44 protein-coding genes (2 of these 44 running past the window's edge) are annotated in these 57,671 nt (G+C 38.7%); 32 read left to right on the top strand and 12 right to left on the bottom strand.

What is annotated here, in order from left to right; genetic code table 11:
- The 4 genes from DSM106972_RS53750 to DSM106972_RS23945 form a co-directional block, all read left to right on the top strand.
- On the top strand, nt 1–604 hold the 3' portion of the coding sequence (locus DSM106972_RS53750; RefSeq protein WP_233787317.1) for an FHA domain-containing protein. 554 nt of this gene lie to the left of the window's left edge; only the last 604 of its 1,158 coding nucleotides appear in the window; its start codon lies off the left edge, out of view; its stop codon occupies nt 602–604.
- A 162-nt stretch (nt 605–766) separates the two neighbouring features.
- Entirely contained in the window at nt 767–1,714 is a 948-nt protein-coding gene (locus DSM106972_RS23955) for a Uma2 family endonuclease (RefSeq protein ID WP_127083046.1), read from the top strand.
- Nucleotides 1,715–1,861: 147 nt separating this feature from the next.
- Entirely contained in the window at nt 1,862–2,713 is an 852-nt protein-coding gene (locus DSM106972_RS23950) for a Uma2 family endonuclease (RefSeq protein WP_127083045.1), read from the top strand.
- A 64-nt stretch (nt 2,714–2,777) separates the two neighbouring features.
- Complete coding sequence (locus DSM106972_RS23945) at nt 2,778–3,176, top strand: hypothetical protein (RefSeq protein WP_127083044.1); 399 nt, start codon at nt 2,778–2,780, stop codon at nt 3,174–3,176.
- Nucleotides 3,177–3,268: 92 nt separating this feature from the next.
- On the opposite strand, the gene DSM106972_RS52235 is transcribed toward DSM106972_RS23945, so the two are convergent.
- Nucleotides 3,269–3,442: a hypothetical protein gene (locus tag DSM106972_RS52235; RefSeq protein ID WP_170213596.1), complete on the bottom strand. Its 174-nt coding sequence runs from the start codon at nt 3,440–3,442 to the stop codon at nt 3,269–3,271.
- A 281-nt stretch (nt 3,443–3,723) separates the two neighbouring features.
- Here DSM106972_RS52235 and pcrA point away from each other — a divergent pair, with 281 nt between their 5' ends.
- Nucleotides 3,724–6,072, top strand: a complete 2,349-nt coding sequence (gene pcrA / locus DSM106972_RS23940; RefSeq protein WP_127083066.1) for a DNA helicase PcrA — start codon at nt 3,724–3,726, stop codon at nt 6,070–6,072.
- A 132-nt stretch (nt 6,073–6,204) separates the two neighbouring features.
- Here the strand turns inward: pcrA and DSM106972_RS53745 are convergent, their stop codons facing one another.
- Nucleotides 6,205–6,564: a zinc ribbon domain-containing protein gene (locus DSM106972_RS53745; protein WP_233787316.1), complete on the bottom strand. Its 360-nt coding sequence runs from the start codon at nt 6,562–6,564 to the stop codon at nt 6,205–6,207.
- Nucleotides 6,565–6,847: 283 nt separating this feature from the next.
- On the opposite strand from DSM106972_RS53745, the gene DSM106972_RS23930 reads away from it, so the two are divergent.
- From DSM106972_RS23930 to DSM106972_RS23920, 3 genes are all read left to right on the top strand, one after another.
- Nucleotides 6,848–7,408, top strand: a complete 561-nt coding sequence (locus DSM106972_RS23930; RefSeq protein ID WP_127083043.1) for a Uma2 family endonuclease — start codon at nt 6,848–6,850, stop codon at nt 7,406–7,408.
- 45 nt (nt 7,409–7,453) lie between these two features.
- Nucleotides 7,454–9,097 (top strand): purple acid phosphatase family protein, encoded by a 1,644-nt coding sequence (locus DSM106972_RS23925; protein ID WP_127083042.1) that lies wholly within the window; start codon nt 7,454–7,456, stop codon nt 9,095–9,097.
- 227 nt (nt 9,098–9,324) lie between these two features.
- Entirely contained in the window at nt 9,325–11,085 is a 1,761-nt protein-coding gene (locus DSM106972_RS23920; protein WP_127083041.1) for an ArnT family glycosyltransferase, read from the top strand.
- A 55-nt stretch (nt 11,086–11,140) separates the two neighbouring features.
- On the opposite strand, the gene DSM106972_RS23915 is transcribed toward DSM106972_RS23920, so the two are convergent.
- Complete coding sequence (locus DSM106972_RS23915) at nt 11,141–14,500, bottom strand: hybrid sensor histidine kinase/response regulator (protein ID WP_127083040.1); 3,360 nt, start codon at nt 14,498–14,500, stop codon at nt 11,141–11,143.
- 637 nt (nt 14,501–15,137) lie between these two features.
- On the opposite strand from DSM106972_RS23915, the gene DSM106972_RS23910 reads away from it, so the two are divergent.
- From DSM106972_RS23910 to DSM106972_RS23865, 10 genes are all read left to right on the top strand, one after another.
- Nucleotides 15,138–15,485: a circadian clock protein KaiA gene (locus DSM106972_RS23910; protein WP_127083039.1), complete on the top strand. Its 348-nt coding sequence runs from the start codon at nt 15,138–15,140 to the stop codon at nt 15,483–15,485.
- Nucleotides 15,486–15,496: 11 nt separating this feature from the next.
- Entirely contained in the window at nt 15,497–15,814 is a 318-nt protein-coding gene (gene kaiB / locus DSM106972_RS23905) for a circadian clock protein KaiB (RefSeq protein ID WP_019495861.1), read from the top strand.
- Nucleotides 15,815–15,873: 59 nt separating this feature from the next.
- Nucleotides 15,874–17,436, top strand: coding sequence for a circadian clock protein KaiC (gene kaiC, locus DSM106972_RS23900; protein ID WP_127083038.1), 1,563 nt, complete (start codon nt 15,874–15,876; stop codon nt 17,434–17,436).
- A 72-nt stretch (nt 17,437–17,508) separates the two neighbouring features.
- A complete protein-coding gene (locus DSM106972_RS23895; RefSeq protein WP_233787315.1) occupies nt 17,509–19,512 on the top strand; it encodes a TolC family protein in 2,004 nt (667 codons plus the stop codon).
- A gap of 168 nt (nt 19,513–19,680) precedes the next feature.
- A complete protein-coding gene (locus tag DSM106972_RS23890; protein ID WP_073619242.1) occupies nt 19,681–20,058 on the top strand; it encodes a hypothetical protein in 378 nt (125 codons plus the stop codon).
- 102 nt (nt 20,059–20,160) lie between these two features.
- Nucleotides 20,161–20,667 carry a hypothetical protein gene (locus DSM106972_RS23885; RefSeq protein ID WP_127083037.1) on the top strand — a complete coding sequence of 169 codons (507 nt, stop codon included), beginning with the start codon at nt 20,161–20,163 and terminating at the stop codon, nt 20,665–20,667.
- Between the two features lie 8 nt (nt 20,668–20,675).
- Nucleotides 20,676–21,224 carry a GNAT family N-acetyltransferase gene (locus tag DSM106972_RS23880; protein WP_127083036.1) on the top strand — a complete coding sequence of 183 codons (549 nt, stop codon included), beginning with the start codon at nt 20,676–20,678 and terminating at the stop codon, nt 21,222–21,224.
- 23 nt (nt 21,225–21,247) lie between these two features.
- Nucleotides 21,248–22,027 (top strand): photosystem II electron transport protein, Sll1252 family, encoded by a 780-nt coding sequence (locus DSM106972_RS23875; protein ID WP_127083035.1) that lies wholly within the window; start codon nt 21,248–21,250, stop codon nt 22,025–22,027.
- 78 nt (nt 22,028–22,105) lie between these two features.
- Nucleotides 22,106–22,846: a peptidylprolyl isomerase gene (locus tag DSM106972_RS23870; RefSeq protein WP_127083034.1), complete on the top strand. Its 741-nt coding sequence runs from the start codon at nt 22,106–22,108 to the stop codon at nt 22,844–22,846.
- 48 nt (nt 22,847–22,894) lie between these two features.
- Nucleotides 22,895–23,590 carry a phosphatase PAP2 family protein gene (locus DSM106972_RS23865; protein WP_127083033.1) on the top strand — a complete coding sequence of 232 codons (696 nt, stop codon included), beginning with the start codon at nt 22,895–22,897 and terminating at the stop codon, nt 23,588–23,590.
- Between the two features lie 37 nt (nt 23,591–23,627).
- On the opposite strand, the gene DSM106972_RS23860 is transcribed toward DSM106972_RS23865, so the two are convergent.
- Nucleotides 23,628–24,404, bottom strand: coding sequence for an SDR family NAD(P)-dependent oxidoreductase (locus tag DSM106972_RS23860; protein ID WP_127083032.1), 777 nt, complete (start codon nt 24,402–24,404; stop codon nt 23,628–23,630).
- A 349-nt stretch (nt 24,405–24,753) separates the two neighbouring features.
- Here DSM106972_RS23860 and DSM106972_RS23855 point away from each other — a divergent pair, with 349 nt between their 5' ends.
- Nucleotides 24,754–25,020 carry a DUF433 domain-containing protein gene (locus DSM106972_RS23855; protein WP_127083031.1) on the top strand — a complete coding sequence of 89 codons (267 nt, stop codon included), beginning with the start codon at nt 24,754–24,756 and terminating at the stop codon, nt 25,018–25,020.
- Nucleotides 24,986–25,372 carry a DUF5615 family PIN-like protein gene (locus tag DSM106972_RS23850; protein WP_127083030.1) on the top strand — a complete coding sequence of 129 codons (387 nt, stop codon included), beginning with the start codon at nt 24,986–24,988 and terminating at the stop codon, nt 25,370–25,372. The genes DSM106972_RS23855 and DSM106972_RS23850 overlap by 35 nt, the downstream gene beginning before the upstream one ends.
- A 73-nt stretch (nt 25,373–25,445) precedes the next feature.
- Here the strand turns inward: DSM106972_RS23850 and DSM106972_RS23845 are convergent, their stop codons facing one another.
- Nucleotides 25,446–27,935, bottom strand: coding sequence for a two-partner secretion domain-containing protein (locus DSM106972_RS23845; protein WP_127083029.1), 2,490 nt, complete (start codon nt 27,933–27,935; stop codon nt 25,446–25,448).
- Nucleotides 27,936–28,064: 129 nt separating this feature from the next.
- On the opposite strand from DSM106972_RS23845, the gene DSM106972_RS23840 reads away from it, so the two are divergent.
- Entirely contained in the window at nt 28,065–29,552 is a 1,488-nt protein-coding gene (locus DSM106972_RS23840) for a hypothetical protein (RefSeq protein ID WP_127083028.1), read from the top strand.
- Nucleotides 29,553–29,689: 137 nt separating this feature from the next.
- Here DSM106972_RS23840 and DSM106972_RS23835 read toward each other — a convergent pair whose 3' ends face one another.
- The gene (locus DSM106972_RS23835; RefSeq protein WP_127083027.1) at nt 29,690–35,221 is read right to left on the bottom strand and encodes a diguanylate cyclase domain-containing protein; all 5,532 of its coding nucleotides are present in this window, start codon (nt 35,219–35,221) and stop codon (nt 29,690–29,692) included.
- Nucleotides 35,222–35,449: 228 nt separating this feature from the next.
- Nucleotides 35,450–37,546, bottom strand: coding sequence for a carotenoid oxygenase family protein (locus tag DSM106972_RS23830; protein ID WP_233787313.1), 2,097 nt, complete (start codon nt 37,544–37,546; stop codon nt 35,450–35,452).
- A 275-nt stretch (nt 37,547–37,821) separates the two neighbouring features.
- Here DSM106972_RS23830 and DSM106972_RS52640 point away from each other — a divergent pair, with 275 nt between their 5' ends.
- Nucleotides 37,822–38,724, top strand: a complete 903-nt coding sequence (locus DSM106972_RS52640) for a hypothetical protein (protein WP_201800771.1) — start codon at nt 37,822–37,824, stop codon at nt 38,722–38,724.
- On the opposite strand, the gene DSM106972_RS23820 is transcribed toward DSM106972_RS52640, so the two are convergent.
- Together DSM106972_RS23820 and DSM106972_RS23815 are read right to left on the bottom strand one after the other, a co-directional pair.
- Complete coding sequence (locus DSM106972_RS23820; protein WP_127083026.1) at nt 38,721–40,268, bottom strand: NAD(P)H-hydrate dehydratase; 1,548 nt, start codon at nt 40,266–40,268, stop codon at nt 38,721–38,723. The two genes, DSM106972_RS52640 and DSM106972_RS23820, sit on opposite strands and share 4 nt — an antisense overlap.
- A gap of 65 nt (nt 40,269–40,333) precedes the next feature.
- The gene (locus tag DSM106972_RS23815) at nt 40,334–41,266 is read right to left on the bottom strand and encodes an SPOR domain-containing protein (RefSeq protein ID WP_127083025.1); all 933 of its coding nucleotides are present in this window, start codon (nt 41,264–41,266) and stop codon (nt 40,334–40,336) included.
- Nucleotides 41,267–41,282: 16 nt separating this feature from the next.
- Here DSM106972_RS23815 and mnmA point away from each other — a divergent pair, with 16 nt between their 5' ends.
- A complete protein-coding gene (mnmA, locus tag DSM106972_RS23810; protein ID WP_127083062.1) occupies nt 41,283–42,341 on the top strand; it encodes a tRNA 2-thiouridine(34) synthase MnmA in 1,059 nt (352 codons plus the stop codon).
- Between the two features lie 165 nt (nt 42,342–42,506).
- A complete protein-coding gene (locus DSM106972_RS23805) occupies nt 42,507–42,833 on the top strand; it encodes a hypothetical protein (RefSeq protein WP_127083024.1) in 327 nt (108 codons plus the stop codon).
- A 28-nt stretch (nt 42,834–42,861) separates the two neighbouring features.
- On the opposite strand, the gene DSM106972_RS23800 is transcribed toward DSM106972_RS23805, so the two are convergent.
- The gene (locus tag DSM106972_RS23800; RefSeq protein WP_127083023.1) at nt 42,862–43,092 is read right to left on the bottom strand and encodes a type II toxin-antitoxin system HicB family antitoxin; all 231 of its coding nucleotides are present in this window, start codon (nt 43,090–43,092) and stop codon (nt 42,862–42,864) included.
- Nucleotides 43,089–43,325 carry a type II toxin-antitoxin system HicA family toxin gene (locus DSM106972_RS23795; RefSeq protein WP_127083022.1) on the bottom strand — a complete coding sequence of 79 codons (237 nt, stop codon included), beginning with the start codon at nt 43,323–43,325 and terminating at the stop codon, nt 43,089–43,091. The genes DSM106972_RS23800 and DSM106972_RS23795 overlap by 4 nt, the downstream gene beginning before the upstream one ends.
- Before the next feature lie 318 nt (nt 43,326–43,643).
- Here DSM106972_RS23795 and DSM106972_RS23790 point away from each other — a divergent pair, with 318 nt between their 5' ends.
- Nucleotides 43,644–44,678, top strand: a complete 1,035-nt coding sequence (locus DSM106972_RS23790; protein WP_127083021.1) for a glutathione S-transferase family protein — start codon at nt 43,644–43,646, stop codon at nt 44,676–44,678.
- A gap of 285 nt (nt 44,679–44,963) precedes the next feature.
- Entirely contained in the window at nt 44,964–45,992 is a 1,029-nt protein-coding gene (locus DSM106972_RS23785; protein ID WP_127083020.1) for a HEAT repeat domain-containing protein, read from the top strand.
- A 191-nt stretch (nt 45,993–46,183) separates the two neighbouring features.
- Here the strand turns inward: DSM106972_RS23785 and DSM106972_RS23780 are convergent, their stop codons facing one another.
- A complete protein-coding gene (locus tag DSM106972_RS23780) occupies nt 46,184–47,494 on the bottom strand; it encodes an ABC transporter ATP-binding protein (RefSeq protein WP_127083019.1) in 1,311 nt (436 codons plus the stop codon).
- Nucleotides 47,495–47,828: 334 nt separating this feature from the next.
- Here DSM106972_RS23780 and DSM106972_RS23775 point away from each other — a divergent pair, with 334 nt between their 5' ends.
- The 6 genes from DSM106972_RS23775 to DSM106972_RS23750 all read left to right on the top strand — a co-directional run.
- Complete coding sequence (locus tag DSM106972_RS23775) at nt 47,829–48,401, top strand: single-stranded DNA-binding protein (RefSeq protein WP_127083018.1); 573 nt, start codon at nt 47,829–47,831, stop codon at nt 48,399–48,401.
- 731 nt (nt 48,402–49,132) lie between these two features.
- Entirely contained in the window at nt 49,133–51,619 is a 2,487-nt protein-coding gene (locus DSM106972_RS23770; protein ID WP_127083017.1) for a beta strand repeat-containing protein, read from the top strand.
- Between the two features lie 134 nt (nt 51,620–51,753).
- Nucleotides 51,754–52,326: a DUF11 domain-containing protein gene (locus DSM106972_RS23765; protein WP_127083016.1), complete on the top strand. Its 573-nt coding sequence runs from the start codon at nt 51,754–51,756 to the stop codon at nt 52,324–52,326.
- A 79-nt stretch (nt 52,327–52,405) separates the two neighbouring features.
- Nucleotides 52,406–53,866, top strand: a complete 1,461-nt coding sequence (locus DSM106972_RS23760; protein WP_127083015.1) for a DUF11 domain-containing protein — start codon at nt 52,406–52,408, stop codon at nt 53,864–53,866.
- Nucleotides 53,863–57,411 carry a TonB-dependent receptor gene (locus DSM106972_RS23755; RefSeq protein WP_186538608.1) on the top strand — a complete coding sequence of 1,183 codons (3,549 nt, stop codon included), beginning with the start codon at nt 53,863–53,865 and terminating at the stop codon, nt 57,409–57,411. The genes DSM106972_RS23760 and DSM106972_RS23755 overlap by 4 nt, the downstream gene beginning before the upstream one ends.
- Nucleotides 57,395–57,671: the start of a beta strand repeat-containing protein gene (locus tag DSM106972_RS23750; protein WP_127083014.1), read on the top strand. It continues 2,864 nt past the right edge of the window; 277 of the gene's 3,141 nt are visible here — the first part of the coding sequence; it begins with the start codon at nt 57,395–57,397; its stop codon lies beyond the right edge, outside the window. The genes DSM106972_RS23755 and DSM106972_RS23750 overlap by 17 nt, the downstream gene beginning before the upstream one ends.

The following is a 57,671-nucleotide window of genomic DNA, read 5'->3' as shown; positions in this document are numbered from 1 at the left end:
TGAAGATAGTCTATATTTAAGACTTACAGCAGTCCAGAATATAGCTAAACATTGGAAAGATGACTCTGATTTACCTAGGCTTGAAAATCATATCAGTAACCTTCAAAAACTTATAGATATCATTTATTCCAATCAAACGTTTGTAACATCTCAAATCAAATCAGTTTTAGCTTTGCAAATTCAAGAAGAAACAGTTGCAGTAGATATAACTACTGCCGACGGTTTGGACGAAGCTGAAATTACTGATGTTGAAGATATAATAAAAATCGTTTTCAAGCTAGAAGAAGTTAAACTTGATGGTGAAAATAAATTTATAATTCCATTTTCTCTAAAGGTAAAATGTACACTTTCTTATTTTATGATGAGAGAAGAGTATTCAAATTTGGACGAGGAAGAATTGGAAAATCTTTCAATAGATGATTGTAGTTACCTTTACTATCACGCAGAAAAAGACGATACTCTAGAAGTAGAAGGCTTAGTTTCAATTTGTTTTAATTCAGATAAGCTTGAAACTTTGAAAATATCTGATGATGAAGCATTTGAAATTCTCAGAAATGCGAATGTGGCAATTGATTCAATTGCAAAACTTGAAATTGGCAAGTGATAGCCTAGAGTAATATTTTTTACCTGCTGATAGAATATTTACATTTTTTAATAAATATATTGGCTTTTAGAACTAAATAACTTCATAGTATTTAAATATTATTTTACAGCTAAACATGCTATCTTAAGTTCAGTCTTAATTTAAGTTGAGGTCTTTATAGCCATGACCACATTCAGTAACCAACTTAACGCCGAGATTATCTACCCTTACTCTGATGGTAAGCCAATGGCAGAGAGCGACCCAGCGCGCAATTATTTATTTTACTGTGTTAATGCTTTAGATATATATTTTCAAAATCGTACAGATGTTTACGTTTCAGGGAATCTATTTATCTATTATATACAAGGTGATCCAGGTGCTGTAATTGCTCCTGATGTATTTGTGGTATTTGGAATTAGAAAAAAGGAGCGTCTTAGTTATAAACTTTGGGAGGAAAACAACAAAGCACCTGATTTTGTAATTGAGATAACTTCTGAATCAACCCAAGAAGAAGATGAAACAACAAAACCAAGCAAGTATGCTTCATTAGGAGTTACAGAATATTTCCAATACGACCCAGAAGAACAGTACCTTAATCCTAACTTAAAAGGTTTCAGGTTAAATTCATCCAACACGTATGAGCCAATACAACGAGACATATTACCTGATGGCAGTTTTTCTATACATAGCAGCGTTTTAAATTTAGATTTACGTTTAATATATGACGAACTACGTTTCTTTGACCCTCAAACCGGGGATATGCTTCTAAGCCCTAAAGAGAGTGAGAAAGGTCGGCTTGAAGCTAAACAAAAAGAACTTCAGGCTGAACAAGCAAGAATTAAAGCTGAACAGGAAAAAGATCAGGCTGAACAAGCAAGAATTAAAGCTGAACAGGAAAAAGATCAGGCTGAACAAGCAAGAATTAAAGCCGAACAGGAAAAAAGTCAGGCTGAACAAGCAAGAATTAAAGCCGAACAGAAAAAATTTCAGGCTGAACAAGCTAGGCTTGAAGCTGAGGAATCTCGAAACGGTGCTATACCTGAATTATTAGCTATGGGCTTAAGTGTTGAACAAGTAGCTTCGGCGCTTAAACTTCCTGTGGAGCAGGTCAGGCGCCTTATTAAAGAATAATATTCAATCAAATAACATTTATAACTATAAGCTTAAGTGCAAGTAACCGTCTTTTTGCGACCTATTGTCAAGAGTATATAGTTATTGCTTTGAAGCGAAATATATAATTTTAAGTTAATTCTGAATTAAGTGGGGATACTTATTATTATGACCACATTCAACGACAACGAGATTATCTATCCTTACTCGGATGGAAAACCAATAGCAGAAAGTGACGTGACTCGCGATTGTTTATTTTACTGTGTTGATGCTTTAGATATCTACTTTCAAAATCGTGCAGATGTTTATGTTTCAGCTAATTTATTTATCTACTACACAAAGGGTGAACCGAGTGCTGTTGTTGCTCCTGATGTATTTGTAGTGTTTGGAGTGACAAAAAAGAGTCGTTACAATTATAAACTCTGGGAGGAAAACAATAAAGCGCCAAGCTTCGTGATGGAGATAACTTCTGAGTCAACACAAGAAGAAGACCAAATAGACAAAGCAATCAAGTATGCTTCATTAGGAGTTACAGAGTATTTTCTGTACGACCCACACAAAGATTATCTTGATCCTAATTTGAAAGGATTTAGGCTAAATTTGTCCAATACGTATGAACCAATGCAACAAGATATATTATCTGATGCTACCTTCTCAATTCACAGCGACGTTTTAAACTTAGATTTACGCTTAATTTCTGACGAACTACGTTTCTTCGACCCTCAAACAGGAAATAAACTTTTAAGTTGCGAGGAGAGCTATGAAGCTAGAATTCAGGCTGAACAACTGCTCAAGCATACAGAAGCTAGGCTTGAAGCTGAACAGCAAAAACTTGAAGCCGAAAAAGCTAGGCTTAAAGCTGAACAGCAAAAACTTGAGGCTGAAAAGCAAACACTTGAAATTGAAAAAGCTCTAAATGCTGCTGTACCTCAATTATTAGCTATGGGTTTAAGTGTTGAACAAGTAGCTTCGGCACTATCCTGGTCTGTAGAAAAGGTTAGGCGCTTTATCAAGGAATAACTGACTGCAAGTAGTAAATTAGAATTAGCATAGTGGTTTTAAAGGGTATAGTTACAATGTAGCCATGACAGATAAATTAGACGCTAATAACAGCTTTACTAAAGAGCATATTCGCTTACTATCAAGGCAATTAGACGAAATGTATAAAGATATGAAAGCAGAACGTAGAGAAATTGCTCTTTGGGAGGAGGAGCAGGAATTTTCAATTTTAGGGGTAATGGAGTTATTCTCAACAGATATTCAAGGATATGCTGAACAAGCGATATTAAATACCTCAGATGTCTCATTAAACAGTAAAAATGTGAATCATCTTCGACAACTAAATGTTTTCAATATCGACTATTTTACAAAGTGGTATTTCCAAAACTTAGAAATGTACCCACAAACTCAAAAATATGTTGAGCAACTTGACCACTTGCGTTTGTTGCTGATTGATTATTTGGGAAGTAGCTCGCATTCATAAACATTAACCGCCTAAGTTAGCTATACTTTGAAATATACTCTAGTAAGAACGGGAAGCATTTATGTCAGCGCCCTTCTACCCAAACTACAAAATTAACTATCTGTTGTAAGATTTAATTTGCTTTCTAATTCTTTTACATAATCTTGTAACCTCTCCAACTCATCAACTAATTCCAATACCGAAATTCCAATATCTGGTCTTAGTTCTTGTTTTGCGGTATTGTTAATTTGTGCTTGTGCCCAGTTTTGTAATTGTTCTAAAGTCATTTTCTTATCCTTTTACAATATCAATTCGGTTATTTCACATCTTTCAGGCAAATGGTACTTACAAGGAGCGTTTATTAAGTTGATTATTGTTTTACGTTGGGTTCCGCAAAGCCTCCACCCAACCTACGCGGTATTTAATTCGGCTATCTCACACCAAAAAGGCGCCTATACAACATAATACTTATAACTAAAATCCGGTAGGATAGTGTAGTGTAGCCGATAGCTATACTCATTTATTGTGAGGCTACTTCTGCTCCACACACAGAAATATGTCTATGTCCATGACGACAACTTCTAATTTCCTTAGTCACCTCAACCCCAGTCAACGCCGTGCCGTCGAACACTACTGCGGGCCTTTGCTTGTTGTGGCAGGCGCCGGTTCTGGCAAAACACGCGCTCTGACTTATCGTATCGCTAATTTAATTCTCGAACACAATGTTGACCCTGAGAATATTTTAGCGGTTACTTTTACCAATAAAGCCGCGCGGGAAATGAAAGAACGTATCCAAAAACTCTTCGCCGACCACATGGCGATGCAAGAATATGGAGAAAAGTATGATTTGTTACCTGAGTATGACCAGGTGAAGTTACGTTCGCGCGTTTATAAGAATGTTATTAAAGATATGTGGTGCGGTACGTTCCACAGTTTGTTTTCGCGCATTCTCCGGTTAGATATAGATAAATATCAGGATGAGAACGGTCGCAAATGGAACAAAAATTTCTCTATATTCGATGACTCTGATGTCAACGCAATAATTAAGGAGATTGTTACAAAGCAACTCGACCTTGATGATAAAAAGTTTGAACCCCGTTCAGTACGGTATGCTATTAGTAACGCCAAGAACCAAGGTTTATCACCCAAAGAGTTTGAGCGTGAACAGCCTAATTATCGTGGTCGGATAATTTCTCAAGTTTACAGTTGTTATCAAGATAGGTTAGCGGAAAATAACGCGCTTGACTTTGACGACTTAATTTTGATACCAACAAGATTATTTCAACAAAATAAACAAGTTTTAAATTATTGGCATAGCAAGTTTCATCATATTTTAGTTGATGAGTATCAAGATACTAATAGAACACAGTATGATTTAATTCGCTTGCTATCTACTAATGGTGAAACTGATAAAAATAATTGGAATTGGAATGACCGTTCTACCTTCGTGGTGGGGGATGCAGACCAATCAATTTATTCATTTCGCATGGCTGATTTTACCATTTTAATGGGTTTTCAGGGCGATTTTGGTGATGGTTTAGATGATGACGATACCAGTACGATGGTAAAGTTAGAAGAAAACTATCGTTCGTGTGAGAATATTTTAGAAGCTGCTAATTCTTTAATTGAAAATAATACAGAACGTATTGATAAAGTTCTCAAACCAACTCGTTCTGCTGGTGAGAAAATTTATTTATTTAAAGCTGACGATGAAGTTGTAGAAGCTGATTTTGTTGTTAACCAAATTCGTAAGCTCGAACATGAAAACCCTGATATAGATTGGGGAAGTTTTTCTATACTGTATCGTACTAACGCTCAATCGCGTCCCTTTGAGGATTTATTAGTAAAATATCAAATTCCCTATACGGTTGTTGGTGGGTTTAGATTTTACGACCGTAAGGAAATTAAAGATATTTTAGCTTATCTCAAAGCTGTTAGTAACCCTGCTGATACTGTTAGTATTATGCGCGTTATTAATACTCCTAGACGTGGTATTGGTAAATCAACGCTCGATACACTATCGCGAGCTTCTCAAGAGTTAGGTACTACTTTATGGGAAATTCTCAGCGATGAAACATCAGTTAATACTTTAGCTGGACGTGCTGCCAAAGCTGTAAATGGGTTTGCCGATGTTATTAAAAAGTGGCAAGGACAAGTTGAGACGCTTCCTGTTGCTGAACTTGTGCAGGGAATAATTGAAGATTCTGGTTATGTGCAAGATTTACATACAACAGGAACCGACGAGTCACAAGACAGAATCGAAAACATCCAAGCACTTTATAATGCTGTATTAGAGTTCCAAGAAGAAAACGAAGATAACGCGACTTTACAAGGTTATTTGGAAAAAACTTCTCTTAGTTCCGATTTGGATAATTTGAAAGAGGGTGATGCCGCAGTATCTTTAATGACATTACACGCATCAAAAGGACTAGAATTTCCAATTGTTTTCTTAGTTGGTTTAGAGCAAGGATTATTTCCTAACTACCGTTCTATGCAAGACCCCGCTTCTTTAGAAGAAGAACGGCGCCTATGTTACGTTGGTATTACTCGCGCACAAGAAAGGTTATTTATTAGCCACGCACGCGAACGTAGATTATACGGTAGCAGAGAACCAGCTATTCGCTCCCAATTTCTCGATGAACTACCTACAGAATTAATCGCAACACAACAAGGTGGGCGCCAAGCTAATGTTAGAACTAGTACAAATAATATTAGAAGTGACCGAAGTGGCGCCAGTACAGGAGGTACAGGAACAAAATGGGAAGTTGGCGATATAGTGCTACATAAAACATTTGGAGAGGGTGAAATCACACACGTATTTGACCCAAACAATAAAACCTCTGTAGCAGTTAAGTTTCCAAGTTTGGGGACGAAAATTATTGACCCACGAGTCGCGCAGTTGCAAAAAATCGGTTAATTTTTTATAAGTGGGTTGGGTTGGGTTGGGTTCCGCAAAGCCTCCACCCAACCTACAATTTATGTTTGGGTAATTGCTGCTCTTTTTTTAATTCTCTTCTGTCTGAACGGATGTCATTTAACCCGGTAAAAACTAGTAACATGTACTAATTTCTACTGTGTATTGGGGTACATCCTCCCCAGCCTCAACCGAAGTCGAAGCACTTGTTAAGTCATTTAAAGACTTAATAAAAATGTTAATTGCACCATTCCAATCTCTCGGTAAGGAATGACCACAATGAGGACATTTAAACTTTTTATTTGCTCCCAGTTTTTCATGTACGTGACCACACTTAGAACAAGTTTTTGAAGTATACTCTTCAGTTACATCATGTACAACGCAACCTCGTTTGAGTGCGTGAAACTTAAGAGTTTGTTTAAACCTATAATGTGACCAAGTAAGCATGTTTCTGCTGACGCGCGAAGCTATTTTTCTTTTCTTCTTCACAACCATTTTGGAAGTCTCAAACGTGGGAAGAAAAATGTGTTTATAGTTTTTAGTTAAGACAACAGAAGCTTTATTATGAACTTCGTTAGTGAGATTCCTTATCCGAGTTCTTATCGCAACAGAAAGTTTCCTTAATTTCCAGCGTAATCGCTTATTACTTCTACCTTCGGACTTAGCAATTAGAGATTGTAACTTATCTAAACGTTGACAGAGAATTACTATTTTGGATATAGTCCTCGTTTAAAATATAATACAAGAACCCAAATAAAAAACTTACTAGAATTGTTGTATGGTACGTACACCATCTAAGCCATTGACGTTAGAAGAGTTTCTAAAACTACCAGAAACTAAACCTGCTAGCGAATACATTGATGGAGAAATCATTCAAAAGCCAATGCTACAAGGAAAACATAGTACTATTCAAGGTGAATCGGTTACTGCTATTAATGCTGTAGTTAAGGCGCCACATATTGCACGAGCATTTCCTGAACTACGTTGTACATTTGGCGGTCGCTCAGTTGTACCAGATGTGTCGGTATTCACTTGGCAGCGCATACCACGTGATGTAAATGGGGAAATTGCTAATGTATTTCCATTCGTTCCAGATTGGACGATTGAAATATTATCTCCCGAACAAAGTCAAACAAAAGTAACAAAAAATATTTTACACTGCCTAAAACATGGTACACAAATGGGTTGGCTGATTGATCCAGACGAGCAAACGGTGTTTGTTTATATAGGCGAAACAGTACAACTATTCGATGAACCTCAACAACAATTACCCGTACCAGCTTTTACAAGTGAATTTAAATTAACAGTAGCAGATTTATTTGGCTGGTTGCTAGAGTAAGCTATTGATGGTATTTAGCTTCTGATAATATTTGCTCTTATATATATGTCATCTACCTTAAAACTACTAACCGACCCTTTCCTACAACTTCCAACTCCTACAGGAATACATGTTGTTTGGTTTACAGAGTTCGCTGGTTCACAACATACAGTATATTACGGCGAAAATCTTAATCTAAGCACAGGCGCCACTACAACCAAACTCACTCGTACCCGCGAAGACCAAAATTCACGAGTTGGCAACCAAAGCGAAGACAGACAAATTTACAAACAACCCGTTACCCGCGATATTTGGCGCCACGAAGCCAAAATTACCAATTTAGCTCCCGGTGTACGAGTAAACTATCGTGTTACAAGCACTGATAACGGCGCCACTGTAACTAGTGATGTATTTACTTTGGCGCCTCTCCCAGTTATTAATACCCCTTTAAAAATTCTTCTCACATCTGACCATCAAATCAAGCCAATGGTCGCGGCAAATTTACAAAAAGTTACAAAAGCAATTGGGAAAGTTGATGCAGTTTGGTTTGCAGGTGATTTAGTTAACATTCCTGACCGCGCGAGCGAATGGTTTGATGATAACCGAGGTAATGCTTTTTTCCCTTGCTTACAGGGACGCGGTAATTACGAAATGGACTGGGATGGAACGAAAATAACTTATACGGGTGGAGAAATTATACAACATGCTCCCATGTTTACCTGTATTGGAAATCATGAATTAATGGGACGGTTCGCACGTGAAGATAGTTTGAACAAAGAATTTGACGATACTATTCCTCGTAATATCGCGCGTAAGTTATATGGAGAAGAATATTTAAAAGATAATTCCTTCAACACCGATACATACGAAGAAATTTTTACTTTGCCTGAAAGCGAAACCGGAGGCAAAACTTATTACGCTACTACCTTTGGTGATATACGTTTAGTAGTATTGTATGCTACAAATATGTGGCGGTTTGTATCAACCGAAGATGGACGTAAAGGTAAGTATGGAGAACCAAAAGATGATTTAGAAAACCCAGAAAATTGGGGTTATGGGCAAATTATTTATGAACCGATAGCAAAAGGAAGTACACAGTATAACTGGTTGGAAGCAGAATTAAACAGTTTGGAATTTCAACAAGCTAAATATAAAGTAGTAATGCTGCACCATCCACCTCATACACTCGGTGATAATATTGTTCCTGCTTACACTGACCCAGTACAAATTATCGAACACGATGATAACGGTAATATTAAAGATGTGCGATATGAATATCCCAAAAATGCAGATTATTTAATGCGTGATGTAATACCGTTACTCGAAGCAGCAAAAGTACAACTTGTATTTTTTGGACATTCGCATTTGTGGAACCGTTTTACGAGTGCATCGGGAATGCATTTTATTGAAACTTCTAATGTCGGTAATTCTTACGGCGCCGCTTTTGGTAACCGTAAGCGTGGTAATGTGCCTACTATGGGCAGCAATGATTATATTGAAATGGGAGACCCTAACGGTTTAGAACCTGTTATACCTACACTGGCGCCGATGTTTAGTGAAGAGGGCGGCAAAATGCCTTATATTTCAAGTAATGAAGTTACTGTGTTTAGTATTTTTGATACTGAAACATCTACAATAAGCAGTTATCGATTTGATACCCGTAAGCCAGAAAGCGAAGTGATTAAGTTTGATGAGTTTAAATTAATTTAATTTCTCTTGTGGGGTAGGCATCCCTGCCTGCCCTATATTAACAAAATTAATGTTGGGTTCCGCTGTTGCTCCACCCAACCTACGTTTTGATACGTTTTGCTATATTACTATATGGTTAATTAAAGGAGAGGCAACTATTATTATGTAGCTTACGACATTGACTTATATAGTACTGTGAATATTGATTAAATTAATTATAAACTCCTGACTGTTGAATATATAGAATAATGATTAATCGTGCTTTAGATGATTGGTACCAGTATATTAATAAACGTCCAGCCCTTGCTGTGGTTTATTCTGTGTTATGGGTGGTCTTGGTTTGTGGGTTGGCGTTTTTTTGGCATTTGGGTAGTATCGGTTTGATTGACGAAACTGAGCCTTTGTTTGCTGAGGCTTCACGGCAAATGATAGTGCGTAATGATTGGATAACGCCTTTTTTTAATGATGAAACAAGATTTGATAAACCTGCTTTGGTCTATTGGTTTCAAGCTATTGGATATTTAATTATAGGTGTAAATGAATGGGCTGTGCGTATTCCTAGCGCTGTTGCGGCTATGGCAACGATAGGTTTATCTTTTTATACTTTACAGTGGTATTTTTTAAAGCGAGATGCGTTAGAGGGTGTTAAATTGCCGACTCGTCGCTGGTTTATTCCTTCTTTAGCAGCAGCAATGATGGCTTTTAATACGTCGATGCTCGTTTGGGGTAGAACGGGTGTTTCTGATATGTTGCTTACTGGTTGTATAGCTTCGTCTTTGCTTTGCTTTTTTCTTGGCTATGCGAAACAGCAGGAAGGAGAAGCAAGTAGTGGTTGGTATTTTGCTTTTTATGTTTTGGTTGCAGGCGCCATTTTAACTAAGGGGCCTATTGGTATAGTGTTACCAGGTTTAGTAATTGCGGCTTTTTTATTTTATCTTGGTAACTTTTTTGAGGTGCTGCGAGAAATACGTCTGATTCCGGGTCTATTAATTATTTTTGGGTTATCGGCGCCTTGGTATATGCTTGTGATTTGGCGCAATAATGATTATATAGATTCATTTTTTGGCTATCATAACGTTGAACGCTTTACTGATGTTGTAAATGGACATCAGGCACCTTGGTTTTTCTATTTTCTTGTAGTATTGCTCGGTTTTGCGCCATATTCCGTTTATTTACCGAGTGCGATGCTTAATTTAAAGTTTTGGCAACGAGAAAATTGGCGCCATAAACCCAGAGTTGAACAACTTAGCTTATTCGCGTTCATGTGGTTTTTATGCGTATTTGGCTTTTTTACTATTGCTGTTACAAAACTTCCTAGCTACGTTTTACCTTTAATGCCTGCTTGCGCTATACTTGTGGGGATATTATGGGCTGATGTTTTAACCAAGTCCCCAACTCCTGGGTTTCGCTTCAGTGCTTGGGTTAATATAATTTTTGTCTCCGCTTGTTCTGTTGCCTTGTTCTATGTTCCTAAACTACTTGGTTATGACCCTGCTGCACCAAATATTGCTCAAACTATACAACAATCAGATATTACGGTTGTCAGTGGTATAATTTGGCTTGTTTGTGCAATAGTGTTAGCGTTTTTAGTGTTGAAAAAATACTGGGTTGCTTTAATAGGTATTAATTTAATTGCATTCGCTTTATTTTTAGTGTTTGCTTTAACACCAGCATTATTTGTTCTAGACGGTGAACGACAGCTACCTTTACGTAAATTATCTGCTGTTGCTGTCCAAAACATTCAACCCCAAGAAGAACTTATTATGGTTGGCTTCAAAAAACCTACCGTAGCTTTTTACACTCAACGCCATGTTAATTACATTAGGACGAATGAAGCTGCGAGCCAGTATATACTAAATAAAACTGCCAAAAATACTTCTTCATCGGTATTAGTTTTAACACAACCGAAAAAATTTTTAGAAATGGGGTTACAACCAACTGATTATAAGGTTTTGGGTGATAGCGGCGCCTATCAATTAGCAAGGGTCGCAAAGAAACCTGGTTTCTAAGCAAAATAGTCGTTTTTATTACAAGTTATCATAAAGAAACCAGGTTTCTAGGTTTCTAAGATTTTAAAATTTTATGAATTTCATGTAGTAAATCTTCCATCGAAATAGAACGAGGTAAGGTTTTAGCGGTTGACTTTGCTGACGTGTGAGTTGATACTATTGAAATTAGATTCTCTTGGTTCTCGTTAGTGTTTACACGTCGGTCAAGTATTAACATTGGTGGTAAATTAAAAGGTAACTTCTCTAAGGTTTTAAGTGTAGAAATTATTTGCTTTTCTGGCGCCGATTCTTCTAAACAAACCACCATTAAGTCAATACTACGATGGCGAATTTGCTGTAATAATTCAGACCATGAGCGACAAGGTGCTGTTTTAAAGCCACCTGTTTGTAAATACTGAATTAATGCCTGCATCCATTCAGAAGCACGTGCTATACTAGTGTTATCACTTAGATTTCCTAAATGCTTTTCGACGCGATGATTACGCAAATGTGTATTGCGCGCTTCGGGTAAATCTGGCAGTATGGCAAAATCGACTACTAATATACTAGGTGGGCAAGATATCCCTGCGGCTATTTGCAACACCGAAAGAAGTGTGTTGATATTAAGAGTATTTTTTTCCTCGTTATCCAAGGGAGTTAAACAGGGAAAAACTGAAAGTCCCGAAATTTGGGAAGCAACTTGAGCAGCTTCAACGTTACATGTCACCAGTGGTAAAGTTGCTAAACGAGGATGTTGACTTATGGTGTCGAGATATTTTTTAGCTGTTTCAATCGGAGCATCTAAAAGCATAACATCGAATTGCCAAACCCGTGCTAGCAACTCTGCTTGTTCGAGGTCGTCAACTTCGATAACGCGATGGTCAGGTAGTGAAGGTTGGTTACTAACTAGATCAGGATTTACAAGTCGCAAAATTCGTAGTGGAACGTTCGCAGGAATTACCTCTATATTTTCTCCAGTTTGTTTTTTGACTTCGGGTGAAACTGATAAACTGTCTAATAATGGCGCCAGCATTTGATGCTGTACAGGTAAACGTAAAAATCCATCCGCACGATTTGCAAAAGCTTGTTCTTTCTCAGCAACAGTCGCAGTTACAATTACAGGAATGTGACGTGTGGCATTTTCTGATTTGAGTAATGTTAGTACATCCCAACCTGATAATAGTGGTAGCAGTGGGTTGAGAAATATTGCTTTGGGTTGTAACCTACGCGCTTTTTCGACTGCTTCACATCCAGAACGCGCAATAGCTACACGATACCCCATTCCAGTTAGGTGTTCCGTTAACTCCTCTATATATCTACCTACTGCTTCGACTAATAATATTAATCTTTGTGAGGAATCATGGCGCCCTCTAACGTTACCTGTTGTCTCAAAATTATTTTTTGTAGACGGTACTGCATCAAAAAATGATTGACGTTTTAAGTTGATATCTTGCTGGTAGCTATATATTTTATCTTGCAATTTTTCTGTAGCAAGCTCTTTACGTCCATGAGGGTCGAGTGAGTTTTCTGTAAAACCTGCTTTTGGAGGACTTGGAGGAAGCAAAAGCGTAAACTGACTACCTTTACCTTCTCGTGATAAAAAGCTAACATCACCTCCATGAAGTCTCGCTAAAGCACGAGTTAATACAAGTCCTAACCCCGTACCCTCATACTGACGGGTTAATGGATTTTCTAACTGTTGAAATTTCTGAAAAATTAAATGTTGTTGGTGTTCAGGTATACCAATTCCTGTGTCCCAAACAGTGAAGGCAACCCAACCTTCCCAATAGTTAACACGCAAACCAATTTTGCCACCACCTTCGGTAAATTTGAAAGCGTTAGAGAGCAAGTGGACGAGCATTTGCCGCAACCGCTGCTCATCAGCAATAATTTCGTCTAAACCTGGTTCTATAAATAAATTAAATTCGTGGTTTTTTTCTGATTGTACTTTACTCGATGAGGCGTGAATCGTTTTGCTTTCTGTTAAAGCTAGGTCACATACTGTTTTAATTTTGACAGAACCTAATAATAACTCCATTTGCCCGGTTTCCATTCGGGTCAAATCAAGAATATCATTAACCACACTCATTAAATGGCGCCCGCTTTGATGAATAAGTCCAGCGTAACGTGCTTGCCGTTCATTTAATTCACCTAACTGTTGGTCAATTAAAAGTCGAGATAACCCAAGAACTGCGGTTAAAGGGGTTTTGAGTTCATGACTAATACATGCCAAAAACTCGTCTTTCAAACGGTTCATTTGAATCAAATCAGCGTTTTTTGCCGCTAATTCTTTACTGAGTTGCTGCTGTTCGGTAACATCAGTTGCTAGCACTAACCATAATCCACCACCATAACTAACAATTGAATTTAATTGATGCCCATCAAGTAATGAAACAAAATGCCTGGAAGGAACTTCATAAGTTGAACCGTTTGAGGACTGGATATCCTGAGAGGTGTTTACATAACTTTGTCTAATATTATTTGCGGCAATTTCGGTTTCCGTTGAAAGAGATTCCTCCAATACCTTAATTTCAGGACTATCAAGGGGAATTTTTGCGAACTGCCATACCCGTTCTTGACCGCTTTGCACTTCAACTACACAAGTACAAGTTCCTAACTGACTATCAAGGACACAACGATTATTTTTGGCTTTGCTACGTCTTTTACTTGAAGTTGATTGTGTGTTACGACTCGTAGTACGTGGTTTGATACCATCTGACAAAATTGTCTCGACTTCTTGCCGTACTCCATCTGGGTCTTTTAATACTCCTAACTGCTGCCACCATGCTGGATTTTGCGCCACAATATCACCAGCACTCGTTTGCAACATTAAAGGCCAAGGTAAACGTTCGAGCAGTTGTACTAACGATTGATATTGTTGAGATTTTTCTCTTGCCTTTAAAGAACTATTTAACGTCAGACTTGATGGTTGTGATGGTTTGAGAGCAGGATTTTTTTTACTTGTGCGTGCTGACGATTGCTTTTTCGTTTTATTACTACTATTGGAACTATTATTGACTATTAACTTGTTCAAATGCTTAAGCAATCGAGTCGTGTCAACTAATCCTACATACTTTCCATAAGAATCTATTACAACTATAGATGTATCACTGTCGCCTGGTGAATATAAAACTTGACTAAATTCTTGAATTGTTGCTTCTATGGATACTACACGTATCGTTTTAATAGCATGATTGAATGTGAGAATTTGGTGCTGCAAATTTTGGGCAGACTGTCCTTGTGTGACGGCTAGCACTTGCGGCAACAAACTTGCTAAATGTACAATTCCGGTAGGCGCCCCAAGTTCTGAGACAACAACTAGCCGTTCGGAATTTTCAGATTCAAAGATGGACAATACATCCAAAAGAGTTGTGGATTGCCAGCAGATAGGAACGGTTATAATAAACTCATCAAGCGGATATTCTAGCATTGGCATTTTTTTGCTCTCGTCATTCTGGTTCCGCAAGCTAAAACTGTAACAAATAGCACCCTTGGCGCCCCTAAAATGCCAACGGTGTGAAAAACTACGCTTAAACGCTTGTCGAAAATTTAAACTTAAAGAGATTTAGGTTAAGTTATACAAGTCAAACATGTGCGCGTAAAACAGGCTTACAATAGCACGGTTATTAAAATTTGAGACAAGACACCGTTGTAAATAAGACGGATAAGTTTGCTCAAACAATGGTACAGAAGTCGTGCGAGCGTTATGTAATGTACTGTTACAAAAACTATTGGGCGTGCAGGAACTCCTGATAACAACTGCTATGACAATTATGGCTTGAAAATAGCGATAACAACCTTTAGGAATTATAATGATTTAGAATGAGACATTTTTTAATATGAGTTCAAGTATCTTATCAACTTGTTAAATTGCGAAGCAATGTTACAGATTTTTGACGATGCCAATGATATTAAAATAACGCTTGTGAGTGGAGATTAACTATTATCAGCAGGATTATTTGATTTTTGTCAACACGAAAGTAACTCATCAGGGAGGCGCCATTTATAAAAATGCTCATTAGATATAGCGATATGTATCTGCCCGTAGGTAGATATTACCCGAAAAAAACAGCATGGTAGGAGAATCGATAACGAACGTCAAGCACTTATCACAAATGACGATAGGCGAGCAGCGAGCAGTGCTAGAGCAATTAAAATCACAGTATCGAGTGATTCTGATTAATTACTTTACCCAAGAGCAAACACTGCAAGACTTAATAGACAAATTTATTAACGCGCTGTTTTGTGCTAATATTCCTGTGCCGCAAATTATCGAAATGCATATGGAACTTATAGATGAGTTTTCTAAACAGTTAAAATTAGAAGGGCGAAGCGATGAAGCACTGCTTGATTACCGCTTGACGCTCATCGATATTCTTGCTCATTTGTGCGAAGCGTATCGAGGTTCGCTACCCAAGTAAGCAATACTCATATGAATAAAGTAAGAAAAACTTACGTACTGAAGCTATATGTAGCGGGTAACACACCGAACTCAGTACGGGCATTGAAAACGCTCAAAAACATATTAGAGCAAGAGTTTCAGGGTGTATACGCTTTGAAAGTCATAGACGTGATGAAAAATCCGCAGTTGGCAGAAGAAGACAAAATATTAGCGACACCGACTTTATCGAAAATTTTGCCGCCACCAGTTCGTAAAATTATAGGAGATTTGTCAGACCGTGAACGAGTATTGATAGGGTTAGATTTGCTGTATGAAGAACTAAGAGAAGAAGATTTATTTGAAGAATAGAACACTAGAGATAAAAATATACTATATCGACCTGAGTTCATAGAAAAAGTGGCATAAAAATGAGTGATAACGACCTGCCAGGGCAAAAAAACACACCCAGAATTGGTGGTGTAGATAAAATTCGCACGATGATAGAGGGGTTCGACGACATTAGTCATGGGGGATTGCCCATTGGTAGAACTACCCTTTTCAGCGGTACATCTGGGACTGGCAAGACATTATTCTCTCTCCAGTTTCTATTCAACGGGATTCATTTTTTTAATGAACCTGGTGTCTTTGTCACTTTTGAGGAGTCACCGAGCGATATTATAAAAAATGCTTATATATTTGGTTGGGATTTACAACGTCTAATCGAAGAGGGAAAGTTGTTTATACTCGACGCATCTCCTGACCCTGAAGGGCAAGACATTGTAGGCAATTTTGACTTGAGTGCGCTAATTGAACGATTGCAGTACGCAATTAGGAAGTATAAGGCGCGACGAGTATCTATCGATTCAATTACGGCAGTTTTTCAGCAGTATGAAGCGATTGGAGTTGTTCGTCGAGAAATTTTTCGTTTAGTAGCACGTTTAAAGTTGCTCAACGTGACAACAATTATTACTACAGAGCGTGGTGAGGAATACGGCCCGGTTGCGTCTTTTGGAGTTGAAGAGTTTGTTTCTGATAACGTGGTAATTGTGCGTAACGTATTAGAAGGGGAACGTCGGCGCCGGACAATAGAAATCCTGAAATTGCGTGGGACTACGCATATGAAGGGAGAATATCCTTTTACAATTACTAACGATGGTGTCAATATCTTTCCTCTGGGAGCAATGCGCTTGACACAGCGTTCTTCAAACGTGCGTGTTTCTTCTGGCGTCAAAACTCTAGATGATATGTGTGGCGGTGGTTTCTTCAAAGACTCTATTATTTTAGCAACAGGCGCCACTGGTACAGGAAAAACATTACTAGTGAGCCAATTTATACAAGAAGCTTGTAACAATGGTGAACGAGCAATATTATTTGCTTATGAAGAATCGCGGGCGCAGTTATCAAGAAACGCTTCCTCATGGGGTATTGACTTTGAAGATTTAGAGCGGCAAGGATTATTAAAAATTATTTGTACTTACCCCGAATCTACAGGTTTGGAAGACCATTTACAAATAATAAAATCCGAAATTGCAGAATTTAAACCAGCGCGAATTGCTATCGACTCATTATCAGCTTTAGCGCGAGGAGTGACAAATAACACTTTCCGACAATTTGTAATCGGTGTAACAGGTTATGCAAAACAAGAAGAAATTACAGGTTTTTTCACAAATACAACCGACCAGTTTATGGGGTCGCACTCGATTACCGATTCACACATATCAACAATCACCGACACAATCTTAATGTTGCAGTACGTTGAGATTCGAGGGGAAATGGCACGCGCAATTAATGTATTCAAAATGCGCGGGTCTTGGCACGATAAAGGTATTCGTGAATACAACATTACTGCTGATGGACCCGATATTAAAGACTCTTTCCGCAATTATGAGCGAATCGTTAGCGGTTCCCCTTCCAGGGTTGTCTCGGATGAAAAGGCAGAATTATCTCGCATCGTTAGAGGCTTTCAAACAAAAGAAAGCCCTGATACTTAAGCTAGTATCGTGTTATATTTCTATGCGTGGGAAACGGTTTAAGCCGATGTCATTTTTTGTGTGAGGGACCCGGTGAACGGAAAGCAATTATTTTATAGCTTCTTGCCCGGAGTAACGGTAGCAGTGTTAGCTTCTCATTCGAGCTATGCCAACACTGCAAAAATAGGTGAACCTACATTGGTTGCTTCTGGCATTAACATTTTCGATTCTATACCTGTATTCAAATCCAACATTTTGCACCCGCAAATGGTATTTGACAATACATTCGTTACAAAAACTATTAATTTACAGGCGCCATTTCAATTTAATGAAATACGTGCCGTAAATAACCCTAGCAGCATAATATCAAGCAAGTTGATTGGCTCAACTGACATTCTTTGGCTTGAAGCAACTAGTAAAAAGTTAATAGCTAAATCAGCTACAGAAAATGATGAGAATCTTCTATTGACATTAGTGGAATTTTATGGTGAAGAACCGAAAGAATTAATCTTAAACAAGTTAGATATATTAAATCTAAACATCAAGGATTTGGTTCGTCATAAGAACACGACTAGTGAAATTATGACAGTAGCACAGGCACCGTCAAAAAAACTAGGCGCCAAGGCACTAATAGAGACACCAACACCAGCACAAAATCAGATTGCCCAAAACACGCAACAAAATGTGCCACCACCAAGACCAACAAACCCAACCCCAGTAGCACCACCAACAATACCATCAAGTGGAACAAGAGAAATTCCTAGCTACTTGAATGCAAACCCAAATCCGTTGCAATTTCCAACAAGACCCGAAGAAGTTCGGCTAGAAGGAACGCAACGAATAACATTAAATCAAGCATTAGAAGCTGCACGTCGTAATAACAAGCAGTTACAAGTGGCATTACTTCAAGTAGAACGTAGTCAAGCTGCTGTTAGGGAGGCGCAAGCTGCATTACTTCCAACATTAGGCTTGAATGCGAATATAACTCGTCAGCGTTCTGCACAGAGTAGATTAGGTTCGGAAGCGCAAATTCGGGAAAACCCAGCTTTTGCTGACCAATTTGAAGGCGTCCAAGAAAGTACAGGTTTTTCGGGTAATGCTCAATTTAATTATGACCTTTACACATCGGGAAGGCGCCAAGCTATTATCCGACAAGCAGAAGAACAGCTAAGGTCAGATGAGTTCAACCTGGAAGTTCAATCAGAAACAATTCGTCTTAACGTTACAAATCAATATTACGATTTGCAACAAGCAGACGAAAGTGTACGAATTAACGAGTCGGCAGTAGAAAACGCACAAGCATCTTTACGCGACGCGCTTGCACTCGAACGAGCTGGAGTCGGGACTCGTTTTGATGTACTGCAATTCCAAGTAGACTTAGCCAACTCACAACAACAGCGAACAATTGCCATTTCGCAGCAGCAAATTGCACAGCGACAATTAGCGGCAACACTAAGCGTACCGCAATCAGTCAATTTGAGTGCTGCTGACCCTGTAGCAATTGCTGGTTTATGGAATCAAACACTCGAAGCAAGCATTATACAAGCACTGCAAAATCGACCGGAATTACAACAGCAACTAGCTCAACGTAATATTGGCGAACAGCAAAGACGACAGGCACTATCGGCACTTGGTCCACAAATTAGTTTAGTTGCTCAATACAACTTGCTCGACCAATTTCAAGACCAGATATCTGTTGTTGATGGTTATTCTGTGGGAGTGCAAGCTAGTATTCCCTTATATGAAGGAGGCGCCGCGCGCGCTCGTGCATCACAAGCACAAAGAGCTATTAGTATTGCAGAAACGCAATTTGCCGAACAGCGAAACCAAATTAGGTTCCAAGTTGAACAGGCTTTTTCGCAGTTGCAATCGAACCTAAGCAACATTCAAACAGCCAATGTTGCTCTCGAACAGGCAACCGAAGCACTGCGACTAGCACGTCTACGTTTCCAAGCGGGAGTTGGGACGCAAACCGACGTAATTAATGCTCAAAATCGACTAACACAATCTGAAGGTAATAGAGTCACAGCGATTTTGGGTTACAACCGTGCTTTAGCAACTATACAGCGTGCTGTTACCGCTAGAGGTACGCGCTAACGAAACAAGACAATTATTCCCGAATTGTAGAGACGCGATTTATCAGAGACGCGATTTATCGCGTCTCTACATTTGTGATTTGATGTAAAAATGGGCAGAAAATTTTACAATGAACGAAAAAGCTCGTACCATTGCTGAATGGTAGCTACTTTGCTCATCAAAAACCGCATGACAACAGTTACATTAAAAGAAATAGCTCAATTTCGCTCGCAACTTTCAGAAGACCCCCTTGCGTTAAAAGCACTCGACGCGATTGAGGACTGTGAGGGAGATTTAGAAGATGCTGCAATGACATTGGCAATTCGTGTTGGACAACAGCCTGAGCGTGCTAACTCGGAATGGTTAGATGCATTAGCTAGAAAATGGCGTGCTGTGATTTGCCAGCAAGAATTTCGTAGCAACTTACAAGATGGTTCTATTCAAGAGATGATGCAACATATTAGAACTATGCCCACATTCCCTAGCATTTTAGCGGCGCCTGTTCTAATGTACGTTATGAAGCAAGGCATCGATAATTTTTGTGAACCATTTGATTCATTAAAGTGAAGTCATATCGATTACAATTTATTTGGTATTCATTTGATGTTTCTCAGGCTGCTACGCTATTAAATGAGAGCAAATCTGATTAAACAACGAATTTTATAATCAATGAATTACCTTGTTGCTGTATTAGCCGACCGTATTCAAGCCGAAGCTGCTTACCTAGAATTAGAAAAAGAGGGTATAAATAGTACTATCCTAGGCAGGGGTTACAAAACTGCTGATGAGTTTGGCTTAATTGACCCTAAAGAGCAAGCGGTGAAGCAAACAAAATTTATGGCCATATGGTTGATACCATTCGGTTTTTTTGCTGGTGTTACATTTAACCTAGTTACCGATTTAGATACTTTTGCCTGGGCTGGTAGAATTGGTAATCAACTTATTGGAGGACTACTAGGTGCTGCCAGTGGCGCCTTGGGTAGTATCTTTGTAGGGGGAGGAGTCGGGATGGTTATAGGTAGTGGTGATGCATTACCATATCGTAATCGTCTTGATGCTGGAAAATACCTAATTGTAGTTCAAGGTCAAGAAAGTCAAACCCGCGAAGCAACTAGGATATTACGTCGGTTTGACCCTGAGAATCTTCAGGGTTATGCTGATACATCAACTGTTTAATAATTTAGATGGAACAAATTTTATACATCGATACACAGCGTCTTGAGCTACTACCTTGTTCATTGGAAGTAGCTCAAGCTACTCTAGCAAAAGACAAACCTTTGCTAGAAAAACTTTTAACTGCTTATATACCAGACGATTGGTACAATACAGAAGTTCAAGCTTTTTTACCGAAGTATATAGAGCTACTAAAATCTGACCCTTCACAGTTAGGGTATGGAGTATGGTTAATAATTCGTACCGATGATTCTACGTTAGTTGGAGATTTAGGGTTTGAAGGAAAGTCAGACGACGAGACGTTAGAAATAGGTTACGAAATTTTAGCTGCTTATCGTAATGAAGGTTACGCGACCGAAGCAGTGGAAGCGCTTATAGACTTTGCCTTTACACAGCTAGCAGCAAAGAAAATTATTGCACATACTCCTATAGATAATGTTGCCTCAATTCGGGTATTAGAAAAATTAGGAATGCAGAATGTAGAAAAAATGAAAGGGACAGACACGCTTGGGTTAGAGGTATATAAGTGGGAGTTGACGTTAGAATCAAGAAATAGCTAGTAGAAATATCATTATTTATCCACATGCTGCCACGAGAAGAACTTTTGAAGGGTGTTGAAAATAGAGATGAAGTTGCCCGCGTCATCGACCAAGCGGAAAAAGCCATTAAAACTTGGGAAGTTGTGATGACAGATTTTCTTTCACCTCCAGAGTTGGCAGAAGTTCAAAGGTCTTTTAGTCGTCTTACAGAAATTCATTTAGTTGCCTGGGGTGGGTATCCACAAGCAGAACGTCAGCGACTTGCCATAGCACGTTCGGAACTTCCCTTAGACGAGTCACAGGTAGAACTCGTTGCGCTTGATATTGCAGGTAATTTTTTATTTGATACTGCAACACACAGAGATTTTCTCGGCGCCATGTTAGGTTGTGGTATAGTGCGTGACAAAACAGGTGACGTGATTGTTTTAGGAGAACGAGGTGCCCAGGTAATTGTAGTGCCTGAATTAGGGGACTATCTAGAGACACATTTGAAACAAGTACGCTCAGTACCCGTTAACACACGACGTATAGAATTAAGTGAATTAAAAATCCGCGAACCCAAGAAAAAAGAACTTACCACCGTCGAAGCATCACTACGACTAGATGCAGTTGCATCCGCAGGATTTGGAATGTCACGCAGCAAAATGGTTGAATTTATTGATTCAGGTGACGTTCGCGTAAATTGGAAAGACACGACTAGTCCTTCCGCACAACTTAAAACAGGTGATTTAGTTTCTATACGTGGCAAAGGGCGCCTAGAAATAGGTGAAATTGCGGTAACAAAAAAAGATAGGTACCGCGTACAGTTAACAAGATACGTGTAGGTTGGGCAACGCCCAACTTACCCAGTGTAAGTAGTAAGGTGGGCTTCGGGCCACCATACATCTAGAAACAACAAATAAATGCTCGATAAAAATTTCTACATCCAAGTAGGCAGAATTGCTGCCATAATTACGCTCTCGCTGACAACATATAACGTAATTCAGCCACCAGTCACAGCAGGTAATATAGAAATAGCTCAGGCGCCTGCTCCATCTCAAATTAAAAACCTACCACGACTCAATGGCAAAGCAACTGTAGTAATAAAAGTCAACAACCAACCCATCACCATTGAATTAGATGGTACCAATGCTCCAATTAGTGCAGGTAACTTTGTAGATTTAGTGCAAAGAAAAGTATACGACGGACTAGTATTTCATCGGGTAGTTAGAGAACCACAACCATTTGTAGTGCAAGGTGGAGATCCACAAAGCAAAGACCGCAAATTTCCGGCAGAAAGGCTAGGAACAGGTTCATGGATAGACCCAGCAACAAAGAAAGCTCGTTATGTTCCTTTAGAAATAAAACCTACAGGCGCTAAACAACCTATATACGGTCAAACTTTAGAAAGTGCGGGAATTTCAAAACCGCCAACATTACGTCATAAGCGTGGTGCAGTAGCAATGGCACGTTCCAGTGAAGCAAACTCCGCATCATCACAATTTTATTTTGCTCTAACAGACCTAGCATTTTTAGACGGTAACTACGCAGTGTTCGGATACGTCACCAAAGGAATGAACGTAGTAGACAAAATCAAACAAGGAGACAAAATTCAAACGGCAACAGTAGTCAAAGGAATAGAAAACCTGAAAAAGGCACCGTAATTTTAACAACCAAATGTAGAGACTGTACATGTACAGTCTCCAAAACCTATGCTTCAAAAAATTTCTAGATTTTGGTTACGTTATATACACCCAAAATTAATTACCTTAATAGGCGCCCTTGGCATTGGTGGATTAGCTGTTTGTTTACTAATTTTATTCGTTTTAGCAAAGCTAGCTGAAGAAGTTTTAGAACAAGAATCTTTCGCGTTCGATAAATCTATATTATTATGGATACACTCCTACGCGAACCCCAGTCTTGATAATTTAATGTTATTTATAACCCAATTAGGAAATCCAACTGTAGTTGTAATTCTTGCTGGGGTAACTACTTTAACGCTTTTATGGCGCCGTTATAGATTAGAGGCAATGATATTTGTATTAACTTGCTTGGGTGCATTTATTTTAAATACAGGATTAAAGCTATTTTTCTCTAAAGTTCGTCCACAACTGTGGAAACAATTAATTGTAGAAACATCTTATAGTTTTCCAAGTGGTCATGCACTAGGCTCAATGGTACTGTATGGCTCCATAGCTTATCTACTGGCAACTCATTACCCTAAATATTCTAAAATTATTTATTTTATAGCAGTGATTTTAATAGGCACCATTGGTTTAAGCCGTTTGTACTTGGGTGTTCACTGGTCTACAGATATAATAGCTGGTTATGGAGTTGGTTTTTTATGGCTAACCATCTGTCTAACCATGCTGAAATTACAAAGATTAAGGCAAGGGCAATATAATTAATAAAATCCAAATAAAATTCTAAATAAAATCCAGAACACTAAGCTTTAAACTGCTTCTCTAACACACTCACCAAAGTTCTACGTGGTACAAGTCGTGATAGCTTTGGTATCAAATGACTAGTTAAACCACCACTCACAACCACCGATTCACCTCTTTCTAAACCTTGGAGAGTATCTCGAACAACTGTCTCAACTTTAGTAATTTGAGTATTTTTTGCCGCAATGGTAGGTGGAAATTTTGCCGCAGTGAAAAAGTTTGTGTCTATTGGGCCAGGACAAACACACAGAACACGTACACCAAGCGCGCGATTTTCTGCCCATAACGACTCGCTAAAGCTTAGTACAAAAGCTTTACTCGCGGCATATACTGACATATAAGGTATCGCTTGAAACGCTGCTATTGATGCAATATTGATAATATTACCGCTGCGTCGCTGCCGCATTAAGGGTAAATATTTATGTGTTAAATCAACAAGCGCTAGCACATTTAATTGAATCATTTGAATTTGCCGTTCACCATCACGCTCGGCAAAATCTCCATAGTCTCCAAAACCAGCGTTATTGATTAGCGTATCAATTGTAATTCCTTGGTTTCTTGTATAATCAAAGACATGTGCCGTAGAACCAGGTTCAGCTAAGTCTTTGACGATAACATCAATTTCAATATGATGTTTAGCTTGCAACTCTGATGCTAACTGATGAAGCTTCTCTTCAGAGCGCGCGACAAGTACTAAATTGTTGTTACGAGCAGCGAGTTCCTCAGCAAAAGCTTTACCAATCCCGCCAGAAGCACCAGTAATTAAAGCTGTTGTCATTATAGATAATATAAAGTTTTTTAATTTACTTTACAAATTGTAGCAATATTTATTCTGTTTTGTAACTATCCGCAGTTATATATCCGACTTTTAACGTCATGTGCAAAAAGGCTTGGTAAAATCTAACCCAAGAAGCCCAAGCATTTGAGACGTGATACTACTAAGGGAAGTTGCGAATCATGTAGCAGTCTGAGCAGAAATTGTAAAAATCCCAAAAGTAACTGTGGCTTGGGTCATCAAAATATGTGTAAAATGAGGCATTATCTCTTCAGCCATCAATAAATTTTAATTTGACGTTAGGCTGTAAATTACCGATTAATAAAAATATAACTCCTTAATGCCATTAGGTATGAATAAAAGTACAATAGACATTCAATCTTATTTGCGTGACCGAGAAATTATTCACTCTGATCCAGAGATTATGAGTGGAGTTCCGGTATTCGTTGGGACACGAGTTCCATTACAAACATTTTTTGACTACCTCGAAGGTGAAGCGGGCTTATCTGAGTTTTTAGAAGATTTCCCGCACTTAAAGAGTCAGGCTTTACTCACTTTAGAGGTGATTGCAAAAATGATGTTGGATCAGGAGCGGACAACTCGTATTCATTCTATTTGATGAAAATTTATTAAGCAAGAAACTAAAGAAACCACTTGCAGATGCAGGATATTTCGTTAAAAATGTTGAGGAGATGGGCTGGCGCGGCGTAAAAGACCGAGAACTTTTAGCTCTGGCACAAGCACATCCCTTTGATGTTTTTATTACAGCTGATAAGAACTTGCCGTATCAACAGAATCTTCATGGTCTTACGTTGCGAATTATAGTTCTAAATGTTTATAGTACACGTCCAGACTCTCTGCTACCGTTAATCTCTCAAATTAGCAATATACTAAAATCTTTGGCTTCAGGTTCCGTCACGTTGATTAATGACGCAGGAGAAGTGAGACTTTTCGAGCAGAATATCGAATAATTGGATTGGCGCCTAGAAATACAGCATATTGGGTGTTCCATGAACACATACAGAGACGTTACATGTAACGTCTCTACATGCTTTTTGTACAAACCAAATCACTTGTAGACGCTAAATAAGAACCAAGATTATTTGCTAACACAAGTCTTCCGTCACTGGTTTTTACAAGCTGTGTTGCTTCTTGTATGTTGTCGCCGTGTTTCCAATTAGAATTAACTTGGGTATTTTGGGTATTTTGAACAGGACTATTAACTGGACGAACTTGTATTAGTCCAAAAGCTAATTCATTATCATTACTTGGCGCCTGTGGTAAACCCCCGTTACCAGTTGTAACAAAACTAGCTTGTTGTGTATTACGATTTGCAAAACAGCTACTTGCGATTACTCGTTCAGTATTGATAATTGCACTCGATTGTTCTTTGAGAGAATTATCTTGTTTAATATTTGGAGTTGTAATTCTAACTTCCCCGTTGATGCTTCCCGTCGCAGTTCTCAAACTATCTGGTGAGCTAAAAATACCTTGAGTATTAATACTTATATTTCCACCTTTCCCTTGAATTGCATTTGCAGTGATATCACTGTTTTCTAGCTGAATAATCGTATTTGCATCTATATTAATATTGCCACCGTTACCTGTTCCACGGGCATTTGTTGTGATTTGACTTTGGCGCCGCATTTCAAGATTATTTGCGTTTAAAGTAATATTACCTTCTCTACCAGAGACGCTAGAAGCACCAATACTTGACATATCACTCAATTGTAGAGAGTTAGCATTAATTGTAAGTGTACCAGCTCCTCCAACATTTCCAAAATTTCCAACGCTCACACCCGCATACTTACTAATCTTCAAGGAAGGGGTATTAATTGTAACGCTACCAGCATCTCCCAATGCACGGTAAGTAGAAATGCTTTGAATATCACGACTCGGTGAGCCAATGGTCGAACTAATATTACTTATAAACAAGGGTTTGCCATCAGATGACAACGTACCTGCCATCTCGATGGATTCTTTGGCATTGATTGTGATATTGCCTGCATTATTAGTGCCTAAATTGGAAGTGGATATCATTGCTCCTGCTTGAATATTAAGCGTGCGTGTATCAAGCTTGATGTTACCCGCATCACCACGACGATAAGCAACAGTTGAAATTGTGCTAGCTAAGTAACCATCTAAACCAGCAACTTTTTCAGAACCACCAATTATTTCGGTTGTGTCGGCATTAATATTCACATTCCCACTCTGGCTATCACCTAATGAAATAGCATATAAATACGAGGCATCTTTGATAGACAGGCGCCGTGTTGATACAGTTACATCTCCTCCCTTTGCTGTTGTAATTGGTTTTTCTTCAAGCTTAGTTCCGAATAGAGTGTTAGTACCAAGAACATTAAACACATTTGTTTTTGGAGATAACCCAGCTAAAGTAATAAACTCACTGGCATTAACAGTAAGATTGCCGCTAGGAGCAGGAGTATAAGTTCTAGCCGTAACTGCCCCTCCATTTTGCATGGTTAACCCTGAAGTTGAAATAGTAATATTTCCACTTGCTCCGAGTCCAACAGTTTCGCTAACGATACCGCTTCGCAATTTTTCATCAGGGGTAGTGCCATTTACCTCTAATAGCGTCGCGTTAACATTTATATCTCCCGCTGGTTTAATACCGCGATTTTGGCTCCAAATATTTGCACCTTCGCGTATACTAATTTGATTTCCCTGTAATTGTACAGAGCCTGTGTTAAGTCCCGATAAATTTATAAGCGCTTTGTTTGAAAGTTGAATATTCTGTAAGCTTGGCGCCTGACTATAATCTAGTTTAAATCCTTGAGTGGTAGAATTTAAACCTACTTGGCTTTGGGCGCCAACACTGCCTAGTTCAATATTTCCACCAGCAGTAGTAAGAATACCACCATCTAAGTTAATATCACCACCAACTAAAGCCAGAGTTTTTCCTGACTGTACCTGTAACCCTGTCTTAGCAATGAGTTGAAGATATGGTGCAAAAGTAATGTCTGTAGTTGTTAAATTATGACCAGTTCCCAGAACTTGGATAGGTGCTGGACTACTTCCAAAACCTAATCCCACGGGTATACTAACTGTAAGCACCTCGCTGTGTAATGTTGGTGATGTAGAAAATACGGCGCCATCCCCAAAATTGATACTACTAGCAGTTGTACCAATAAAAGAACCTTTTACATCTAACTTGGCGCCAGTTCCAAAAACAACACCATTAGGATTCATAAAGAATAGATTTGCATTACCTAATACACCTAACACACCATTGATATTAGACGCATTGCTTCCTGTTACCCGTGTGAAAATATTAGTAACATTTGTCGGATTAGTAAAATAAATACCGCGCCCACTGTTAATGTTGAATTCACTGAAGCTATGAAATAAATTGTTACCGCGTTGTTGTCCAGCGTCAATTCTATCGCTTAGAACATTATTAATTTGAATATTCTGTATCACCTGGCTTCCCGTTGTATTATCGGGCACAACTTGCGCTGTTGCAGCCAAAGGAGCCATCACTATCAAACCAGACAAGTACCAGTAACTATTCATAGAATCTAAATTCCAACTCTTGAATTTATGATTCCCATTTTTATTCTCAAAATCAACAATTTAATTTTTTATACTTCTCTTATTTCCACGGGAACACTAAGGAGAGATATATGAAAACAGGTATTAAATATGACGAAATTAAACAAGCGTGCTTTTGAAATATTAAGGGATGAAGTCGAGCGTTGTGCCACTAATGACGCGATTGGAAGAACTGAGAAGCTTATTATAATGAAGCGCTTAGAAAAACTGCGTCAAGAAAAAGGCGCCATAACCATAGATGAGTTGCGTGATAATGTTTCAGATATATATCCACAATTCAATGAAAAAATACTCAAACAAGCGATAAAAGCAAATCGTCCACCAGGCATATTAACAAAAGTTACATTTTTTCTCATGTTTATTGGTAGTTGTGCAGGTGTTGTGTGGCTAGTAAATTTACCTAATCCAATGATTCGTAAATCAATTGCCAAAACGGCGCCAATTTTACTAATACCGACTTACATGGATATGGACTTCAATTATCGTGGCGCCGTTGATTCACTTGGTCAAGCCGAACAGCTATTAGATAACCCAACTAGCGCTGCTGACATCGAACGAGGTGGAGAAAAAGTTCTACAAGCGAAGAAGCATTTAGATAATTTGCCAGTCTGGTCATTAAACCATTACCCAGAAGCATACTGTAATTATTTTGGCTGCGCTTGGAGATTTTCCTTCGATGAATTTGAAACCGCACGCAAAAAGGTGGCACGTTTACAAGCCGTTGCGTTTCAAAACAAAAATGCGCTAACACCGTTAGAAGACGCAGAACAACTACTTTTAACAGCAAAATCAGAATATAAAAGAGCTACAAATATCAAACAAAAAGAACAAGCTATTGAAGCTTGGCAAAGCGCAATAAATTTATTCGAGCAAATTCCAGCAGAGACCTTAGCAGCAGAAAATGCCCAAGCGAAACTCAAACCTTACAAACAAGAATTAATAGATGCTCAAACAGCTACACTTATTGCTGCTGCACAACAATTTGACATCGAAGCGCAAAAAATTCAACCAAAACAACCACAAACTGCCTCAGAACTATGGCAACAAGCAATTAACAGACTCAATGAAATTCCCAAAGAAAACCCTCGTTTCCTCGAAGCACAACAACTGCTAGCATCAGTACAAGTTAAATACCGAACAATAGATAACTCTGGTAGCAACAATTATATAGAAGCAGCAAAACAATATGCAATCGTTGCAGCAAAAGCATCGCAAAACCCACCGCACCCCGCAGACAAATGGGAACAAATAGCAGAACAATGGAACAATGCCATTCAGCAACTTAAAAATATAGACGTAAAAGAAGCAGGTTACGTCGAAGCACAAAAACTAATTGCTCAATATCAAACAAACTTAGGAACTATTCAAAGCAGACAACGCTATGAAAGTGAAGCAAAACAAATACTCGAAGCAGCAAACCGAGATATAAAAAGGTTAATTATATCGGCGCCGTCTGATACTCAGCAATTCAAAGCCGAAATTCACGATCTTATCAACCAACTAAGAACAATCAAACCTGGAACAACTTCTTATCCCGAAGCACAACAACTTTTAGCAATGGCACAAAAAAGACTTTAAATAAGTTTTGTGGGATAACTCTTGTGGGATAAGTGTTGTGGGATAACTCTTGTGGGATAAGTGTTGTGGGATAACTCTTGTGGGATAAGTCTTGTGGGATGGGCATCCTTGCCCGTCCTTCATAACATAAACTTAGTTTATAGCGCATGTACATAACAGTCACGTCCTTGTCGCTTTGCTTCATAAAGCGCTTTATCTGCGGTAGCAATTAAGCTTGCTTGGGAGATGCTATTATTTGGGATTACAGTAGCTATTCCCAAGCTGATAGTAACATATTGACTAATATCTGAACAAGCATGAGGCAATTTGGCTTGATGAATTGCTTGTTGAATTGCCTCTGCGATAATGATTGCTTCCTCAACACCTGTTGATGGCATAATTACGGCAAACTCTTCTCCACCATAACGAGCTAACAAATGTGTTGGAGAGTTTACCACAGAAAGTAATGCTTTAACAACTAGTTGCAAACAGTGGTCGCCGGATTGATGACCATAAAAATCGTTATATTTTTTGAAATAATCGACATCACATATAATTAATGATAAGGGTTGTTGCTCAAATTCTAAACGATTCCATTCTTGCAGTAAATACTCGTCAAAACAAAAGCGGTTGGCAACTTGAGTTAATTTATCGATTCTAGAGAGACGATGTAATTCTTGATTTGCTTTAATTAGTTCAGATTGAGTAGCTTTGAGAATTTCTAAAGTTTGGCTTAATTCTTTGGTTCGCTCTTGAACTTTTTCTTCTAAGTTACGGTTATATTTAGCTAATTCTTCTGTAGCTTCTTGCAAAGCCATATTTTTAGAGGCAAGCTCTACTTCTGCTTGCTTACGCTGTGTTATATCTTGAAAAGCTGCGATGGCATAGATTATATTACCTTGGCTATCGAAAATAGGTGTTGCTGTAACCTCCAAAGGAGTAATTTTATCTGCAAAATGCAGTTCAACATCATTAATAGTGCTACTTTCACCATTCAAAGCTTTGAAAATAGGCGACTCATCATCAGGATAGTACTTTTGTGTTCCCTGTGTATAAGCTTGGTAAATCTCAGATAATTGAGAATTTGTACCGGGAACAATTCCTTTACCTAAAATTTTTTGTGCGGTTTGATTAGCATAGCAAGGTTGTCCTTGAGAATTAATAGTAAATATACCTATTGGTAAAGCTTCAAGAAACTGTGCTAACTTTTTCTCACTTTCTCGTAATGCTTCTTCTGCCTGCTGACGCTCGCATATTTCTAACTGACAATTTTGGTAAAGTTGAGCATTTTTAATCGAAATTGCTGCTTGAGATGATAAAACTTTTAATACTTCTAATCTCTCTGATGTAAAAGCGCCTACAGCAAGATTATTTTCTAAATAAAGTACGCCCAAAAGCTCACCTTGGTTAATAATTGGCGTACACAGTACAGACAATGGCTGATTTTGAATAATATATTTATCTGTGGTAAATAATCCTTCGTGACTTGCATCCTTTAGAATTACATTTTCTCTAGTTAGAACTACATAATTAATCAAGGAATTTGGCAACTGTTCGCTAGTTTCTTTTAGTACTGATTGACATACTACGACCTCTGAGGTATCTATATTACTTTTGGCTTGAATAAATAATTTTTCTTGCTGCTTTAAAACAAGAAAACCAGTTTGGGCGCCTGCATTCTCAATTACTATAATCATTATTTTTTTTAGTAACTGCTCTAAAATAATTTCACTGGCAATAGCTTGAGAAGCTTTGATAATTGTTGTCAAATCTAAAACTTGTGAATTGATGGTATTTTTATCTAACTTTGAAAAAATAATGATATGTGAGTATTTTGATTCTAAATCTTTGGCTTTGGCAATAGCTCCCCAGCAAATATAACCATAATGTGCCTTGGTCATATAAGCTCGGGCAATTTCCTGCTGTCCTAAAGCTAAATAGAATTTAGCCGCTAATTCATAAGCTAGTGCTTCTTCTTGGATAAATCCATTTTCCCTACTGCCAGTTATCGCACGGTCATAGTAATCCATAGCTGCAAGTGTTTGTCCCAATACTCTAGCTTTTTCAGCCTCCACTAAATCATATTTGTGCTGATAATTCATGGGCGCGTGTTCAGCCCAGTATTTCATCTTTTTTTGATTTTCATCTACTTGGCTCAAGTATTCTTCTAAATTATTTACTTGTTTGTTTTCGGATTTTAATAAGTTATCAGAATACTCAGCGATCAGTGCTAAAGAATAAAACCAGTTATGCAGCGTAAATATAACTTCACCTTGAATAAAACCAGCATAGTTTAATGCTGTTTTTACATAATTTACAGAGCTATGATATTCTTCAAAAAAATAACAAAGAAATGATTTATAAAAATAAACATTAAATAACAACATTAAATTGTTAGTTGAGAAAAAATAAGGGAGAGCTTCTTTTTCATTCAGAATTTCACCAATTAGTTTAGTTTTGCTTGCAGATTTGTCAAGCAAATTAGCTACTGACTGAGCGCATATTTTAGTTAAATATAGTGGATGTTGTTGCTCTAATTTGCTAATAAATTCAATATAAATTCCCTGATTTTCGGCAACTAATTCTAAATGCTTTCCTACAAAAAAGAGATGAGAACAATAAAAATTTGCTGCATGACAAGCAAACTCAATATCTCCCACTTCTAGCCCACTATCAATTGCCTCATGCAAAGGATTTATGGTTTCTTTAATATGCTCTTTTTTATAGATAATAGCCATGTAAATCGTTACCAATGCTTTTGATTTAAGCTCTTTCGCATTTAATTTATCTAATATTTTTAGAGATGTTTGACCAAGTTGATAGGCGAGATTAATATCTAGAAGTAACCAAGATGTAATAACACCATAAATTGCGTAAGCATAAATAGATGGAGGTGAATTGCCATATTGCATAGAAAGTTCAACCATCGTATACAGTATTGGTAATGCAATTTGACTTTTACCAAAACAAGCAGGAGCCCAAATAAGAATCAAAATCTCCATTGCTGCTAAATTGCATGGATCGGTCATAGGTAATCGGCTGGCTAACTGCTCAACGTCAAAATTTTGTGGTGCTGATTCTACTAAGGAAATACCTAGCATTTGCAAAACATTCTGTCCAATATCTAAAACAGTGTCGATTTGATTTTGCGCTAGGTAAATTTTAATTTTTATTTGGTAAAGTTTAACATTATCTAAAAGATTGTGAACTTGCTGTAATGCCAATTCGCATAAAGTTAATGCTCTTGTTAAATTAGCATTTAGGTACTCTGCATCAGATATTTCTATATAAAAGTTTAAAGTTAATCTGTATTGATTTTGCCAACTGTCGGAATGAAGTATTTTTAGACCTATATTTAAGTAATTAACCGCAGCTTCATAAGCTGTAGCGGCTTTAGCTTTCTGACCTGCAATAAGATTTAATTGAGCTAACTCATCCTTTTCGATTTGCGTTTTTAGTAAATCAGTACCAAAATTTAATTGGTTAACTAATGTAAAAATATTATCTTTCTGCTCCTGCGCCGTGGTATGTTTTAGCAAGAGTTGACCAATTTTTAGATGAGTATTTTTTCTTGATGATTCTGGAATCAAAGAGTAGGTTGCTTGTTGCACTCGGTCGTGCAAAAACTTATATTCTATTTTGGCATCGCTAACTTTAAAAATGTCTGATGTACTTTCAAACACCATAGGAATTTTGTAATTTGAAGATAAAGGTAGAATTAGACCAGCTTGCAAGGCACTCCACAACTGAGCAGCCGTTAATATTTCTGATGTTTCATTGACAGTTGCTAAAATGTCTAAGTTAAATTGGTTGCCAATACAAGCTGCCAACTGTAAAACTTTCTGTGTATCTAGTGGCAATTTGCGAATATTTCGAGCAATCAGTTCGACAATATTATAGTCAGTTATGCCAACTGCTTGAATTTGCTGAATTTCCCACTGCCACTTGTCAGTAGCTACCTGATAAACCAGCAGACGTTCGCTATATAAGCTTTTGAGTAACTGAGTTACGAAAAATGGATTACCTTGAGTTTTATTAAAGACTAACTCTGCTAATAATTTAACTCGCGCTTCTGTGATAGCTTCATTAAGGGTGTCTGCTACTAGTTGTTGGACATGAGTGAATAACAGGGATTCTACGGAAATGTTATGGATTACTATATCTGTTTGATGTAACTTTTCCAACGTTTGTATTAACGGGCTGGTGGGGTTGACCTCGTTATCTCGATAGGCTCCAATAAAAAATAAGTATTTACTGCTTTTATCCGCAATCAAAAGACGAATTAATTTTAAAGATGCAGAATCTGCCCACTGTAAATCATCTAAAAAAATGATTAATGGGTGTTCTGGCTGGCAAAAAACATTTACAAATTGTTGAAAAACCCGGTTAAATCTATTTTCTGATTCAGTGGTGCCTAGTTTGGGAACATCAGTTTGGAACCCAATAATTAACTCGACTTCCGGAATTACATCAATGAGAACTTGACCGTTGTCACCAAAAGCCTCTAATAGTTTGTTTTTCCAAACAGCAATTTGCTGCTCATTCTCTGTTAGTAACTGACGAATTAATTCTTGAAAAGCTTGAATTAAAGCAGCATAGGGAATATCTCGTCTAAACTGGTCAAATTTACCTGTAATGAAATATCCTCGTGCGGCGACGATGGATTTATGAACTTCATTAACAATTGAAGTTTTACCAATACCAGAATAACCGGTAACTAGCATTATTTCTGTTGCTCCCTGGCTGACCCTCCTGAAAGCATTCATCAGCATAGCAACTTCTTGTTCCCTGCCATAAAGCTTCTGTGGTATTAAAAGCTGACTACCGTGATCTCGCTGACCGAGGATAAAATCTTTAATTTCTCCGGTGCTTTCAAGTTGTAGTAGACATGTTTCTAAATCGAATTTTAATCCAGTCGCACTTTGATATCGTTCTTCAGCATTTTTAGCTAACAGTTTCATTACAATGTCTGAAACTGGTTGAGGAATTTGCTTTTTTAGGTAAGGTGGTACTGGTTGTTTAGCAATATGACAGTGAACCAATTCCATTGGGTCATTGCTTGTAAATGGCAGCGTTCCTGTCAGCATTTCATATAAAGTCACACCCAAAGAGTAAAAATCTGTACGGTAGTCAATCGACCGATTCATCCTCCCTGTTTGTTCCGGCGCCATGTAGGCTAAAGTACCTTCTAATAAGTTAGGGTTGCTGATAGTTGATTTTTCTAAATGTAGACGTGAGGAAAAACCGAAATTAGTTAATTTAACCTGTCCTGTTTCAACATTAATAATGATATTACTAGGCTTGATGTCTTTATGAATAATCCCGGCTTTCTCTATATCTATTAATATAGATGCTAGTGCAATTGCTGTAATCAAAGATTTAGAAATTGTCAATTGCCTTTCTTTGAGAATTTGACTCAACGGCTGACCGACAAAATCTTCTAAAATTAATGCAAAACCATTCTGATATTTTTCTAGACCATAAGGTTTAATAACTCCTTCAATGCTCAAATCTTTGAGAACTTTATATTCATGGCGTAAGCGAGTCACTTCTTCTAGTGCCGGATACTCTGATTTAAGCAATTTGATTACCACTGGTTTTTGTCCCTGCTTAAGATTGCTTCGGTAAACAGCGGTTTCTATACCTTCATAAATTTTTTCAAAAATTTTATCCTTTAGAATAGCGACCATAACATACACGCTCTATGCCACTTGAGCTACAGTATAAATTTTACTACAGAGTAGTTATACTTATTAAAGCAAAAAGTTTTATAGTTTTTGCCCTGTAATAATACTAGACTTTTATGTAAGTGTTTGTTTCAGATGTTGGGGACGAGAAAAAAGCACCCCTTGGCTTTCACCGGAATGCACTCACTCCTCCCCACTTTACATTTACCACACAGTGGCTAAATTTTAAACCTAATCAAAATTAGGATAAACTTCTTGTTCAAATAAATCCTTAATATCTGGATGTTTTTGAGATGCTGCGCGTACTAGTTCCTTGTAATCTTCGCGCACGTTGATGCGGTAACTTGCTTGGCGATTCCCAATGCTTGGCAACCAAGCAGTATGCAAGGTCAGAGCAAAATTAAGTGACGGATGGGACAATTTGCATTGAGGACCGTTGGATAAATTATTGGCATCAAATAGCCAGAATTCATTTTTGTTTTCATACCATACTGTGCAGATGATATAACCATCTGTCGATTTTTCAGCATTACGACGCGGGATAAACTGGGGTGAAAGCGCCATGTATCCCGTAGGGAATTCATAACGATCGGCAATCGCTAGTGCTTCCTTTGATGATGTATGAAGTCGAAACAAATAGGCGGGTATTCCCTTGTTTGCCAAGTTTAGCACTTTTGCTAAAGGTACTTGCCGATTTCTGTAATTTTTATACCTATCAGCAATAAATTCTGTCATCAAGTCTTTCCATAGTCCAAAAGAACACAAGTAAATGTCTTCCAAGCGTTCTAAAGGTTTTTTTGTTTGGGGATCTTGCTCAGGATAAGCAAATAGCTCCACACCCCAAGTACATTCCGCATCAGAAATAACCTGTGAGGAGAGGACATTTCCGATTTCTCCATTAATTATGTAGCGTCCCAAACGACCAATATCTGTTTCACTATTTTCCATACCATATAGATATGATGGCACAGGATTTTGGGGGTTATAAGCCGAAACATCATATTTTCTAACCCATTCAGCTACATTCATTCCACAAATATGGCCTGCATGGAGGGTTATATTTCCTTTTGGGTTATCATAGTCTACCAGAAAATGTGCTGTTTCCAACGGCAACACAGCTTTTTTAACTACAACTTCAACCTCCTGGTTATCACATGCTGGAAATTGTCCAGCTTTCAGGTCAGCACGACGCACGATATAGAGTATGGAATCTGGTGGAACAGCCCCCTCTAGCAAATTTCTGAGTTGTGTTTCAACTTTTTTATTTTGCGGAAAAGGGTTATTAAGTACTTGTTCCAATCCCGTTGTAAAGGATGTATCCATCAGCACAACATAATCTCGCGTTACGCCGATCTGATGCATACTTTGGTCAATTGCCACAGGTGAACCATCCGGTAGAACTAACTTCCAGCGTTCCAAGGCGCCTGAACCATCCCAAGAAATCAAATAAACAAAGTTCTCAATCTTTAGGTTAGTAAGCTTTTCAATTAACCTGAAATAAACTTTTAAAAAGGTTTGTAAAGGTTGAGAAAATAAATCAAAAATATCTTTGAGGAAATTCATTCCTAAAAATGAGCCGAGTGCAGTTAAAAACTCATCTATTTCTTGAGGCAGTTGCTCAAGATTATAAATAAAAGGAATGGTGTCTATAAAATTAGCTAATGACCTGCCATAGTTAACAGTGAACATCTTCTGTGTATGAGCGTCGAAAGCAGGATGCGCTGTACTCAAAAAAGCTGGGAAAGGAGCATTATAACCATTTAATTCAGATTGCCATTCTTGATTAGTGCCAATGGAAGTAACAACCTCTAAAGTCTGAGTATCAATCTCATAAGGACGACCTGCATCATAGGTAACTAGTAACCGCTCCTGCGAGTCTTGGGAAAACTTCATCGGTAAAAAAGCTGTATTTAGCTGGTTACGAATACCCAATGACAAAGAAAATCTAATAATCCCATGATTGCGAAAACGATACTTTTCATACTTTGAGCCAAGACGAGTTGCCTTATCAGCATAGTAATCAGGTGGTTTGGCAATACGTGTTGTTAATCTGACTTCGTTTGGACAATCAAAATCCAGCCGATAAATCATGCCATCCCCACATAACAGTGAATCTCCATCGGTAAACGGAAGACCCCCAGATTCAACTGTCCCAGTAGGAGCAACCATAAAAACATGCCCATGCAAATCAGCAGGGAGATATCCATCAATTTTCATTTGGATAGCTGTATGTTCGCATCGACTAGCGGTCATGATTGACTCTGGAACTTTAGGACAGGAATTGATATCTTTATTTTTATAATCAATGTAACGTTTTTGAGGCATCATGGTTTATTAAGATTTTTTGTTAAACAATCACTGCTCGTAGATTAATTTGTTTGTTTTTCTACTCTAACTTCACTCTTCTAATATCTTCATGAGTGTATCTACTGACAAACTTACCCTTATATTTTTATTATCTATATTTTGCTTTAGGCAGTTTCTTTAAAAATAGCTAGGATTTATAAATTTTTCTTAAAGTAGGCAAATTTCGGCTTAAAATACGTGTTTATACTGAAATATCCGTTAATATAATCATTAAGATTGATTATCAATACCAAAAAATGCAAATTAAACATGACGTATTTCAGAATCCTAACTTTAAGCAGTTTTCTCACCAACAAGCACAAGCTTTGACAATGGCTTTTTTAGGAAAAGAAGCAATTAAAAGCAAGGATAAAGTCAAACAGCACAGACTAAAGTTATTATTGCTACGCGCCTACGTTATCTACACGCGGCGCCATCAACTTGAGCCAGAAAAGTTATATAATTATAAATGTGATTTTAAATTTAGACTTCAAGAATATTTACAATTCGTAGATTATAATTATAAATTAATTCCTAACTATTTATTTATATTTTTAAAAGAGTTTTACTATACAGATATCGACGTTGCTAGCTTGAATAATATATATTATCAAAATAATACACAGGTAGTTATAAAAACAGAATCCTTAGAGGCGCCGATTAAAGTTAATACCAGCAAAGTACCATTTAACTATCATTTAACTTGGGCAAAATTGTGCTTGGCTGTATGTACTAATCATCCCTTAGTAGTTAATCTTAAAAAAAGATTTGGCTGTATAAGTCTTATTCCGATTAAAATTCAAAACGAACATATTAGAATCCGGAACGTTTGTATTCATTATCACGATTTATGCCACCTTGAAGTAGCGCAGCTAAAACGTATTCAAATGGGAAAGTATATGGTAAGCGGTATTCATGGAATTAAGGCTGGTGTTTTTCATGAGTCGTTAAATAAACAAGAATATGACGGGTTTTTAGATGAAGCTCGCATTGCAATTCACGAATGGTTAACTCGAACAACTATTTTCAGCAGCATCAAATTAATTTGTTGGATGATATTACTGATTTTATATGGTATTAATCCAATTGCGGTTACTATTCGACATATTCAAAGTGTAAAAGAGAAACAACAGGAGTTATGTAGTTTTTTACTTGTTTAAAGCACTGAAGTGCTTATTACGAGCGGCAGGTAGTGGGTGAGGGTGTGTGCGTCTACTCCTAGTTCGGTACGTTCTTCGGCGCCTATTATTCCTGCTTGAGCGTGCCACCATGCTGCTGTGGCGACTGTTTGCTCGATGGGTGTTGATTTATTTATTCCTTGTGCTAGTAGTCCTGCTAGTAGTCCTGTTAATACGTCACCGCTACCACCACGTGCTAGTGCTGGTGTACTGTCGGGGTTTATCCAGATGTTGCCTTGTGGGTTGGCGATGGCTGTACGGGCACCTTTTAATAAGATGATGGCGCCACTTTGTTTCGCAGCTGTTTGGACTGCTTCTATTCTATTGTTTTGTGCGTCGGGTATGTCGGGGAATAAGCGTTTGAATTCTCCGGTGTGGGGTGTTAGTACTGTAGGCGCCTTTCTTTTTTGTAGTGTTTTTACCGCTCCCATTGTTGCTAATATGTTTAAACCATCGGCATCTATTACTAATGGGTCAGTATTTTCTAGGACTTGCTCGACTATTGGCGCCGCTTCGGTGGTGATACCAGGACCTATGGCGATGGTGCTAAATGAGTCTAAGCGTGTGTTGGCTGGTAGTTTTAATTGAGCTATGGTGCCTGTTTCTGTTTCTGGACACCCGATAATTAATGCTTCGGGTAGTTGGGCTACTAATAATGGTTTTAAGTATTCTGGCACTGCTATTGATAACATTCCTACACCACTGGCACGGGCGCCTAACCCTGTTAATATTGCTCCTCCTGCGTACCTTTGTGAGCCACAGATTAATAGTAAATGTCCTTCTTTATACTTGTGTGTGACTGCGGGGCGGGGTAGGGGTAGTGCGGAAAGGGCTGTATGTTTAGTTATGCGATGAATTTTAGTATCAGATAGTACGGCTTCTATGTCCGCGCGCGGTATGTCGAAGTCTATTAGTTCGGAAGTTCCTATATATTCTAATGCTCGGTCTTGTAATAATCCTAGTTTCCATAATCCTAGACACAGTGTGTGTGTGGCGCGTATTGCTGTTCCTAGTACTTCTCCAGTGTCTGTGTGTAGTCCAGATGGGATGTCTATACTAATGGTAGGTTTTGACCATTCGTTTATGGTGTTGATAGCTGATGCGATGGGTTCTGTTAGGTTACGCTCTAAGCCAAAACCAAATAGACCATCTATTAAGTAATCAGAGTTTTGTAGGGTGTTGATGGAGTTAGATATGTTTATTCCTAAGCTTTGGACGTATTGTTGGTGCTGTGAGGTTAGTTCTTTGAGCTTTTCAAAGGGGCTGTATATGGTTATTTTATGACCTTGTAGAAATAGTTCGCGCGCTACTACTAGGGCGTCTCCTCCGTTGTGACCGGAACCTACTAGGATGCCTATTTGATTATGTTTGTTTTTTATGATTTGGTTAATTTTATGGGTGATGAGTCCTGCGACTTTTTCCATTAATGCTGGTACTGGCATTCCTGCTGCGAATATGCGCGCTTCGATTTCACGCATTTGTGCTGCTGTTACTATTGTTTGGGATATGTATTGTTGTCTTTGCATGTGAAAGGGGGCGGGTTTTGGAGATGGTAATATTAGTTTAAATTATGGGTTAACCCGCCCCTACATTATCGCCCGTAATAAACTCTTGCGTTTCCTAATCCGGCATTTTTTAATGCTGCGTTCCATTGTTCTGCTTGACCACGTTGGGTAAAGGGTCCTACTGCTATATGGGCGCCGCGCGGTTGGTTACGACGCTGAACTCCAATATTATTTGCATATTGTCCTAAGCTGCGCCATACTGTTTGTTCGATTTGAGTTAAGTCTTCGGGACGAGTGGGAATGGCAACGTAATAGTAGCTGGAGTTATTTTGGTTAACGTCATTTGGATAGTTGCCTATAGTACCACCCATACCACCTCCATCAGGTGTGATTGCTATTTCTTGCCAATTTGTTGCGTTGAATAATTTAACGTTATAAAAGTTTATACCAGTGGCTAATAGCTGTTGTATTCTTAGCACTGCGTTTTGCTGTCGGGTAAAAACTCCTGCTTGTATTACCGAACGTCCGTTAATATTACGGATGTAAGCTGATGGTTCTACTTGTTTTACTTGTTGTAACAATTGTCCACTATACCCATTTGTGTCAACTACAACCGAATAACGCTCGTATGTTTGATTGTATTGCGGCATGGGCGCCTGTTGGTACTGAGGATTTTGCGGTGGGGCTTGAAATTCAAAAACTTGCCCAGTTCCGTTGTTGACAGGAGCTACAGTATAAGGGTCTTGGTTAATTGGCAGTGGTGGCAACGGCTGATTTTGAGGCATTGGTAACTGCGTTAATAATAAGTTACTTGGATGTTCTGCTTTTACTGGTATGGATAACAGCAGCCCAGAGAACACCATTAGTTGTAAACTTAATGCTGGCTGAAATTGACGTAGCAATGCACTTAACATAAGCTTTTGATTGTTGGTTGGTATCTGTTGTAGCAAATATATTTCTGATTGGCTTATTTTTTGCCTTTCTCTCGCCATTAGTGTTAATTTAGAAATGGTAGCCATAGCTAATTTACAGAAAATGAAAAAAGTCGTCGTTGGTCTTTCTGGCGGCGTTGACAGTTCGACTGCCGCCGCACTTTTACACAATCAGGGCTATGATGTGATTGGTCTTACCCTTTGGCTAATGAAGGGGAAAGGTCAATGTTGCTCTGAGGGAATGCTTGACGCGGCAAAAATATGTGAACAGCTAGGGGTTCCCCATCACGTTGTGGATATTCGTGATGTTTTTCAAACGTATATTGTTGATTACTTGGTGACTGGTTACAGTGCGGGTATTACTCCGTTACCTTGTTCGCAGTGCAACAAAAGTGTGAAGTTTGGCCCGATGCTTCATTATGCAAAAGAAAATTTAGACTGCGATAAAATATCTACTGGGCATTATGCGCGTATCAATTTTAACCCAGATACCGGGCGCCACGAACTTCTGCGTGCGTTAGATAGAAACAAAGACCAAACGTATTTTCTCTATGACCTAGAGCAAGATATTCTCGCATCGGTTATTTTCCCATTAGGAGAACTACAAAAAACCGATACTCGTCGTATTGCCGCAGAACACGAACTTGAAACTGCCGACAAACCCGAAAGTCAAGATTTATGCTTAGTCGAAAGCAACGGTTCAATGCGTGCATTCCTAGATAAATATCTGGCGCCAAAAGAAGGAGATATAGTAGACATCGACGGTAAAATACTCGGCAAACACGACGGGACACACCACTACACCATTGGACAACGTAAAGGTTTAGGTATAGCTGCCGCCGAACCACTGTATGTTATTTCTATAGACGCAATTAATAACCGCGTTGTTGTTGGTGATAGAACCAAAGCCACAAAACCCGAATGTACAATACATCGAGTCAACTGGGTATCAATAGCAGAACCATCTACCCCCATTCGTGCAGAAGTTCAAGTCAGATACCGCTCGGCGCCTGTACCTGTTACAGTAATACCATTAGAAGGAGCGCGCGCGAAAATCGTGTTCGACGAACCTCAATTTAGTATTACACCAGGACAAGCAGCAGTTTGGTACAACGGTGAAAAAGTTCTAGGTGGTGGAATAATCGAACAATTCCCATCCTAAATTATGGGTTTTATCCCCCAACCCCCTTAATAAGCTACGGTGTATACACATCTTTTCATTATTCTTACATTCCTCTCCTTTGCGTTCTTAGCGTTCTTAGCGGTTTATTTTTTAACGAACCGCAAAGGACGCAAAGTCGCAAAGTCGCAAGGAAAGAGAAGAAAAGTGAGTTTTAGAGACTTATGTGTACACGGTAGTCTTAATAAGGGGGCTAAAAATATCTGTTCCTACGTTACACAATCCAGAGGCGCCTCACTTATGTTAAGTTCGTGTAATGAATCTGTAGCAGATTCTATAACTTTAATATTATTATCTCAAGATGGCTTACTTCTCATTGCAATTGAAAAGTATATACAGCGTCGTAAAAATCAAAAGTTATTACATAGTATTAATAATGCATATGCAGATGGTTTAGATGCTTCAGAAAAAACTATGCTAAACCAAATTCGTCGTCATCAACAACAATTGTTTGAGCAGGAATATTTAAAATAAGTTATAGATACTTTTCTAGATTTTCCATTTAAGCTACTTCTAATGGTTTCTTAGATAAAGCGATTGGTTCAGGAAGTGGTTTTTTTTGCTCTTGGTACCACTCAATTAGTGACTCAATTACTTCTTGCCCGTGTCTCGCTGCTTCTTCATAGGTTTCACCATGCGTGTGATACTGCTGCCAAGGAAATTCTGGCAAGTGTACCAGATAGCAGCTATCTTCATCAGACCACTCGATAACCATACTGTATGGATAGTTCATTCTTCCTCCGTATCTGTTTCTTCAGCCTTTTGTACTTCTTCTAATTTAGCCAAAATTCGCTCTATTTGTTTTTCTAGGTATTTTTTTGCATCGTCCCCATCTTTCCCTGGAATCGTTATTGGGTCTTCTGGTACAAGTGGATGAGTCCAAAATGTGTGACTACCTTTCCCTGGACGGAAAGAAAATCCTGCTTTTTGTAATGTAGCTTTCAATTCCCTGATTTTTTTGGGCATTTCCCCTTCACCCACCGTATATTTTTGATATTATTATACTAAAATGGATAACATTTAAACTTTGTCATACCAAACTAAACGTAGTGTAGTGAAGCATCTTAGAGATTCTACCCTACCCCAATTTATTGGCGCCTCAAAATGCGTGAAATAGTGTCATTATACGTATGGATAGTTTATTATTCCTCCTTATCTGTTTCTTCAGCCTTTTGTATTTCTTCTAATTTAGCTAAAACTCGATCTATTATTATTTTCCAAAATTAAGTAACTTATATAGATAAATATCAATACTTCATCTTTTTTTCATACGGATGTAACATTATGACTAAAACTATCTCTCCACCATCTCCAGTTACACCAGTAACTCCAAAACCCAAAAAGGGAAAATCTCTACCTTCTGGGTTTGTTATTCGCTTCGGTAAGTTTGTTTGGTCAACGATGTGGCATATAATGATGTCACAACTGGCGCCACGTAGTAAGTCTGGTGCATATGTTCGACCAGAAAGTCAGTTTCGAGATACTGTAAGTAATGATGGGAAGTATAAACCCGAAGCTGGGAGATATAAATTATACGTTGGTTTAGGATGTCCTTGGGCACATCGTACAATAGTTACGCGCGCAATTAAAGGATTAGAGTCAGCTATATCAGTATCAATTGTTTCACCTAATGGAGATACAGGAGCTTGGGTTTTTAACGAAGAAGAAGGTTGTCAAACTGTACCAGAATTATATAACTTGGCACAACCTGGCTACAAAGGACGCAGTACTGTGCCAATTTTATGGGATACACACACAAAAACGATAGTTAATAATGAGAGTGCAGAAATTATCGTCATATTAAACTCACAGTTTAACGAGTTTGCCGTAAATTCAGAGCTTGATTTATATCCTGTTGAGTTGCGTGCGGGTATAGATGCTTGGAATGATAAAATTTATCATGCTGTAAATAATGGTGTATATCGTTGTGGGTTTGCTCAGACACAAGAAGCATACGAGCAAGCTTGTAACGAATTATTTACAACTTTAGATGAAATTGATGCAGCGTTGGAAAAAACTCGTTATCTATGTGGAGATACAGTCACGCTTGCTGATGTGCGTTTATTTACAACTTTATTTAGATTTGACGCAGTTTACTACGGTTTATTTAAGTGTAATCGGCGCCGTATTCAAGATTATCAGAATTTAGGCGCCTATTTACGAGACTTGTATCAAATTCCTGGAGTTGCTGAGACTTGCGACGTAGAAAGTGTTAAGCGCGATTATTATGGTAACTTGTTTCCACTTAACCCAGGTGGAATAATTCCCTCTGGCCCAGATATTACAAGTTTACTGGAACCACATAACCGCCAAAAATAACGTAGCATGAGCCAAAGCGCTTGTGCATTGGCTCATCAAAACTAAAAATGTGAACCGTGGTTCACATTTTGATTGGTGTTTGATGTAATTAATTTTGGTGGTATTTATTTTTACCATAGAGATACAGACTACCACCTGAATTTACCTGAATTTAACTTAATCGCATTAGAGCTTGTAATTTTAAGAACCTGAAAATACACCTGAATTTAACTTAACAATTTAATTTTGTTATCAACGAAAATATAAGAACACAGAATTTTATGTATAAAAACAAGTAAATTGACTATGGGTAAGCACTACATCATTATAGTTAGCTTATTAACTTTGACTCTAGGCGCCTGTAACCTAGACAAAGTAAAAGATTCTCAAGTTCAACGTTTAGCTGCCGAAAAAAATGTGCAAGGGCTAGTTGAGAATTATATCAAAAAGCCTGCAACGTTTGGCACAGACCAAGCAGCCGAAGCACTAGGAAATTTAGGAGATAAGCAAGCCGTTGAACCTTTAGTAACTCTGTTAAACACTCCTGTTAAGTCTTCTGCATCTTCTGCTGAAATTAAAACTCATGCTGCAGCAGCGCTTGCACTGGGAAAATTAAAAGATACTCGTGCTGTTAAAGCTTTAGTGGCTAATGTTAAACACCCTAATCGTGCAATTGCAACTGCTGCAAAAACAGGATTAAAGGATATTGCTGGCGCCAATCCTAAAATTATTAATCAGTTGCTAGTTGACTTTAAAAAAGATGATGCTAATGCGGTTGCTGCTTTGGGTGCAATTGGGAAGCCAGCGCTAGAACCGATGTTGGCTGCTTTAAAAGAACCAGATGCGAGAATGAGAACGAATGCTGCGAGTGTTTTATATGATATTGGAGACCAAAAAGCTATTAAACCATTAACTAAGAATTTAACTGATTTAGCATCTAGTCCAATGGTTGGTTTAGCTTTAGAAAAACTTAATTGGCAACCAGTATCGGAAGTGGATAAAGTATATTTTTTAATAGCTAAAAGAAAAGGAGATGAGTTACGCAATAATTGGGAAATGACAAAAAGCGTTTTGCTCAAGGATTTGGCATCAAATGACCCAAGAACTATTGATTATGCGCTTTATTCGTTTATTGGCATTGGTGGCAAAGATACAACACAGACGCTAGTGAATGTGCTGAAGGAGCAGGGTAATAAGAATCTTGCTTTAACTTATCTTAATTGTGGGGAACCTACTTTGGAAAAAGCTGCTTATGATTGGGCACAAAGTAAAGGGTATAAAGTTATTAAGACAGGTAGGAAAGAGCAAACTTCAGTTAAGTGGGGTTCTTTTTAAGGACGGGCAGGGATGCCCGTTCCACAAGAGTTTGATTCCACAAGAGTTTGATTCCACAAGAGTTTGATTCCACAAGAGTTTGATTCCACAAGAGTTTGATTCCACAAGAGTTTGGTTTTACAAGAGTTTGGTTCTACAAGAGCTTGGTTCTACAAGAGCTTGGTTCCACAGGAATACAATATTAGAATATATTATTTTTCAAAGGGAAGTTGTGGGGATGTTTTGGGGTAGATGGCTATTTCGGTTTCTGGGTCAAAGAAGTGTAGTTTCTCTGGTGTTAATGATAACCAAATTTGTTCGCCCATTTTAACGGTGCGGTCGGGTGGTATTCTGACTTGTAATGATGGTTCAGAAAAGGATTGTCGTTGGAACCCTGGTATTATGAGTTGGGTTGACAGGTAAGTGTCGTTACCTAAGTTTTCAACTAAATCAACTTGTACTGGTAAGTTTCTTGTTGCGGGTACACCTACAATTAAATGTTCGGGTCGTATTCCTAATATTACTGTTTTGCCGTCGTACTTTTGTAGTGTGGCGCCCCAAATTTCTGGTAAGGTCATACGGAAGTCACCGTTTGTAATGATTTGCGGTGCTTGAAATTTGACGGGAATAAAGTTCATTGGTGGTGAACCAATAAATTCTGCGACGAAACGATTTGCTGGACGGTTGTAAAGTTCTAAGGGAGGCGCCACTTGTTGGAGTTGACCTTGGTTTAAAATGGCTATTCTGTCTCCCATTGTCATTGCTTCGGTTTGGTCGTGGGTGACGTAAATTGTGGTTGTTCCAAGTTGACGCTGTAATTTGACGATTTGTGCGCGCGTTTCTGCACGTAATTTTGCGTCTAAGTTTGAAAGAGGTTCATCCATTAGGAATACTTGGGGGTTACGTGCTATTGCTCGTCCTAATGCAACACGCTGTCTTTGTCCCCCTGATAACTGTTTGGGTAATCGTTTTAGTAATGCTTCGATTTGTAGTAATTGTGCTACGTTTTTTACCTGTTGGTCAATCGATTTTTCTTTCTCTGATAAATACCTCAGTCCTTTGGGTAATTTTCTTGTGGCACTGACAAGTAAATTTTCGACAAAGCTAGAGTTAGTCTCCTCATGACCTAAATTGTCTAATGAACGGCGCCGTAATCCAAAGGCGATATTATCGTAAACTGTCATATGCGGGTAAAGCGCATAACTTTGAAACACCATCGCGATGTCACGTTCTTTGGGGGGGAGGTCGTTAACAAGTTTGTCACCCACCGAAATATTCCCACCAGTCATGCTTTCCAAACCAGCTATTAACCGTAACAGCGTACTTTTGCCACAACCCGAAGGTCCCACCAACACCATAAACTCACCGTCTGCGACCGTTAAGTTTATCCGTCGTAAAATACTTACACCTTCCGAACGTGCAGCATCACCACTATCTATATTATTGTTCTTGACTTGTGCAGGCGCCTCCCCTTTACGGTGGGGGAAACTTTTGTAAACGTTTTCTAAAATAACTTGTGCCACAGCTTATAGTAATTGTCAAATAATAATTCAGCGCTCATCATACACGTAACAGCCCTATGAAGAAAAGTTTAAAAATAGCTTTATCATTATTTACTCTTTATCCTCGCTAATCGCTTGCCTTTTTGGTACAATATTACTAAGATATTTACAACCGCGAATGTTGTTTGACTTTTATGCTAAAACAGTACGAGTATGCCAAGCATAGCAAATATGGAGTTGATTAAGAATTATTACAAATAAATTTAACAAAAATACAACGTGGTGCTAAAACTGCGTAGGTTGGGTGGAGGAACGGAACCCAACATTAACAAAATACTAACAAAGAGGAAAAAACATGAACAACTTTATCTTAATGGCAGAAATCATCAGTGAGCCTCAACTGCGTCACACACAAGACGGTTTGGAAATATCAGAGATGATGGTGCAGTTTCCTGCATCGAGACAAGATGACCCACCATCGATGTTGCGTGTAGTATCTTGGAGGGATTTAGCCAAAGAAGTTCACCAAAATTACCACCAAGGTGACCGCGTGCTTTTAGAAGGACGTTTGGGAATGAATACCATTGACCGTCCAGAGGGATTTAAGGAAAAACGCGCAGAGTTAACATTACAAAAGATACATTCACTCGATGGTTCGGCGCCTATGACTTCAGTTCCAGCAGTAGAGAAAACACCTGTTGCCACCAGTACTAAAACTAATAGCGCTCCAACAAATCGTCCACCAGCTACAAACAATTCTGCCAGTTACGATGAGGCGCCTGCAAGAACACCAGCAAAAACAAGAAGCAACGTCGGTGTAATGCCAGAGAACGCGAACGAATATGCAACGCAACCAGCCAAAAACTATGAACCAAGTACCTATCCAGCACAACAAGAAGTAGATGAAGACGATGAAATTCCGTTCTAACCGTTGTTTATAATAATTTTAATTGGAGACGCGATGTATCGGAAACGTTATACATCGCGTTTTTATATTATTGACATTTGTTTGCGTTGTAACTAATTACAGATGTAGTAATTTTAGGCTTGTCACAACTTTGTCACAGGTAGCACCCTATACTCAAAAAACAGTCAACGTATAGTGAGTCTATGCTTCTATGAACTGATTCATCAAAGTTAACCCCTGTTTGCGGTAGAAACGTTATGATATGGCGTTTCTACTTACCTAAACCAAAAAATACTGTTTGTAAGTGTTACTACCGTTACATTTGCTTGTAGTAAAAGCTTAAATTGATTAGTTGACTTTTGTACGTTCAAATTTATAAAGCTTTGATGAGAGATATAAGCAAATTTTGGGAATAATAAAAATGAGAGATAAATTCCTGCACAACCAGCACGAATTCAACTCGACTACATCATGACTAAGTTCATTTATAAAGATAACAATAACAGATAGTTAACCATAATTATGAGTAAAATGTTAGCTTAATATTTTTTGGTTAGTTGCCAAAAAACTTAGTTTTGATTCAACCCTCTATTTTATATATCAATCCTTACTAGAAAAATCCGGATACTAATTACCGAAAAAACCTGAGTTTATTGGTAATTCCACATAAATATTTTCAAGTTTGGCTAGTTGTACAACATCAGCCTCAATTTTGCATTGCATTTTTTCATTACTTATAGGCTGTTCTGAACATGGAAACTCGTAATAATAAACATTTTCATAAACTTTTAGCAGCTACTCTTGCAGTAACTAGTAGCTTGGGAATAATAACACCTGTACTTGCACAAACAGCAGCGGGTTCAGACATTAAAAACACTGCAACTGCCACTTTTACTGATGGTACAACAACCTATAACGCGACTTCTAACGAAGTTGTTATTAAAGTAGCAGAAGTTGCTGGTGTTACTGTCACAGCACAAACACCCAGTGCCACTACTCCTAATTCAAGCGATACTCTTTTTGTTGATTTCGTAATTACCAACACAGGTAACGACCCAACACAATTCTTTATCCCTGGTGTTGCAACTCTTTCCAATACAACTAAGTTTAGCCAGAATGGAGATATTCAGATTGTTGCAGTCAATGGTACTAACTTAGGAGCACCAGTTAATGTTTCTAATACAGGTGGTAACACGGGTACATTGCTAGGTGCAGCACAAGGTTCAATTGCACCTAACCCAGGTACTGGAACTACAGGTACAGTTACAATTCGCGTACCAATCAAAGTATTAACAAACGCGATTGCAGGAGATACTTTAACTGTTTCCTTGGGTAATACTAACACAGCGAATGCCCAAAACCAAGACCGTACAGGTAATGAAAACAATACGCTAGATATTTACACCGTAGACAATGCAGACAGTGTAGGTGGTGAAACGAACGCGACGGCGCCAATTAACGGAGTTCGCGAAGCAATGGCGACTACTAGCAGTTTAATTACCGTTAACGCTCGCCAGCAAGCGTTTGCAGCAATTTTAAAAGCTGTAGGTGATTACAAAAATAATAGTACACCTAACGTTTTAACTGACGACATTCTTACTTACGCATTAGCCTTAAAAGTCGAAAATCCAACACCACCAACAGGATTAGTGACATCAGACCTTTACGGTACCGAAATTACTGTAAATGAGACTGTGACACAAAATCGGGTATTGGTGTCAGATGTGATTCCCACAGGAATGCAGCTAAGTAATACAACAAATCCAACCGGACCTACAGGTTGGACTCCAGTTTATACGACTGATGACCCGCAAGCAAAAGAAGCTCATAAAGCAAAATGGTATACAGCCAAACCTACTGTTGGTACTATTACGCGGGTTGGTTTTATTTACGATGCCTCAACAACACCAATACCAAAAGGTACTACAGTTACTGGCTTTACTATTACTTTAAATCCACAATCAGGCTTCGCTGGCGGTCAGATTGTAAATATTGCTCAAGTCTTTGGTCAATCGCAACCCGGAGCAGTAGTACCAGGTACAGCAACTCAACTAGTTTACGATGAATCTGGTGACCAAACATCTAACAACAATTTAAACGGTACTAACCCAGACCCAAATACAGCAGGTGGCGCCACAACTCAAAACGGTGGTATTAGCGATGGCGTACCCAATCCTAATGCTGATGGTACTGACCCTGGTAAAGGTAATGACCCAACCGCAAATAACACTAACCAAGGTCAAGATACAGGTGCAAATGTGGGGACAAAACCAGGTGGTGGTGAAGTCACTGTATTTACAATCGCTGCTACTCCACTCAACGGTCCCAACGGTCAACCAGGAGCGACTGGACCGACTAGTAATAATGACGACTTTACAAATAAATCAGTAGTTGTACCTGCGGGTACTTCACCCTCTGTAAGCATTGACCCAGATGCCATCACATTCGACAACACTGTACAAAACACTAGCGGCAGTCAACAAGTCATTTCTTTATTACCAACTTCGCCTGGCACTGCGATTGACTTAATTGACAATGCAAAGGTGACAATTACAGCAGGTGGTCAAACAGCTGTATATACTTATACTTCTGGTGGTGGATTTGTTTTTGTTCCGGCTGAAAGTACTGGTACGACAGCGACTAGCCCCGTGAAGGTGACGGTTGCGGCTTCCGGTACAGCAAATTACAGCGTGACAGTCGATTTACCAAGTTCACCACAATTAAAAGGATACCCAGTACCAATTACTGCATTTGTAGATACTGCTAACGATGGTTCACCAACAGGCGACCCCAGCAATATTACTATCGACCGATTGTATACAAACTACCTCAGTTTGTTGAAAGAAGCGCGAATTTTAGAAGCTAATGGAACAACAGAAGTAGTAGGCTTCACAACCAACCAAACAGCTCTAGCTGGTGTTGCTACACCCGGTCGCATTATTGAATACCGCATTACCTACAGAAATATTTCGACTACAGGTGGTACTGGCAGCGTAAGTTTACCTGCAAATAACTTGGTGATTACAGAAAACGGTACCGCAAATGGGAATACTTGGTTTAGCACAACTATTGATTCCAAATATCCATCACCAGCAATTGGTTCAGCAGTTGGTACTAGTATTACTGTAACCACAGGCGCCAATGGTGCTATTACGGATATTAACGAATATAAAGATACAGTTTCGACTGTTACTCCAGGTGGTACAGGCACCCTTACCTTCCAACGCAAGATTAAGTAATCAAATTGGGAACAATAAGTAAAGAACAAGTAAAGAACCTCTCCCTTAATCGCTCTCCTAGTAGGAGAGCGGAGTTAGGAGGGGAATGAGAGGAAAAGCAGGTTTTTTTGGAATTCAATTAAAAGAGGAGATTAATGATGAAAAAACGTTTATTTGCTGCTGGTTTTGCTGTTGTGACTGCTGCGTTAACTGTAATTCCTGTTGGAGACAAACCTGCTATTGCTCAATTAATTGATGCAGGTTCGACGCTAGCGCAAAATGTATTACAACAGCCCAAGATAAATTTAAATTTGGTGGCTGATATACAACAGCGCCAAAAAAGTGCCCAAGGTAAAGAAACTATTAGCTGGAAAACTCTTGATTCTAAAACAGTTGTTAAACCTGGAGATGTAGTTCGTTTTACACTTACAGGAAAGAATGAAGGTACTCGTGCTGCGAAAAAGATGGCTTTTACCCAACCAATTTCACGCGGTTTAACGTATCAATTAAACTCTGCTATACCTGTTAAAGGCGCCAATGTTACCTATAGCATTGACCAAGGTAAGACTTTTGTTGCTAATCCGACTGTGAAAGTGACTTTAGCTAACGGCAAAGTCGAAGAACGTCCTGCTCCTGCTGAAGCATATACACACGTCCGTTGGAATTTTAGCCAAGAATTAGAGCCATCGACTTCTGTTCAAACTGGATATCTAACAAAGGTACGCTAAGGTGAGCAACAAGATACCAGGTTTCTTGAAGAAACCTGGTATCTAAGCACCAAAATAGGCTTTTATCAGGTTATCTTTCATGTCAATAATAAATCGATGTCGTTTAATTTCGGCAGCTTTTATAATCACATATATAGTTGCAACTCCTGCGAGAGCAGGTGTTATTCAAAATACCGCTACATATAAATTTAAAACCCCAACTGGAGAAGAAATTTCTGCGGAAACTAACCAACTTAAACAAGAACTTGTTGACCCATTTGGACGAATTCGCGGATGCGGTGGCGAAGTTTTACCAGATTACGCTGGATTTAGTGTTGGATTGTATGAAGCAGGCGCCAATGATACGTTAAATGGTTTAGTATCATTAACTAGAACTGGAGCAGGAACTAATTTTACAGGTTTGCTACCGAATATTCAAAACGCTAATCCTTATTTTTTGGCAAACGAAGAACCGAAAGGAGCTTTCAATTATTTGCTTAATCGCAATAACGGACAGCTTGACATTGGTAGACGCTATATATTAGTAGTAAATCCACCACCAGGAGCAAGAGGTTTTAGCCAGCGCCAAATTAGGATTATCATTACCGCACGCGATGATGTTGCTAAAACTGTTTCTTATACGGCAACTGCACTTGATGGTAAAGGTATTAGTCAAGATGGTGACCCAGCATCTTTTAGTACAACTGTTGCAATTCAAGATGGTACAACAACAGGTTTAGTGCTTTCAGCTATTAGTTTGCTTGACCGTCCAATATGCGTTGGTGTTACACAACCAATTCAAATTGTTAAAACCGCAGATAGAGCTGCTGCGGAACCAGGTGATACAGTAATTTATCGTCTTTTAGTAAGAAATTTAAATAATGTCCCAAGCAGACAAGTCTCAGTTACAGATGTGTTGCCCACCGGATTTAGGTTTGTGGCAAATTCCGCACGTGCTGAGTTAAACGGTCAGTCTATAACAGTCGATACTAATAATCAGGGTTCTAATCTTACTTTTAATTTAAACCAAACTATCCCACCCGAAGGTTCTATAAATCTTGTTTATGCAGTGAAAATTACCCCCGATGCTGTACGTGGTTCGGGTGAAAATTTAGCCAGTGTTACCGCGCGGCGCCAAGATAATAATGCTGAGTTAAAAGATGGGCCTTCTCGCTATCGTTTACGAATCCGCAATGGTATTATTTCTGACTGCGGTACGCTGATTGGTCGGGTGTTTTATGATAAAAACTTTGACGGTGAGCAGCAAACTGGAGAGCCAGGTATACCTAATGCTGTAGTAATTCTTGATGATGGCAACCGTATTACTACTGATGTAAAAGGGTTATTCTCGGTGGCGAATGTGATTTCTGGTAGTCGTACTGGCGTATTGGATTTAACAAGTGTGCCCGGTTATGACATAGCGCGCAATCGCAAGTTTAAGGAGCGCAGGAGCCAATCTCGCTTGGTGCGCTTAGAACCAGGTGGTTTGGCACGGATGAATTTTGGTGTGACCCCTGTTGAGGAAATAGGTGATAAGTCAAGCAAGGAGGTGCAACCATGAGTTTCAGATGTGTAAAACCTGTTTTCTGGTTTTTGGTGCAGTTGGCTTGTGTTGGTTTAATTACTGGTGTGGCACGTGCTGAAGGTGTTGCACAGGTTGAGCGTAGTGAGGATGTTTTTAATTTAACCGCAAAGGACGCAAAGGACGCAAAGGAAGAAAAGAAAGGCGTAACTCCTAACTCCTCACTCAGCACTCAGCACTCAGCACTCAGCACTCCTCTAACTATTCTCGAACCGGCGCCTCAAACTGTTTTGGATGTGCCAGCAACGGCGTTTACTTTACAGTTTCCTAAAGGTGCAACTGTAGAATTACGAGTTAATGGTGTACTTGTTGATTCTAAATCAATTGGTCGAACTGAAACTAATAGTAAGACGAATACTGTTACCCAAACTTGGTATGGGGTATCTTTGCAGGAAGGGGAAAATACTATCACCGCCAAAACTTCTGTTAATGGGGTGGAGGGTGAATCTGCATCGATGAAAGTGACTGTTCGAGGTACGGTACAAAGCATTACTTTAAGAACCTTAGAAACTCGTATTCCTGCGAATGGACGTTCGATGGCAACTGTTGAGGGACAATTACTCGATGCGAGTGGTAATCGTTCTAATAGAGATGCTATTGTTACTTTGAGTGCGACCGCAGGTGAGTTTGTTGGTGAAGATGCTAGTGAAGAACAGCCAGGTTTCCAGGTTAAAGCCACTCAAGGACAGTTTCGAGCTTCTTTACGCTCGACTTTACAAGCGCAAACTATTCGTATTCAAGCAAAGTTGGGTGAAGTTGATGCTTTTACTCAGTTAGTTTTGGAGACAGATTTGCGTTCTTCGTTGGTGACAGGAACTATTGATTTACGTTTTGGAAAACGCGGAACTGATTTTTATGGCAGTTTCCGTGATTTTTTACCACCTGATAAAGATTATGATTATCAGTTTGATGGACGCGCTTCTGTGTTTGCTACTGGTGATGTTGGTGGTTGGTTGTTTACGGGTGCATATAACAGTAGCCGCAATTTGAATGAAACTTGTGATAGCACTACTCGTTTATTCCGAGATTTGCAATTTTGCGAAAAAGCTTATCCTGTTTATGGTGATAGTTCTACTTCTGAGATATTAACTCCTTCTAGTGATAGTGTTTATGCAAAATTAGAGCGAACTTCACCCAGTGGTTTGGGTGGTGTGGATTCGTTCCTTTGGGGTGATTATAAAACCGAGGAGTTTTCAACTCGTTCCCAGGAATTTACAGCTACTAATCGCACACTCCACGGTTTCAAAGCTAATTATAATTTTGGCAATCTTCAAGCAACTGCTATTTACGGAAATAATTTGCAAGGTTTCCAACGCGATACAATTCCTCCTGATGGTACGAGTGGTTTTTACTTCCTTTCTCGTCGTGTGTTGGTTGAGGGTAGTGAAAATGTGTTTATTGAGTTGGAAGAATTGAATCGTCCTGGTACTGTATTAGCACGGAAACAGTTAAATCGTGGCGCCGATTACGAAATTGATTATGACAGAGGTACTTTACTTTTCCGTCAACCTTTACTACGAACAGATGTAGATGACAAAGGACAGGTGTTAGTACGACGAATTGTTACCACTTACCAATATGAAAGTATTGGAGGAGATTCGAGCAATCTCTATGCTGGCAGACTTAAGTATCATCTTAACCGCAGTGCAGGACTAGAAAGTTGGATTGGTGGTAGTTATTTATATCAAAATCAAGGTGTTCGCGACTTTGAACTTTACGGTGCAGATGCGCTAATTTCTCTAAATTCAACAACAAACTTGATTGCTGAGTATGCTCATTCCCGTAATAACTCGGATATTGTTGGTGAAGTTGGTGGTTCTGCTTACCGCTTTGAAGCTAACTCCGAAATTTTAGGAGGAGTATTAGGACGTGCTTATTATCGTAAAGCTGATACAGGTTTTGCAAATGATTCTACCATCAGCTTTGTACCGGGACAAACTCGTTACGGCGCCCAATTAAGTGGGAATGTTTCAGATAGTACTCGTTTCCGTGTGCAATACGACCACGAAGATAACGAAGGAACAGCACCTCGTCCCATAGACACTTTACAAGATTTATTTAGACCTCTGAATACTCCTATACCTGGCGCCAAAGTAGATAACTCTTTGACAACAATATCAGCAGGAATTCAGCAGCAAATAGGTAAAGCATCAGTAGACGTAGACTTACTTTACCGTGATAGGACAGATAGACTAATTCCAGAAGCAAGCGGAACATCACAACAACTACGTTCTCGCTTTACTCTTCCCATTGCTGACAAACTCACATTTCTTGCCCAAAATGAATTAACGTTATCTGATGATACAGATGCAGTTTACCCAGACCGTACATTATTAGGTTTAAACTGGGCAGTGGTTCCAGGAATTAATCTCCGATTAGGACAACAATATTATACTCGCGGACAATTTTCTGGACAGTCTATCACGACTTTTGATGTAGATGGAGAATATAAAATTGGTTCTGACACAAGTTTAACTGGACGTTATGGTATTCTTAACGGCGCCAATGGCATGACTGTACAAGGAGCAATAGGTTTAAATCAACGTTGGGTTATTTCTCCTGGATTAAAGTTAGATTTAGCATACGAGCATGTATTCGGTAGCTTCCAGGGAATAACAGGTGCTGGTGTTCAATTTGCACAACCTTTTGCAGTAGGGCAAAGTGCCTCATCGTTAGGATTTAATGGTGGCGATAGCTACAGTGCTGGATTAGAATATAACGATGGCAAAAACTTCCAAGCTAGTGCGCGTTATCAGCATCGCAGTTCTTCTGGTGGTAATAACACCGTAATTTCCGCAGGTGCAATCGGTAAAATATCACCCGCATTAACGGCATTAGTTAGGTATCAGCAAGCAGGTTCATCGAACTTAAAACTTTCGGGAATCGCTGATACTGCTAATTTAAGAATTGGTTTAGCCTTCCGTGAACCCGATAACGATAAATTTAATGCTCTACTACGTTACGAATACCGTCAAAATCCGTCAACAATTCCCGACACCATTTTACTTGGTAGTGGTACTGGTTCAGAAGACCATACTTTTGCTGGGGAAGCAATATATGCACCAAACTGGCAATGGGAATTTTACGGTAAGTACGCATTACGTAACAGTACCTCTTACTTAGCAAACGATTTGGTAGGTACAAGTACAGTTAACCTTGCTCAACTTCGTGCCACATATCGTTTAGGATACAGTACTGACTTAGTAGGAGAAATGCGCTGGATTAATCAGGGAAGCTTCTCTGAAACAGGATTTGTTGCCGAACTAGGTTATTACCTCAGTCCTAATTTAAGACTTGCAGGAGGTTATGTATTTGGTCGAGTCGATGACCGTGACTTTTCTGGTACCCGTTCTGCTGATGGGCCGTATCTTGGTTTAACACTGAAATTAAACGAATTATTTGATGGTTTTGGGTTACAAAAACCCCTACCCCAAAAAGTTGAAACCCAAACTACCACATCTGTTCCCACTAACCCATTAATGTCCCGATTGTCTGAGGTGCTAAAACATGAAAAGTCTAACTAACTTAATTATGCGTCGTCAAAAGCGCCTGCTCCGGACAATTGGTACAACAATTGCCACAACAACCTTACTCACATCACAATCATTATGGTTGTTGAACAAGCCAGTCTTTGCCGATAAAGTTGATGGTAGTGGCGCCCCAATCTGCGCTATACCAGGCAAAGATGGTAATATCACAGCAACTACTCAGCTTAATACTTATTATATTGGGGCTGGTAGTAATGTTGCGGCAGGTTCAACCAGTGTTAGTGTTGGTGCTGGAA

This window comes from Dulcicalothrix desertica PCC 7102, assembly GCF_003991905.1.
Lineage (GTDB): Bacteria > Cyanobacteriota > Cyanobacteriia > Cyanobacteriales > Nostocaceae > Dulcicalothrix > Dulcicalothrix desertica.
This window is presented reverse-complemented; position numbering and strand designations above follow the sequence as displayed.

Bases quoted from the DNA above. Each gene is read 5' to 3' on its own strand.
- DSM106972_RS23955 (WP_127083046.1), top strand. From the start codon at position 767: ATGACCACATTCAGTAACCAACTTAACGCCGAGATTATCTACCCTTAC.
- DSM106972_RS23950 (WP_127083045.1), top strand. From the start codon at position 1,862: ATGACCACATTCAACGACAACGAGATTATCTATCCTTACTCGGATGGA.
- DSM106972_RS23945 (WP_127083044.1), top strand. From the start codon at position 2,778: ATGACAGATAAATTAGACGCTAATAACAGCTTTACTAAAGAGCATATT.
- DSM106972_RS52235 (WP_170213596.1), bottom strand. From the start codon at position 3,442: ATGACTTTAGAACAATTACAAAACTGGGCACAAGCACAAATTAACAAT.
- pcrA (WP_127083066.1), top strand. From the start codon at position 3,724: ATGACGACAACTTCTAATTTCCTTAGTCACCTCAACCCCAGTCAACGC.
- DSM106972_RS53745 (WP_233787316.1), bottom strand. From the start codon at position 6,564: ATGGTTGTGAAGAAGAAAAGAAAAATAGCTTCGCGCGTCAGCAGAAAC.
- DSM106972_RS23930 (WP_127083043.1), top strand. From the start codon at position 6,848: ATGGTACGTACACCATCTAAGCCATTGACGTTAGAAGAGTTTCTAAAA.
- DSM106972_RS23925 (WP_127083042.1), top strand. From the start codon at position 7,454: ATGTCATCTACCTTAAAACTACTAACCGACCCTTTCCTACAACTTCCA.
- DSM106972_RS23920 (WP_127083041.1), top strand. From the start codon at position 9,325: ATGATTAATCGTGCTTTAGATGATTGGTACCAGTATATTAATAAACGT.
- DSM106972_RS23915 (WP_127083040.1), bottom strand. From the start codon at position 14,500: ATGCCAATGCTAGAATATCCGCTTGATGAGTTTATTATAACCGTTCCT.
- DSM106972_RS23910 (WP_127083039.1), top strand. From the start codon at position 15,138: ATGGTAGGAGAATCGATAACGAACGTCAAGCACTTATCACAAATGACG.
- kaiB (WP_019495861.1), top strand. From the start codon at position 15,497: ATGAATAAAGTAAGAAAAACTTACGTACTGAAGCTATATGTAGCGGGT.
- kaiC (WP_127083038.1), top strand. From the start codon at position 15,874: ATGAGTGATAACGACCTGCCAGGGCAAAAAAACACACCCAGAATTGGT.
- DSM106972_RS23890 (WP_073619242.1), top strand. From the start codon at position 19,681: ATGACAACAGTTACATTAAAAGAAATAGCTCAATTTCGCTCGCAACTT.
- DSM106972_RS23885 (WP_127083037.1), top strand. From the start codon at position 20,161: ATGAATTACCTTGTTGCTGTATTAGCCGACCGTATTCAAGCCGAAGCT.
- DSM106972_RS23880 (WP_127083036.1), top strand. From the start codon at position 20,676: ATGGAACAAATTTTATACATCGATACACAGCGTCTTGAGCTACTACCT.
- DSM106972_RS23875 (WP_127083035.1), top strand. From the start codon at position 21,248: ATGCTGCCACGAGAAGAACTTTTGAAGGGTGTTGAAAATAGAGATGAA.
- DSM106972_RS23870 (WP_127083034.1), top strand. From the start codon at position 22,106: ATGCTCGATAAAAATTTCTACATCCAAGTAGGCAGAATTGCTGCCATA.
- DSM106972_RS23865 (WP_127083033.1), top strand. From the start codon at position 22,895: ATGCTTCAAAAAATTTCTAGATTTTGGTTACGTTATATACACCCAAAA.
- DSM106972_RS23860 (WP_127083032.1), bottom strand. From the start codon at position 24,404: ATGACAACAGCTTTAATTACTGGTGCTTCTGGCGGGATTGGTAAAGCT.
- DSM106972_RS23855 (WP_127083031.1), top strand. From the start codon at position 24,754: ATGAATAAAAGTACAATAGACATTCAATCTTATTTGCGTGACCGAGAA.
- DSM106972_RS23845 (WP_127083029.1), bottom strand. From the start codon at position 27,935: ATGAATAGTTACTGGTACTTGTCTGGTTTGATAGTGATGGCTCCTTTG.
- DSM106972_RS23840 (WP_127083028.1), top strand. From the start codon at position 28,065: ATGACGAAATTAAACAAGCGTGCTTTTGAAATATTAAGGGATGAAGTC.
- DSM106972_RS23835 (WP_127083027.1), bottom strand. From the start codon at position 35,221: ATGGTCGCTATTCTAAAGGATAAAATTTTTGAAAAAATTTATGAAGGT.
- DSM106972_RS23830 (WP_233787313.1), bottom strand. From the start codon at position 37,546: ATGATGCCTCAAAAACGTTACATTGATTATAAAAATAAAGATATCAAT.
- DSM106972_RS52640 (WP_201800771.1), top strand. From the start codon at position 37,822: ATGCAAATTAAACATGACGTATTTCAGAATCCTAACTTTAAGCAGTTT.
- DSM106972_RS23820 (WP_127083026.1), bottom strand. From the start codon at position 40,268: ATGCAAAGACAACAATACATATCCCAAACAATAGTAACAGCAGCACAA.
- DSM106972_RS23815 (WP_127083025.1), bottom strand. From the start codon at position 41,266: ATGGCTACCATTTCTAAATTAACACTAATGGCGAGAGAAAGGCAAAAA.
- mnmA (WP_127083062.1), top strand. From the start codon at position 41,283: ATGAAAAAAGTCGTCGTTGGTCTTTCTGGCGGCGTTGACAGTTCGACT.
- DSM106972_RS23800 (WP_127083023.1), bottom strand. From the start codon at position 43,092: ATGAACTATCCATACAGTATGGTTATCGAGTGGTCTGATGAAGATAGC.
- DSM106972_RS23795 (WP_127083022.1), bottom strand. From the start codon at position 43,325: ATGCCCAAAAAAATCAGGGAATTGAAAGCTACATTACAAAAAGCAGGA.
- DSM106972_RS23790 (WP_127083021.1), top strand. From the start codon at position 43,644: ATGACTAAAACTATCTCTCCACCATCTCCAGTTACACCAGTAACTCCA.
- DSM106972_RS23785 (WP_127083020.1), top strand. From the start codon at position 44,964: ATGGGTAAGCACTACATCATTATAGTTAGCTTATTAACTTTGACTCTA.
- DSM106972_RS23775 (WP_127083018.1), top strand. From the start codon at position 47,829: ATGAACAACTTTATCTTAATGGCAGAAATCATCAGTGAGCCTCAACTG.
- DSM106972_RS23770 (WP_127083017.1), top strand. From the start codon at position 49,133: ATGGAAACTCGTAATAATAAACATTTTCATAAACTTTTAGCAGCTACT.
- DSM106972_RS23765 (WP_127083016.1), top strand. From the start codon at position 51,754: ATGATGAAAAAACGTTTATTTGCTGCTGGTTTTGCTGTTGTGACTGCT.
- DSM106972_RS23760 (WP_127083015.1), top strand. From the start codon at position 52,406: ATGTCAATAATAAATCGATGTCGTTTAATTTCGGCAGCTTTTATAATC.
- DSM106972_RS23755 (WP_186538608.1), top strand. From the start codon at position 53,863: ATGAGTTTCAGATGTGTAAAACCTGTTTTCTGGTTTTTGGTGCAGTTG.